The following is a 42,971-nucleotide window of genomic DNA, read 5'->3' as shown; positions in this document are numbered from 1 at the left end:
ACTTCGATGCTCTCGTGGATCACCACATCGCGATCGCCGACCTTGACGGTCTTGATGCCGAACTCGGGCTTTTCGTAGTCCTTGCCGAGGCGGTAGAGAAGGTCGTAGCCGGCGGCCAGCGGTTGCGCGTGCGGCACCTGGCCGTAGAGCCTGGCCGCGACCTGAGCAAAGTCCACGAAGGGCACGATCAAGGAGCGCTGCGCTTCGTGCAGTTCATAGAGCATCTGGATTCCTTCTCCCGAATGCCGGCTTTCTCTTTTCGAGAAACGCGGACATCCCCTCGATCTGGTCGGCCGTGCCGAACATCGCCTGGAACAACCGGCGTTCGAACATCACGCCATCGGACAGGCCCGATTCGAACGCACGGTTCACGCATTCCTTCGCAGCCATGACCGCATTGCCGCCGAGCGCGCAGATCGTCGCCGCGGCTTCCAGCGCGGTTTCGATGAGCTTGTCATCAGGAACCACGCGCGAGACCAGTCCGGCGCGTTCGGCTTCGTGCGCGTCCATCATGCGGCCGGTCAGCACCATGTCCATGGCTTTCGACTTGCCGACGGCGCGCGGCAGACGCTGCGTGCCACCCGCGCCGGGAAGAATGCCGAGCCGGATCTCGGGCTGCCCGAATCGGGCACTCTCGGCCGCGATGATGAAGTCGCACATCATCGCGAGCTCGCAGCCGCCGCCGAGCGCGAAGCCCGCGACCGCGGCGATCACCGGCTTGCGGATGCCGCGGATCGTCTCCCAGTTGCGCGTGATGAGGTCGCGTTCATACGCCGCAGCGAAATCGTGCTGCGCCAGCATGGCGACGTCGGCACCTGCCGCAAAGGCCTTCTCGCTGCCTGTGATCACGATGCAGCCGATGTGGTCGACCGCATCGCAGGCCCGCAAAGCGCTGCCGAGTTCGTCCATGAGCGCATCGTTCAGCGCGTTGAGCTGCTTGGGCCGGTTCAGCGTGATGACTGCCGTGCGCCGCGCGGTGTCGCCGTGTTCGGCAAGCTGGATGGTTTCGTAGGGCATGGGGCTTGGATTGCAGGTGTTCATTCGGCGCGCTGCTTCACGTAGCGGCCCGGAGCGTCTTCGATGGGCTTGTGCTCGTTGTTGCCGAGCCGCTTGCGCGCCGGGACCTGCTTGCCTTCGGCGCTTCGGAGCCATTGGCGCCAGTGCTTCCACCAGCTGCCCTGCATCTCCTGCGCACCGCCGAGCCATTCTTCGGCCGACTCGCCCTGAGGCCCGCCGACCCAGAAGCTGCGCTTGTCCTTCGATGCCGGATTGATCACGCCCGCGATGTGTCCACTCGCGCCGAGCACGAACTGCGACTTGCCGCCGACCAGTTGGGTCGTCCGGTAGGCCGACCGCCACGGCACGATGTGGTCTTCCTTCGTCGCGAGTACGTAGCAGGGCATGTCGATGCGGCCGAGATCCACCGGCGTCTCGCACATCGTCAGCCGCTCCGGCTCGCGAAGGTTGTTCTCCAGGTACATGTTGCGCAGGTACCAGGCGTACATCGGCCCCGGGAGGTTGGTCGCGTCGGCGTTCCAGTAGAGCAGGTCGAACGCCGCCGGGCTCTTGCCCTTGAGGTAGTTGCCAATCACGTAGGGCCAGATCAGGTCGTTGGCGCGCAGCGTCTGGAAGACGAAGCCAAGCTCCGCGCCCGGATAGATGCCGCCGCGCCCGATGGTCGCCTCGCGCTGCGACACGCCCTGCTCGTCGATGAAGACCCCGAGGTCGCCCGGCTCGGTGAAGTCGAGCATGGTCGTGAGGAAGGTCGCGCTCGCCACGCTGCGGTCACCCTGCGCGCGCAGCACTGCCAGTGCGCTCGCCAGGATGGTGCCGCCCACGCACCAGCCGACCGCATTGACCTTGTCCGCCCCGCTGACCGCCAGTGCCACTTCGATCGCGGCCATCGCCCCGAGCACCAGGTAGTCGTCCCAGGTAACGTGGCCGAGATCGGCACCCGGATTGCGCCATGAGACGAGGAACACCGTCTGCCCCTGCTCGCAGGCGTAGCGCACGAAGGAGTTCTCGGGCTGCAGGTCGAGGATGTAGAACTTGTTGATGCACGGCGGCACGATCAGCAGCGGACGCACCGCCACCTGATCGGTCAGCGGCGCGTACTGGATGAGCTGCATCAGCGGGTTCTCGTAGATCACCGAGCCTTTCGACACCGCCACGTTGCGGCCGACCTCGAATGCGCTTTCGTCGGTGATCGAGATGCGGCCTCTCTTCAGGTCGTCGGCCAACTGGTTCATGCCCGCTGTGAGGCTCGCGCCTTTCGATTCCATCGCGAGCTTCAGCACATCCGGGTTGGTCGCCGTGAAGTTCGCCGGGCTCATCGAATCGATGAACTGCCGCGTGAAGAAGCGCAGCTTGTGCTTCTCGGATGCATCGAGCTCGGCGGATTCGACTATCGCCTCGAGCAGCTTGGCGTTCAGCAGGTAGTTCTGCCTGAGCAGGCTGAACCACGGGTTGTCCTTCCAGGCGTCGCCGTGAAAGCGGCGATCACCGCGTTCGGCATCGACAACCGCTTCCGACTTCGTGCCCCCGCTGGCGAGCCAGCCGGCCCAGAGCGCCATCTGCTGTTGCCAGTAGGTCGCCTGCACATCCGCGCCGGCCGGAAGTCCCGGCGCGCCCGCGGCCTTGAGCATGCTCGCACCGGATTTGAGGAAGCCCTGGACGAATTCGTCCGGGATGTTGAATGGCGACGTCATGCTGCGCTCGCGCCGCTGCTACCTGGGCTGCAGCAGGTTCTTGACTTCCTGCGCGTGCTCGGCGGCGCGCTCGGTGATGCCCGCGATCGCACTCATCTGCGACTGGCGCGCAATCTCGGCCAGTTCTTTCACATGGCCCAGCGCCTTGCTGTACGCGGCTGCGCCGAACTCGGCGCCCTGCACGTCCTGCATGGATTCGCGGAGCATCTCCGCCTGCCTGCTGGAGATCGCCTTCAGGCCTTCGAACAGCGCCTTGTTCGCGGCCACCAGCGCGTCGATGTCCTTGCGGCGGGCCTCGACGATGGCGGAAGGATCGAGCCCGGGCAGTTGCGTCTGCTCGAGCATGCGGGCGAATTCGGCGAAGGGATCGGTGTTGGATGTCATGGATGTCTCCTTGTGTTGTCGGTGTCTAGCGGGCATGCCTCGATGTCGGCATGACGACGGCATCGCCTTCGATGACCACCTTGCCGCCCACGGTGCAGACCGTCGTCAGCGTCACGCGCTTCTTCTCCGTTGCCAGTTCCTTGACGGTCACGGTGGCATGCACCGTGTCGCCCGGCCTCACGGGTGCCTTGAAGCGCAGGTTCTGCCCTAGATAGATGGTTCCGGGCCCCGGCAGCCGCCCGGCGATCGCGGCAGAGATCACGCTCGCGCTCAGCATGCCGTGCGCGATGCGCCCCTTGAACTGCGTGGTTTGCGCGAACTCTTCGTTGATGTGCACCGCGTTGTTGTCGCCCGAGGCGGCAGCAAAGAGCACGATGTCGGCCTCGGTGATGGTCTTCGCGAAGGTCGCGTGCATGCCGGGTTCGAGGTCTTCGAAGTCGTAGCCGTTGAGTGGGTTCATGGCGTAGTGGTCCTCTGCAGTGCTTCAGGCGGCCAGCGTCTCGATTTCGCGCTCGGGCTCCGTCCAGTGCGTTTCCGGCGGGCGCAGGAATGCCTCCCTGCGCTGCGCCTCCAGTTGCGCGGCGGCGGCGATGCTCTTTTCCTTCACATGGCCGTAGCCGCGGATCTCGTCCGGCACGCTGGCCAGTGCCACTGCGGCGGCGTGATTGGCGGGCGTCAGCCGGTGCACGATCTCTTCGAGCAGCACGACGTAGTTCTGGATGAGACGGCGCTCCTCCAGCCGCTCGGCGGTGTTGCCGAAGAAGTCCAACGGACCGCCGCGCAGGCCCTTGAGCTTTGCGAGCACGCCGAACGCGGCCTTCATCCAAGGACCGAACTGCCGCTTGAGCAAATGGCCGGTCACCGGGTCACGCTTCGAAATGGTCGGCGGCGCGAGGTTGTACTTGACGCTGTAGCCATTGGGGAACATGGCATCGAGCTGCGCGAGGAAGGCCGGGTCGCTGTGCAGGCGGGCCACTTCGTACTCGTCCTTGTAGGCCATGAGCTTGTAGAGGTAGCGTGCCGCCGTCTCCGCCAGCTTGGTCGACTCCGGCGTCACACGCCGCTCGGCCGCAACCACCTTGGCGATGACGTTCGCGTAGCGCTTCGCGTAGCCCTCGTCCTGGAAGGCGATCAGCTCCGGCACGCGCACTTCCAGCAGGCGTCGCGTCTCCCCCTGTGCGCCGGTGGTGTCGACGATGGCGCGCGCAACCGGCGAGAGTTCGGGCTTCTTGCTGGAAGGTGCGTACTTCGCGATCTCGGCCAGTACATGGGCGCGATCGACCACCGCCATGCGGCCCCAGCGGAAGGCGGCCAGGCTCTGCTCGACACCGACGCCGGACGCCTGGATGGCCGCTTCGATCGACTCCGCCTTCAGCGGGATCGTGCCCGCCTGGAAGGCCACGCCCACCATGAAGTTGTTCGTCGCCATCGCATCGCCGAAGAGCCCTTCGGCCAGTGCCTGGCCGTCGAGATAGACGTTGTCCGCCTTGCGCGTCACGCGGTCGATGCCTGCAGTCAGGTCCGGCACGATCGGGAAGACGGTCTTGCGGTTCGCGATCATCTGCCCCGTCGGCGTACGCGTCGTCGACACCACCGCAATGGTGCGCTCGGGCAGGCACTTGTCGAGGTTCTTCGGATCGGTCGCGTTCAGGATGTCGAAGCCCAGGTACAGGTCCGTGCGGCCGTCGGAGATCTTGTTTGCGCCGGTGAAGGGCGCATGCGTGATCTTGATGTCGGAGATCACCGCCCCGCCCTTCTGCGCGAGGCCGGTCTGGTCGAGCCCCACGACGTGCTTGCCTTCGAGCCGCGCCGCGTTCGCGATGGTCGCGACCACCGTCACCGAGCCGGTGCCGCCGATGCCCATCACGTGGATGCCGAAACCGAAGCTGTCGTCGACCTTGTTGACCGGATCGGGCAGCACGCGGTCCAGCACCGGGATGCGGCCTTTCTTCTTTTTCTTCTTCGCGCCGTCCGCCGCAGCCGGCTCGGGGTTCGGCGTGATCGTGAGGAACGACGGGCAGAAGCCCTTCACGCACGAGAAGTCCTTGTTGCAGGAGGACTGGTGGATGCGCGTCTTGCGTCCGAACTCGGTGTCCACCGGCTCCACGCTCATGCAGTTGGACTTCACGCCGCAGTCGCCGCAACCTTCGCACACGCGTTCGTTGATGACGGTGACTTCCGCCGGCTCCTCGGCCTTGCCGCGGCTGCGCGCGCGTCGCAATTCGGCGGCGCACTCCTGGTCGTGGATCAGCACCGTGGTGCCCTCGGTCGCCGCCAGCACGCGCTGTGCCTCGTCGAGCCGGTCGCGGTGCCATACCTCGGTGCCGCCGGAGAGGGTCACGCCTTGATAGGGAACGAGGTCGTTGGTAGTGACGATCACTTTCTTCACGCCGTTGGCCAGCAGGTCGGACACCATGCTCGCGACCGGATGCGCGCCCATGATCTCTTGCCCGCCGGTCATCGAGGTGTGCGCGTTGCGCAGCAGCTTGAAGGTGATGTTGGCGTTGGTCGACGCCGCGTAGCGGATCGCGAGGCTGCCAGAGTGCGCGTAGGTGCCATCGCCCATGTTCTGGAAGATGTGCTTGGTGTCGGTGAACGGTGCCATGCCGATCCACTGCGCGCCCTCGGCACCCATGTGCGTGCCCATCACGACATTGCGGTCCATCCACATCGCCATCGTGTGGCAGCCGATGCCGGCGGAGACGATGCTGCCGTCCACGGCCTGCGTGGAGCTGTTGTGCGGGCAGCCCGAGCAATACCACGCGGTGCGCGTGGAGGTGGCCAGCTTGGCGCGGGCGTGGATCTCGTCGAGCCGCTTGAGCCAAGATTCGGCCGATTCGACACTGGCCTTGCGCGAGAGGCGCTTGGTCAGCGCACGGCCGATCACGTCGGACTCGAACTCGCCGTAGTGCGGCAGGAGCTCTTTCTCTTCTTCATCGAACTTGCCGACGATGCGCGGCGCGTTCGCCATGCCGTAGAGCACGTTCTTGGCGAACATCTCCAGGAAGGGGCGCTTCTCCTCGATGACGAAGATCTCTTCCAGCCCCTGCGCGAAGTCGCGCACGATGCTCGGCTCCATCGGGAACAGCATGCCCATCTTGAGGATGCGGATGCCATAGCGGCGCAGGGCATCGTCGTCCAGACCCAACTCCAGGAAGGCCTGGCGCAGGTCGTTGTAGGTCTTGCCGGCCGTGATGATGCCCAGCCACGCATCGCGGTTCTCGAAGACGACGTTGTTCAGCTTGTTCTCGCGCGCATAGCGCTTGGCGACTTCGAGGCGGCGCGTGTAGAGCGACTGCTCCATCTCCAGCGCTTCTGCGCGCACATTCATGCCGAGGTTCATGTTCGGCGTGAAGGGCTTGCCGTCGAACATCAGGTCCGGCGTGACGAACTTCAGCCGATCGGGCGAGACGTTGGCCGTGCCGGTGCCGTCCGCCACGTTGGTGACGATCTTCAGGCCCACCCAGAGGCCCGACAGACGCGACATGTTGTAGCCGTGCAGGCCCAGGTCGAGGATCTCCTGCACGTTGCCCGGATAGAGCGACGGCATGCCGACGTGGAACAGCATCGGCTCGGACTGGCTGCACAGCGACGAGCTCTTGCAGCTCGGGTCGTCGCCCACCACCGCGAGCACGCCGCCGTTCTTGCCGATACCGGTGTAATTGGCGTGCTTGAGCGCATCGCCGCTGCGGTCCACGCCGGGCGCCTTGCCGTACCACATGCCGGTGACGCCGTCGAACTTCTGCTTGCCGACGGTGTGCATCATCTGCGTGCCCCACACGGCCGTGGCGGCGAGGTCCTCGTTGAGGCCGTCGACGAAGCGGATGTTGTGGCCCTCCAGCAGCTTCTGCTGGCGGATCAGCGACGCATCCAGCATGCCCACGGGCGAGCCGCGATAGCCGGAGACGAACATGCCGGTCTTCAGCCCGCGACGCGCATCGGTGCGCACCTGGTCGAGCGTGAGGCGCACCAGCGCGTCGATGCCGCCGAGGTGGATCGCGCCTTCCTCCTGGGTGAAGGCGTTGAGGGTGTCTTTCTTGGTGGCCATGGAGTGTTCTTCTCTGTGTGGGGCGACTCGGATGTCGGTAGGAAGGCGCGCGTTCAGCGGCCGAGCGATTTCGCGGTTTCGCCGGCGATGCCCCAGTTCTCCTTGGGCACGTCATGGATCAGCACGCGCACGCTGGGCCGGGGCGCGTCGACCGCATCCACCAGCGCCTGCGTGACCTTCTCGATCACGGCGCGCTTCTGCTCCTCGGTGCGGCCTTCCATCATGTAGATCTGTGCAAAGGGCATCGCGCGGCTCCGGCTCAGACGAAGCGCATCGAGACAGTGCCCAGGTCCTGGAAGCGCACCGCCACGCTGTCGCCCTTCTCGACCGCGATCGCCTCGGTCACGCCGCCGGTCATGATGAAAGTGCCCGCCGGGATCTCCTGGCCGCGCGCGCCCAGGTGGTTGGCGAGCATCGCGACCGCCGCGAGCGGATGGCCGAGCACCGCCGCGCCGGCCGCCATGCTGACCACTTCGCCGTTCTTCTCCAGCACCACGCCGAGCGTGCGCAGGTCGAGCTCGGCAAGATCGCGCATGCGCCCGCCGATCACGAAGCGCGAAGCGGAGGTGTTGTCGGCAATGACGCTCTTGAGGTCGAACTTGAAGTCGCGGTAGCGCGAGTCGATGACCTCGACGGCAGGCACCACGAAGTCCGTCGCAGCCATGACTGAAGCCACATGGCAGCCGGGGCCCTTCAGCGGCGCCTTCGTAACGATGCAGATCTCCGCTTCCACCTTGGGGTGGATCAGCTGGGAGGTCTCGATGTCGCCGCCGTCGGGCCGCGCCATGTAGTCCGCAACGAAGCCGAACACCGGGCTCGTCACGCCCATCTGCTTCATCTTCGCGAAGGACGTCAGGCCCGCCTTGAGGCCGACGATCTTGTGCCCGCGACCTTCCTTCAGGCCGCGAAGCGCCTCCTGGATGGCGTAGGCGTCATCCCAGTCCATGCCGGGGTAGTCGTCGGTGATCTTGGTGACGTCGCGCGCCTGCAGTTCCGCGGCTTCGAGAAGCTCCGCGAGGCGCGTGACTTCGCTCTTGTCGAGTGTGCTCATGAGGTGTTCCTTGGCTATCAGATGAATCGCACCGAGGTGCCGCCCAGGCCGCCCACGCTGCAGTAGAGGCTGTCGCCGGCCTTCACCGGCACGAGGGGCGACTGCGAGCCCGACAGGATGATTTCGCCTGCCTTCAGGCCGATGCCGAGGCGCCCCAGCGTGTTCGCGAGCCACGCGACCGCGTTCACCGGCGAGCCCTGCACCGAGGCGCCGGTCGAGGTGCTGATGACCTCGCCGTTCTTCTCCAGCACCATGCCGGCCAGCGCGAGGTCGAGGTCGCGCGGGCTGCGGCGCTGCCCACCGAGCGTGAGCACGCCGCACGATGCGTTGTCGGCCACCGTGTCCTGGATCTTGATCTTCCAGTCCCGGATGCGCGAATCGACGATCTCGAAGCACGGCATCACGCACTCGGTGGCGCGCAGCACGTCGGCTGCGGTAACGCCGGGGCCTTCAAGATCGCGCTTGAGCAGGAAGGCCACTTCGGCCTCGGCCTTGGGCGCGATGAGGCTGTCCACGAGCACCGGCTCGCCTTCGTTGAAAACCATCGCCGACAGCAACTGGCCGAAGTCGGGCTGGTTCACCTTCAGCATGTCCATCACCATCTTGCTGGTGACGCCGATCTTCTTGCCGACCACCGTCTCGCCGGCGTCGATTCGACGCTGGATCATCCGCAGCTGGATCTGGTAGGCGTCCTCGATGCTGATGTCGGGTTCACGATCGGTGATCGGGTCGATCGGCTTGCACTCAACGAGCGCGTCATAGAGCGCATCGCCGTAGCTTTCAATTTTTCTTGCTTCCATGTTTCGTCTTCCTCAGTTATCCATTGCGCAGCGCGCCACCCGCATCGCATGAACCAAGCCGGCCCGCGAAGCGAGGCCCGTTCGGAGAATCCCGCGGAACCGGCTTCGCCGGGCCGCAGGGATTGCCCCCGGAGAGGGGGTGGAGAGCGACACGAAGTGCGCGAGCCTGGGGGTGAGCTTCATTCAGTACTTGACCATCACGTTGCGAAGCTCTGTGTAGAACTCGAGCGAGTGCACGCCTCCCTCGCGACCGATGCCCGACTGCTTGGAGCCGCCGAACGACGTGCGCAGGTCGCGCAGGAACCAGCTGTTGATCCAGCACAGGCCCACTTCGATCGCGGCCGCCAGACGCATCGCGCGACTGATGTCCTGCGTGTGGATCGACGTGGCCAAGCCGTAGCGATTGGCGTTGACCATGTTCAGCACTTCCTCTTCGGTGTTGAAGGGCTGGATGTGGCAGCACGGGCCGAAGATCTCTTCGGTGACGACGGTGGCGGTTTCCGGCAGGCCGGTCCAGATCGTCGGCTGCACCCAGCAGCCGTCCTTCAGGTCGGCCGGCATGTCGGGGATGCCACCGCCGGTCACGATGGTGGCGCCCTCTTCCTTGGCCTTCTCATAGAGGCCGAGCACCTTCTTCTGGTGGACCTTGCTCACCAGCGGGCCGATCTTCGTTTCCTTGTCGAACGGGCGGCCCGGCTTCATGGCTTCGGCCTGTGCCTTGAGCGCCTGCACGAACTTGTCGAAGATCGGGCGCTGCACATACACGCGCTCCGTGCCCAGGCAGACCTGGCCGGCGTTTTCGAAGCACGAGCGTGTCACCGTGGCCACTGCGTTGTCGAAATCACAGTCGGCGAACACCAGCGCAGCGTTCTTGCCGCCAAGTTCAAGCGACACGGGGCGGATGCCGTCGGCGCCCGCCTTCATGATCGCGGTGCCGGTCTTCGTTTCCCCGGTGAAGGTGATGCCGTTGACCTGCGGATGCGAGGTCAGGAAAGAGCCGGCCGAATCCACGCCGAAGCCGTTCACGACGTTGTAGACGCCCTTGGGCACGCCGACCTTGTTCATCACCTCACCCAGCAGCGTGGCGGTGCTCGGCGTGGCTTCCGACGGCTTGACGACCACGGTGTTGCCACAGGCGAGCGCAGGGCCAGCCTTCCAGGTCATCAGCAAGAGCGGCAGGTTCCAGGGGCAGATGATCGCGATCACGCCGCGCGGCACGCGCACGCCGTAGCTGCGCGCGGTCTTGCCGTCGGGTGTGCGCATCTCGAACGATTCGGTCGAGGCGTTCTTGATGGTGTCGGTAAAGATCTGGAAGTTGGCCGCGCCACGCGGAATGTCCACGTGGGAGGCCAGGTGCGCAGGCTTGCCGGTGTCGGCGATCTCGGCCTGCAAAAAGTCGTCGAAGCGGTGGTTGATCTCGGCCACCAGCCCATCGAGCATGGCGCAGCGCTCCACGACCGACAGCTTGCCCCAGGGGCCGCGCAGCGCCGCATGGGCTGCCGCAACAGCGGCATCGACCTCCGGCTTGCCGGCCTCGTAGACCATGCCGATGAGCGAGTTGTCGACCGGGTTGCGCTTCTCGTAGGTCTTGCCGCTGAGGTTCTTGACGTACTCGCCGTTGATGAAATTCAGAATGTCCTTGCTCATTTCGCTTTCCTTCGATTCAGGTCGTCATGGCCATAACGGTAAGCCCGGCTCGCGCGCAGGCTTCGTCTTCCAGTTCGGAGCCGCCAGAGACGCCGATGCCGCCGATCAGCCGCCCCTCGTGCTCGATCGGCAGGCCTCCGCCGAAGCACACCATTCGCGGGCGCATCGGGATGCCGTCGCGCACCGCCGACGAGTGCTTGTCGAGTGCGTCGGTCCAACCGCTGGTGGGCATCCCGAAACTCGCGGCCGTGTAGGCCTTGTCGATCGCGATGTCGATCGAGTGCAGGAAGGCACCGGGCATGCGCAGGAACGACACCAGGTTGCCGCCCGCATCGACGACGGCGACGTTGACCCGGATGCCGGCCTCCTCGGCCCAGTGCACGGCCGCCTGCACCATCGCCGAGGCGAACTCCCAGTGCGGCGTTTGGGTGGGCACGCTGATCCTCATCAGGTGAACACCGACAGGAAGGCTTCGTTGAGCTGGCGGTCGTGATAGAAGATCGCCGGCCCCAGCGTCTCGTCGAACCAGGTGATCGCCGGCTTGTCCGGGTAGAAGATGTAGCCGCCCGAAAACACCTCGTTGCGATTGCCCGAGGGATCGAAGAAGTAGATGGTCTCGCCGCGCGTGATGCCGTGCCGCGTCGGGCCCAGGTCGATCGAGGTCTTCGTGCGCGAGAGGATGTCCGCCGCGCGCAGCACCTTCTCCCAGCTGCCCAGCTCGAACGATGCGTGGTGCAGCTTGCCCTTGACCGGCTGGCGGATGAAGGCCACGTCGTGCGCCTTGTTCGAGCAACTCAGGAACGCGGCGATCATGAAGTTCTTGTCCGCGGTGGTCATCACGCGCTCGGCCAGGCTGAAGCCGAGCACTTCGGTGAAGAGCTTGACCGTGCCGTCGAGGTCGTCGCCATACAGCAGGCAGTGGTCGAAGCGCGAAGGCGCGATGCCCTTGAGGCCTTCGGGCCACGGATCGGGGTTGATGTCGGGACCGTCCGTGCCGCAGTTGTTGCCGACCTTGCCCTTGTCGGCATACAGCTCCATCACGTGGCCCGTGGGCACCGTGAAGCGGAAGCGCTCGCCGGTGTGCAGATGCTCGCCGGCCGCGATCCACTGGAGGTCGCTGGCCAGTCCAGACGCTTCCACATCGGCGGCGAGCTTCTTCAGCGTCGCTGCCGAATCCACCTTCCAGCCCATGTAGTCCATGCCCGCCTCGTCGGCCTCGCGCAGCACCAGGCTGTGGTGATCGTGCTCATCCCAGGCCTTGAGGTAGACGCGGCCCTGTTCGTCGCGGCCGGTTTCCACCAGGCCCAGCACGTCGACATAGTGCTTGAGGGCCGGCCCCATTTCGAGCACGCGGATTGCCACGTGTCCGGGGCGTAATACTCCAGTGAGCGCCATTCATATCTCCTTGTTCGAACCAACTTGTCGCGCCTCCACGGCGCGTGCCATCTTTCCAACCACGTCCACCCGCAAGTCGCTTCGCGGATAGATCCTGCAGGCGAGCGCGTAGCCTTCCTGCTCTTCGTCGGCCGCGATCACTGCGCGGCTCATCTTTCTGCGGTCCACTTCGCCTTCGATCACGCGCACCTTGCAGACGCCGCAGCCGCCGTTCCGGCATCCCACCGGGATGCCCTTGCGTCCGAGCTGCTCCATGCCGGCGAGCAGGTTGCGTTCATGGGTGCATCGGAAGGTCTCGCCGGTGTTGGTCACCTGGATCAGGTGACCGCCTGTCGCCTGCGGGATCACTGCCGTACGGGCGAGCGCTTGAGACCCAGCCCGTCATCGATCTCCGCCCGTGCGTACTCCTGGTGCAGTGAGGCCGAGCGGCTGTGCTGGATCAGCATGGTCGCCACCGCCGCAAGCACCGCGGGCACCGCGATCGCGAAGAAGTTCAGCTCCAGCGGCATCTCCATGCCGACCAGCACACCGATCACGATGGGCGCGATGATTGCGCCCGCACGGCCCACGCCGAGCATCAGGCCCACGCCGGTCGAGCGCAGCGACATCGGATAGAACTGGCTGGCATAGGCAGAGTTGACGATCTGCGTGCCGATGGTCGAGGCACCCGCGAGAGCCACCACCGCATAGAGCCAGGCCGTGTCCATCTTCTGTCCGAGCAACACGATCGACACTGCGGCCAGGATGAACATCGCCACCTGCACCCACTTGATGTGCAGCTTGTCGGCCAGCCAGCCGCCGCCGATGGCACCGGCAACCGCGCCGATGTTCAGCACAAGCACGAAGGTCAGCGCCGAGCCCAGGCTGTAGCCCGCCTGCGCCATCAGCTTCGTCAGCCACGAGCTGAGCGCGTACACCATGAAGAGGCACATGAAACAGGCGACCCAGAACATCACCGTGCTGAAACCGCGCCCGTCGTGGAAAAGCTGGCGGATCGGCGCGGCGCTCGTCTTGTCTTCCTTCGGCAGCGAGAACCGGTCGCCGTTCTGCGGCAGGTGGCTGGGCGACATCTGCATGACGATGCGCTGCAACTCCTGCGTGCGCCCCTTGTTGATGAGGTAGGCCATCGACTCCGGCATCGACTTCAGGATCGCCGGGATCAGCAGGATCGGCAGGCCCGCGGCGAAGAACACCGATTGCCAGCCGAACGATTCAATCATCCCCTTGCCCAGCAGCGCGGCGATCATCCCGCCGACCGAATAGCCGCTGAACATCAGCGTGACCATGGTGCTGCGGATCTTGCGCGGCGAGTATTCGGTCATCTGCGCGATGACGTTCGGCATGACCCCGCCGATGCCCACGCCCGCCATGAAGCGCGTGACGCTGAAGGCGATCGGGTCTTTCGTCATGCCCGCAGCGGCGGTGAACACGCTGAACAGCAGGATGCAGACCGAGATGGTCCACCGCCGGCCGATGCGCTCCGAGATCGTGCCGAAGAAAACGTTGCCGAACATCATCCCGAAGAGTGCCGAGCTCACCATGAAGCCGGCGTTGGTGGGGCTCACGCCCATCTCCTTCATGATCGAAGGCAGCGCGATGCCGACGACCGCAAGGTCGTAGCCGTCGAACACGATGATGAGCGCGCACCACAGCAGCACGATCGCGTGGAAGCCGTTGAAGCGCGCCTCATCGGCGATCTTCTGTACGTCGAGTTGTCGCATGAATGTCTCCTCTTTTTTCTCGTTCGACGGGCGGCTCAGACGTGATAGAAGTCCAGCACCGAATCGATGGTGTCGTTGTGGATCACGACGTGCTTCTTCAGGATCACCCAGCTGAAGCCGGCGGGCCTGAGTCGATAGGTCGCGTCGCCGTGGAAGGTCGACGTCTGGCCGAAGCGGTAGACGTAGGTCACCCACTTGGCCTTCGCTTCGAGCTGCGAGTCGGAGACTTCCTGGATCGTCACGTTGCTCACCAGGTGCAGCGTGCGCGGCATCGGCGTCGATGCAGCCGACTTGCCAGTGCCGATGCGGAACACGCGGTCTTCGAGGCCGGCGCGGTTCGCGTAGTACATGAGCGACATGCCGCGCTTCGGGTCGGTGGTGTAGACATGCTCCGAATCCCACTGCGGAATGTGGAGCTCCGAGTTCTCGTCGAACAGCTCCAGGTAGTCCACCCACTCACGGCGGTCGCACAGGTCCGCCTTGCGGTAGAGGAACTGTTCGACGCTCTTTTGCAGCTCGCCCATCATTGCTTTGCTCCTTGTGCGTTGCGGGTCTTGGCATCGAGGCCCCTGAGCAGCGACTCGCGCCATGCGCCGTGCTGGTTCGCGTAGAGGCCTTCGTGGGTCAGCTCGGCGCCGGTGAGCACCGGCCGGATGCCTAGGGTCTCGGCATTCGGGGTGGTGCCCTTGATCCACTTGTCGCAGCCGCGCGAGATGTCGTTCCATCGCTCCACGCGGCCCTGGAAGCCGCGCTGCGCCTCGCGGAACTCGGTGAGGTCGTCCGGCGTGCCCATGCCGGAGACGTTGAAGAAGTCCTCGAACTGGCGGATGCGGTTCTCGCGGTCCGCGTCGGACTCACCCTTGACGCCAATGCACTGGCTCAGGATCTCGGTCTTGTTCCACGCGACCGGACGGATGATCCGAAGCTGCGAGCTGATCTGGTCCATGAAGAACAGGCTCGGATAGATGTTCAGGTTGCGCAGCCGGTGCATCATCCACTCGGCTTTCTTCTGGCCGTACTCGCGCACCAGGCGCGGCATCACCGTGGCGTAGCCCGGACGCACTTCGGGGTTCGGCATTTCGCTGAACAGCACGCTGTGGCCGTTCGGGAAGGAGAACCAGCCGTCGTCCGTGGCGTCGTCGCCCGCGCCCAGCTTGCGGTAGTCGAGCGTGTTGTTGTCGGCCACACCCTTCTTGGCGTTGATCTCGGCGCGGTGCTGCACCGTGGCCACATAGTTGTAGTGCACCGTGCTCACGTGATAGCCGTCGAGGCCGTTCTCGTTCTGCAGCTTCCAGTTGCCCGCGAAGGTGTAGTGGCCCTTGCCGGGCAGCACTTCGAGTTCGCCGGTGGGCGACTGCGCGACCATCAGGTCGAGGAAGACCTTCGCATCGCCGAGGTAGTCCTCCAGCGACATCGTTCCCTCGTTGTCGAGGTTCACGAACACGAAGCCCTTGTAGCTCGCGATGCGTGCCTTCTTGAGGTTGCGCGACGTGAGGTCGAAGCCTTCCGGATATTCCGAGGGCGCCTTGACCTTGAGCAACCGGCCGTCCGAGCGGAAGGTCCAGGCGTGGAACGAGCACACGAAGGTCGACTGGTGTCCGCGGCTCACGCGGGTCAGCGTCGCGCCACGGTGCGCGCAGGCATTGACCAGCGCATTGAGCTGCCCGTTGCCGTCACGCGTGATGATCAGCGGCTGCCGACCCGCCTGCATGGTCACGAAGTTGTGCGGCTTGCTGATCTCGCTCTCGTGGCAGGCGTAGATCCAGTTCTTCTCGAAGATCATCTCCATCTCGAGCTCGAACAGTTCGGGCTCGGTGAACATGGCGCGCGCCACGCGATAGATGTTCTCTTCCGGGCGAAAGTCCAGGCAACCTGCGACGAACTCTCGCCAATCGTCTGCTGATCTTGCAATCGACATGGTGTCTCCGTTGATGAAATGTTGTGTGCGTGTCAGGCGTGCCGCATCGACCGGCGCAGCACCACCGGCGCGCCGTTGGCGACCTTCTTCGTGATCCAGGTCGAAAGGGCCGAATCCATGTAGTCGGTGTGTCCGGGGAACCAGTCGGCCAGCGCCCGGGCCAGGTCGCGGCCGGTCTCGATGTCGCCGTCGGCGACGAGTGCACGGACCTCGCGCACCGAGGCGAGCACCCGTTCGTGCTCCTCGACGTGGCAGTCGCGCACCGGATAGCCGAACTGGTCCATCAGCCGCTGCTCGGTGGCAAAGTGCGCTTCCACGTGAACGGCGAAGCGCTCGAGGATCGATGCGAAGGCGTCGTCCCCAGCGCCCAGCATTGCGTCCACCAGTTCCACGAACTCGTGGTGCGTGTCGTCCATCGCCTGATGACCGACCAGGTAACGGTCGTCCCACGCGAAATCAATCGCGACGTTCATCGATACGTCCTTCCGGAATGGAGCAGGAGATGCGCTAGCCGATGCTTGCGGCGAACTTCTCGAAGTGGAACGAGGCCGACTTCACGTTGACGTCGCGCAGGTACTTGGCGACCGCTTCGACCATCGGCGGCGGACCGCAGAGATAGATATCCACCTCGCCGTCGTTCAGGTGCCCAGGCTCGATGTGATGTGTGACATAACCCTTCTTCGGCTGCTCGCTGTTCGCATCCACCACGCACACCCCGAAGCTGAAGTTGGGAATGAGCCGTGTGTAGGCCTCGAGCTTTTCCGTCTCCACGATGTCGCGATCCATGTTGACGCCGTAGAGGAGATGAATCGGATGCGCACTGCCGCCTGCTGCGACGATCTTGTCGAGCATCGCGAGGAATGGCGCGAGTCCGGTGCCGCCGGCCAGCATCAGCAGCGGCCGCTGGATGGCGCGCAGATAGAAGCTGCCGAACGGGCCGGTGAGCCACAGGCGCACGCCGGGCTTGGCGCGCTGGCTCAGGAAGCCACTCATCAGCCCACCCGGCACGTTGCGGATCAGGAACGACACGGTGTCGCTGCCCGTCGCAAGCGAGCTGAACGAGTACGCGCGCTGGCGCTGCTCTTCACCGGGCACCTGCAGGTTCGCGTATTGCCCCGGCAGGAACACGAGGTCCTTCAGGCCTTCGCCGCGCAGAACCAGCGAGAAGGTGCTGTCGGAGAGCTTGCGCACTTCGACGATCTCGGTCTCGTAGCTCTCCTGCTTGGTGTTGCACGCGCTCGAGTCGGTCGGCAAGAGCAGCACGCAATCGGTCTTGGGGCGCATCTGGCAGGCCAGCGCAAAGCCGTTGTCGGCTTCATCCTTGCTGAGTGCGTCCTCGATGTAGTCGCCCAGCGAATAGTCACCGGACTCCACGCGGCACTTGCAGGTCGAGCAGGCGCCCTCTCTGCAGTCCATCGGGATGCTGATGCCCTGGCGGTAAGCGGCATCGACGACGGACTCAGCACCGCTGCATTGGATGAAGCGCGTCACGCCGTCTTCGAAGTTGAGCGCAATGTTGTAGCTCACAGACCTGTCTCCGTATCGTGGGAAGCAACGTGGCTGTCAGTGCGACCACGGTGCCGTTTTGTATGGAGCCAAGTCTAGGAACGCGAGGTGATGCGATCTATCCGCAATCTGCCGTGCGACGAATGTGCGGAATCCGTTTCTTGCAATCGCTGCGATCGACTGGTCGCGGCTTGCAATGCGACGCGTGCGGAGTGTCCATTTCTTGCGGAAGCACTGCAGCTCGGATGCCAGCCGGCGTTCGCGTCCCTACAGTCCCCGAATGATTGTTCTGCAGCGTCCTCACGGCATCCGGCTCTTCTTCGTCCTCAAGGGATCGGTGCTCCGGAACATCGCGCCCGCCATCGCGACCTGTACCGCTCTGGCGTTGGCAGTTACGCTGTCGCGCGGCGTGCTGTTCAACTGGAAGGTCACGCTCACCGCTGTTCCGTTCTCCATCATCGGACTGGCGCTGTCGATCTTTCTGGGCTTTCGCAACAGCGCTGCATTCGATCGCTACTGGGAAGCGAGAAAGCTCTGGGGTGAGCTCATTCATCGATCGCGCAGCCTCGCGCGACAGGCGCTGACTTTCTGCCGGTCCGACGATTTCGCCGAGCCGCTGATCCGTCGCAGCGTCGCGTTCGCGCACGCCTTGCGTCACCAGCTTCGCGGCAGCGATGCGCGAGGCGACGTCGAACCCTTCCTCTCCAACGTAGAAGCGAAGGCGTTTGCCGATTCGCGCCTCGGCACCGCCTTCCTGCTCCGCCGCATGGGCGTCGACGTGGCTGCGGCGATGCATGAGGGCCGGCTCGATCCGCGCCTCGCCGCGCAGATCGACGAAACCCTCTCGGCCATGACTGCGGTGGCCGCGGGATGCGAGCGCATCAAGTCGACGCCGATACCCTTCGTCTACACGCTGCTGCTGCACAGGACCGCGACGCTCTTCTGCTTTCTGCTGCCCTTCGGCCTCGTGGATCTCATCGGCTACATGACGCCGGTGGTGGTGGCCTTCGTTTCCTACACCTTCTTCGGACTCGCGGCGGTGGGCGACGAGATCGAAGACCCCTTTGGCACCGAACCGCATCACCTGCCGCTGGACGCGCTGTGCCGCACGATCGAGATCGATGCGCTCGAAGCCCTGGGCAAGCAGCCGCTTCCGCCCGCGCTCCAGCCCGTCGACTTCCGGCTGACCTGAACCTGCCGCGCACGGAAGCAAGGAGTGGATGGCTGACCGCGCCCGCCGTGCAGATTTCGGATAGCTCCGCGGGCGCATACCCCTAGACTGCGGTCAACCTTCCATCACTCCCTATCCCACGAGACCAACCATGTGGATGCCACCCCTCTACAGAGACTTCAAGCAGCAGGCCGAGATCGATGCACAGTACGGCACGCAGCAATGGATCCCCGACGCACCGGCCCAGGCGCGCCACTTCGTCGAGCGCAGCGCCTTTGCGCGCGAAAGCCTCCGGTGCACGCTCGACGTGCCATTCGGTCCGACGCTTGACGAGACGCTCGACATCTTTCACGCCGACCAGCCGAACGCACCGGTGTTCGTTTTCATCCACGGCGGCTACTGGCGCGCCAACACCTCCAAGGAGTTCAGCTGCGTCGCGCTCGGCCCCCAGGCCCGCGGATTCACGACCGTGGTGGTCAACTACTCGCTCTGCCCCAAAGTCGGCATCGACGAAATCACGCGGCAGACGCGCGCGGCCGTCGCCTGGGTGGTTCGCAACATTGCGAACCATGGCGGCGATCCCGATCGGATCGCACTCGGCGGTCATTCCGCAGGCGGTCACCTCACCGCGATGTGCCTGCAGACGCCGTGGCAAGAGGAATACGGCCTTCGGCGTGATCCGATCAAGGCGGCGGTCCTGGTGAGTGGCCTCTACGACCTGGAGCCGCTGCGCTACAGCTACCTGCAGCCGCTGATCCAGCTCGACGATCGACTGGTGCGGCGTTACTCGCCGCTGTTCGCGGTGCGCGACTGCGCCACGCCGGCATTGATCACCTGGGGCGGCGCGGAGTCCGACGAGTTCGCAAGGCAATCCGCGAGCTTCCACGCAGCCTGGGGCGCGGCCGGCAATCGCTCGGAGCTGATCCCGCAGGAAGGCGCACACCACTTCTCGGCGATCCACGGCTTCGAGCATTCGTCCAGCCAGCTCTGCGAATGGCTGACACACGCGATGGGCGTCGACAGGTAGCCTGACAGGCCGTTTCTTGCTGGGGCGGGTTTCGGGACTATCCGTTTCTTGCAGTCCAGAGTGGGATCGAGGGTTCATTCGCCTTCGCGGCGTGCATCCCCGGTGTAAGAATTTTGTGATGCCGATCTCGACCAAGGCCGAAGTTCTTTCGCCCCTCTATCGCAACTGCCTCTTCAAGTCCGACGAGCGGGTGACCGCGCACGACCATGTGAGCCGCGAATTGGCCGAGCATGTTCTGCGCTGGAAGAGCGGCATGCCGGACGTGGCCATGTTCAAGGGCCACCTGAACCGCCTCAGCATGTACCTGTTGCGATACGGCGCGGAGGTCGAGGTCACGCCCAGTCCATTCGATGACTTTTCATTGGTCCATACCTCGCTGGTGGGCGGTGCGGAAATCGAGGTCGACGGGCAGAAGCTGGTCATCGCCGAAGGACGGACCGGCGTCCTCACCCCGCAGCAGAAGGTGCGGCTTCGCTGGTATCCGGGCACGCAGCAGCTCATCCTGAAGGTGCCGCACGCGGTGTTGCGGGAGCTGGCCCAGCTCGACGAAGCGGAGAGCACCGAGCTGGTGCCGGGCTTTCTCATCGAACGCGGACACGGCTCCCAGTGGGATCTGCTCACCCATTCGCTGCTGAACGTGATGAGCCTGCCCGCCGGCACGACGCTGGACAAGGCGTGGCTCGATCACTTCGAGCGCAACGTCGCGCTCTTTCTGCTGGCGCACCAGACGCGCGACGGGCGTCCCCGCCCCGAACTGGGCCTCCAGACGGTGCAGCCGACCGACAAGGACTCCTCATCGGCCGCGGGCGATTCGCGCCGCATGAACATGCTGCTGGAGTACATGGACGCCCGTCTGGGCGCACCGCTCTCGCTGGAGGACCTGGCGAGCGCGGCGGGCGTCAGCATCCGCACCATCAACGAGCTGTGCCATCGTCACTACGGCGTGACACCGATGGAGCTGCTGCGCAACCTGCGCCTCGACGCGGTTCGCTCGCGCCTGCGTACGCAGCCGGACCTGAGCATCACCGAGACCGCACTGACCTTCGGCTTCGGCCACCTCGGACGCTTCTCGGCCTACTACTTCGATCGCTTCGGCGAGCTCCCGCGCCAGACGCAGGCGCGGCCCGAATAGCCGCATCACGGCAGGCGGCGCAGCGATTCACAAAGTGCCGTTCCCTGCAGCCGCGAGGCCTCCGCGGCGTCCAGCAGGATCGACGCGCGGACGACGTCCGCAGGGCCTTCGCACTCGCTGATCGGTCCGTGCAGCCACACGGCGGCATCCGGGCGATGCCCCTCCATCGCGATCACATCGAGCGCCACATCCCGTTCCAGTTCACCCAGCCCGGGTAGCAGCGCCACGGTGATGTCGATGCGCGGCCGCCAGTACTGGTCGAGCGCCGCGAGGAGCGACAGGTCGGTGCCGAACATCAGCCAAGCCCTGGGCTCGATCCAGGAGGTCAGCAACTCCTCGATCAACGCGTCGGCCTGCCGCTCGGGGACGCCGAACATCACAACGACCTCAATGGGCTTCACGAAGGTCTCTCGCGCGGATCTCTTCCATCAGTTCCACCTGAAAGCGGCGCGCCAGTGCGGCGAGCGCAAGCAGCCGCTCCGCGTTCTCCTCGCAGGTCTCGCGTGGCAGTGCATCGCATCCGCGGAGCGCCTCGGGCTCCTGCGTCCTGCGTGCGGTGACGTCTAGTCTTGTCTCCTTCATCTGCCCTTCCTCTGCGGCGGCTGGTCGTCCCAGTCTAGGGAGGGGGTCGCGCGGAAACTATCCGCTTTCTGCACGCGGCGGCGCGCGCACTGTCCGCAATCTGCGAGCGCATTCGGCGCTCATTGCATGCGCGCAACACGTCGAAAAGCGCCGTGAGCGCAACGGAACGATTCGAAGGTTCTTCTGCACAGTCGAGACCGCCGATCGAGGTCGGCTCCGCTGGAATAGCTGCAGCTTCCAACTGGAGGTTGGCCCGTTCGCACGGGTCCATTGCATAACCCGTGGAGAAACCTGGAATGAAGAAATCACTCGTCGCCCTTGCGGCGCTGGCAGTGGCCGGCGCCGCATCGGCTCAATCGTCAGTCACGCTGTTCGGTGTGGTGGATGCGGCCTTCAGCGGCTTTTCGAACAAGACCGAAACCGCCGCAGGCAAGAGCATCACGACCAGCCAGACGATCATGCGCAACTCGGGCTACAACGCCAGCCGCCTGGGCTTCCGCGGCCAGGAGGACCTCGGCGGCGGCCTCGCCGCGGGCTTCTGGCTCGAAGCCGCATTGGGCAATGACGATGGCACCTTCGGCGCTGGCCTCAACGGCGCGCCGGCGAGCAGCCAGCTCTTCAACCGGCGCTCGACCCTGAGCCTGTCGGGCGTCTTCGGCGAGCTGCGCATGGGCCGCGACTACGTGCCTACTTTCTGGAACGACATCGTGTTCGATCCGTTCGGCATCAACGGCGTCGGGACCAACCTGATCCTTTCGGCCAGCGGCTTCAATTCGCAAGGCGCGGTCACCAACGGCTTCAGCGCCAACCCGACGCAGATCCGCGCCAGCAACTCGGTCGGCTACTTGCTGCCGCCCAACCTTGGCGGCTTCTATGGCCAGGTGATGTACGCATTCAACGAGCAGACGAGCTATGACCCCGGCAGCTTCACGCCGCCCACAGCCGCGGCGATCGCGGCCAACCCGTCCCTTGCCACCACAGGCAACAACGCCAGGGTGGGCCGCAACGTCAGCGGCCGATTCGGCTACGCGAACGGGCCGCTGGATGTCGCCGCGTCATACGGCGCGAGCACCATCGCATCCAACTACTTCCTCGGCACCACGACCAATCTCGACACCTGGAACCTGGGCGCGTCCTACGACTTCGGCGTCGTGAAGGTGTTCAGCGAGTACTCGAACAACAAGCTCAAGATCGAAAACTCCAATCCCCTGGCCAATCCGCTCGGCTTTCGCGAGCCCGGCGCAAACGGCTGGCTGCTCGGCGCGACGGTGCCCGTCGGCCCCGGGCTGATCCGCTTCGCGTATTCGGCGGTCAAGTACAACAACATCACGCGACTGAACCAGGTGTTCGGCGTCGCCGATGCACCCGAGGCCGACAAGTGGGCACTGGGCTACGTTCACAACCTGTCGAAGCGCACCGCCCTCTATGCGACGGTCGCGCGCGTGAACAACAAGAACGGTGCGGACCTGACCGTGGGCGGCCCGAACTACTTCACCGCGAATGCCGTGACCGGCGCGCTCACGCCGAAGAGCTCGACCGGCTACGACCTGGGTATCCGGCACGCCTTCTGAGGCGACGACGCTTGACGCGCCGAAGCGGGTTGGCCCGCTAGGCTGCGTCCTCCGCGCCACTCCGAAGGCTCTGCCGCATTGCCCTCGGCGAGACACAGTGCCAGCGCTTGAAGGCGCGGCTGAAGCTCGTGAGCTCCGCGTAGCCGAGCTGCGAAGCAATGGCCTCGATCGGAAGGTCCGTGTTCTGCAGGTACCAGGTTGCCTGCGACTTGCGCAGTTGCTCCTTCAGGTCGGAGTAGGTGGTTCCGCTTTCGGCCAGTCGACGCGCCATCGTCTGCACCGAGATGCCCAGGTCCGAGGCCAGCTCGCGAGAGCCCGGGTCCTTCGTCAACCGCTCCACCAGCGCGCGTCGCACACGATGCGCGAACTGCCCTTGCGCCAGTTCGGCTTCCGTCTGCTGGCAAGCGCGCGCCGCGTCGAGAAACTCCTTCGCGTTTGCGGAGACGCAAGGCACCCGCAACAGCTCGGCCGGCATGGCGAATGCCAGATGCTCGTGATCGAACTCGACATTGCGCAAGTACCGCTGATAGGTGAGATCGCCGCCGGCAGGGCGTGCATGCGGCAAGCAGACGACCAGTTCATCCGCGGGACGCCCGAGCATCGCTTCGAGCAACCGCCAGTGGGCGCCGACGATGAACTGGGTGACGAAGTCTTGCACCTCGTGCAGCGGCCTCGTCGGCCTGACTTTGAAGATGCTCCAGCGCGGACCGGCTTCCAGGTGGAAGTCCACTCGCCCGAAGAGCAACCGGCCGTGCCGGCTCATGAACTGAAGGCCGTGGCCCACGTCACGGCTGGTCACCGCCGCGATGCCCACCTGGCTGTGATAGGGCTGGAGCATCAGGCCGGCCAGGAGCCCGAGCGCCGGCTCTCCGCTGCATTGGATCGCCTGCGCGATGAAGCGGCGGAACACGACGAGGTCCATGGCTCGTCCCTCCGAGAGGTCCTGCCACGCGAGGCCCGCATCCGCGAGCAATGCCGAAGGCGCAATACCTCTTCCGCTCAAGCAATCCAGCACGCATCTCGCATAGACGGGCGGCGCGCTCTGGAATCCGTTTGGCGTGGGGAAGTGCGGCGCCTCGGCTTGCCTCGATCGTTCTCGTAGCATTTCAATGAACGCTGCTGTTCTTGTGGCGGCGAGTCTAGAGACGCAACCGCCCGCGCACTATCCACTAACTGCCGCGAACCGGACGGGTCGAAGCCGAATCCTGCTTGCCTAGGCCAGCGCCTTTTCAGCATCCCTGGCCGTCTGCGCGATCATCTCGCGCAGCCAGACGTGGCCCACATCGTGTTCGTCGCGACCATGCCAGACCGCGCGCATGCTCGACGTTCCGGCTTCGTACGGCGGCTGCCGCCGAACCAGCTCTCCGCTCTTCGTCAGCGCGACGGCCAGGGACGCGGGCACGATGGAGAGCATCTGCGTGTCCCGAAGCAGCGCCGGAATGGCGAGCGAGTGCGGGACGGTCATTCGCAGCCGGGGCGCCTCTCCTGACGCGTGGAGCGCCTCTTCCAGTGCATGCCGGTCGAACATCTCCGACTGGCGCGCGAGCCCCCGTTCAACGATGAATCCACCGACCGCACCCTCCTCCTGCCCGCCAACGGAGAGGGTGACGAGCGGGTACTTCGTCAGGTCGGCGCGCGTGAGCTTGCGGCGGGAGGCCGGATGTCCCTTGCGCATCAGGATGGCCTCCCCTTGTGACATCAGCGTTCTCGAGTTCAGGCGGGGCGGAATCTGCGAAAAGATTCCGATCGCAAGGTCGATGCGCCCGAGGTCGATCTGCTCGGCGAGGTCCAGACGCGTCGATGGCCGGATGACGAGGTCGATACCCGGCGCGACCTTTTGCAACTCACGGGACAACGGCGCAACGAGCACGACGGTGACGTGATCGTTCGCGGCGATGACGAAACGCCGCGTCGACCTTTCGGGCGAAAAGGGCTCGACACCGAGTGCGTCCTCGATCCGGCGCAGGGATTCGCGCAGCATCGGCGCCATTGCCGTTGCACGGCCGGTCGGCACCATGCCCTTGCCCGTGCGCATGAAGAGTTCGTCGCCCACGAGTTCACGCAGCCTCCTCAATGCATGGCTCACTGCCGATTGCGTGAGATGAAGGCGCTTGCCTGCAAGCAGCAGATTGCGCTCTTCATAGACCGCCTCGAACACCTTCAACAGATTCAGGTCCGTGCGCCCGATGCTCATGGTGTATCTCCGTGACGTGAATGGCGTGCATTATGAGATTGCAAAGACATCAGTTCCATTCAACTCGATGTTTGCCGAAGATCACGTCCATCCCTTTCAGGAGACGCGAAATGACAGTCGAAACCCTCATCGAAGACCGTGAAGCGCTGATCGAGCGATGCATTCCCTTCCTCGAGGAAGTGAAGGACATGACCACCGGCACCGAGGTCGAGCGCTGGCTGAACCGGAAGTACGGGCCCGAGAGCGAGCTCTACCAGACCCTCGCTCACCTGATCAAGAACGGCGTCAACGACGGCTGGGCGGCGAACATCGAGATCGACGGCCCGACATACCGCCGCAGTCGCATCGCGGAGCCCTCCGAGCGCACGCGCCACTTCAGCATCACCGCCGTGTACATGGACAGCACCGGGAACAGCCAAGGCCACGCCGATCACCGGTTCCGCGGGCAATACCACGGGCACCCTTACGGCGAGTTCAACATGGTCGTGCCGCTGAATCCCGGGGCAGCCTTGAATGGCCCGAACGGCTGGTGCTCCAGCGGCTGGACCGCTCCATCACCTGGCAGTCAACACTATCCGGAAGCGAAGGGCGGTGCAGTCATTGCGCTGTTCTTCCTGCCCTCCGGACGGATTTCGTACCACGACGCACCGCAGGAGTGATGCTCCGCGCTGCGGGACGTTCTAGCGTCCTAGATCCTTCGCACTCACGCCCGCGATGCCCCAGTTCTCCTTGGGCACGTCGTGCAGCCACACGCGCACGTTGGCCTTGGGCGCTCCGACGGCCTCGACGATGGCCTCGGTGACCTTCTCGATCAACGCGCGCTTCTGCTCCTCCGTCCGTCCTTCGATGAGGTAGATCTGTGCGAATGGCATGGTGTCCTCCTCATTCCACGAAGCGCAGCCCGACACTGCCCATGCCCTGCACGCGCAGCGTGACGGAATCGCCCGCCGCAACGGCCACAGCCTCCGTGATGCCGCCCGAGAGGATCAGCGTGCCCGCCGGAATCTCTTCGCCACGCGCGCCGAGGTGATTGGCCAGCATCGCGATCGCTGCCGCCGGATGGCCCAGCACCGCCGCGCCCGCCCCGAAAGCCACGGGCTCGCCGTTCTTCTCCAGCACGATGCCGATGGTGCGCAGGTCGACTTCCGAGGCCGGTATCGCACGGCCACCGACGACGAAGCGCGCCGCAGAGGTGTTGTCCGCCACGACGCTCTTCAGGTCGAACTTGAAGTCGCGGTAGCGGCTGTCGATGACCTCGATGCCCGGCAGCACGAAGTCCGTGGCCGCGAGCACCGCGCCGATGTGGCAGCCGGGCCCTTTCAATGCGCGTCGCGTGACGAAGGCAATCTCCGGCTCGACCTTGGGATGAATGAGTTCGCTCACGCGGCACTCTCCGCCCTCGGGCACTGCAAAGTTGTCTGCCAGGAAGCCGAAGACCGGCGTCTCGACGCCCATCTGCTTCATCTTGGCGTGCGAGGTCAACCCGGCCTTCAGCCCGATGATGCGATGGCCGCGATCGGTCTTGCGCCGCCGGATCGCATCCTGAATGGCGTAGGCGTCGTCCCAATCCATCTGCGGATGCTCGTCGGTGATCTTCGGCGTGTCGCGCGCTTCGAGCTCGCAGGATTCGAGATGCGCGGCGAGGCCAGCAATGGTTTGTGCGTCGAGTTTCATGCGTGTACCTCCTGCTGCGCAGTGCGCGTGCGGGCCAGGGTGATGGCCGTGTCTTCGATCATGTCTTCCTGCCCGCCGACCATGCCGCGGCGGCCCAGCTCGACGAGGATTTCCCGCGCGGGAACGCCCCACTTCTGCTCGGCGCGCCTTGCGAACAGCAGGAAGCTCGAATACACGCCCGCATAGCCGAGCGTGAGGGAATCGCGGTCGACGCGGATGGGCTGATCCATGATCGGCACCACGCGGTCTTCGGCCACGTCCTGAATCGCAAAGACGTCGACGCCGGTTGCAATGCCCATGCGGTCGCACACTGCAACGAAGACTTCGAGCGGCGTGTTGCCCGCGCCCGCGCCCAGGCCGGCCGCAGCCGCATCGATGCGATTCGCGCCCGCCTCGACGGCTGCAACCGAGTTCGCCACGCCCATGGCGAGGTTGTGGTGGCCGTGGAAGCCCAGTTCCGTCTCGGGCTTGAGTACAGCGCGCACTGCTGCGATGCGCGCCTTCACGTCGTCCGGCAGCATGTAGCCCGCCGAATCAGTCACGTAGATGCAGTTCGCGCCATAGCCTTCCATCAGCAGGGCCTGTTCCACCAGCTTCTGGGGAGTGGCCATGTGGGCCATCATCAGGAAGCCGACCGTGTCCATGTCGAGCTTGCGCGCCATGGTGATGTGCTGCTCCGACACGTCGGCCTCGGTGCAGTGCGTCGCGACACGGATCGTGTGCACCCCGACTCCATGGGCCATGCGCAGGTGGTCGACCGTGCCGATGCCGGGGATCAGCAGCGCGGACACCTTCGCCTTCTTCATGCGCGGAATCACCGCACAGAGGTACTGCTCGTCGCTGTGCGCCGGAAAGCCGTAGTTGACCGAACTGCCGCCGAGGCCGTCACCGTGCGTGACTTCGATCAGCGGCACACCCGCTGCATCGAGGCCGGTCGCGATGTCGCTCATCTGTTCGAGCGACATGCGGTGGCGCTTGGGATGCATGCCGTCGCGCAGCGTCATGTCGTGGAGAGTGACGTGTCTTCCTTCGAGTGCCATGGAGTGCTCCTATGCGGTGACGGCTTCGGCCTGCGCGTCGCTGGCCAGCATGGATTCGGCGAACATCTCCGCCGTTCGTGCAGCGGCGGCGGTCATGATGTCGAGGTTGCCGGCGTACTTGGGGAGGTAGTCGCCCAGGCCTTCGACCTCGAGGTAGATGGAAACGCGCTTGCCGTCGAACACGGGGCCGTTCACCAGCTTGTAGCCCGGCACGTAGCGCCGCACTTCGGCAATCATGCGATGCACCGAGGCCGTGATCGCTTCCTGGTCCGGCTCGTCTTCCGTCAGGCAATGCACGGTGTCGCGCATGATCAGCGGCGGCTCCGCGGGGTTGATGATGATGATCGCCTTGCCCACCGCGGCGCCACCGACACGCTCGACCGCGCCGGCCGTGGTGCGCGTGAACTCGTCAATGTTGCGACGCGTACCGGGCCCGACCGAGCGGCTCGACACGGTGGCGACGATCTCGCCGTACGCCACCTTCTGCACCCGCGAGACGGCAGCCACCATCGGGATGGTGGCCTGTCCACCGCAGGTGACCATGTTGACGTTCATCGGTCGCTCGCCCGCGAGCTGGTCGCGCAGGTTGACCGGCGGCACGCAGAACGGCCCGATGGCCGCCGGCGTGAGGTCGATCATCAGCACGCCGAGCGCATTCAGCTTGGCGCTGTTCTCGGCATGCACATAGGCGCTGGTCGCATCGAAGGCGATGCGGATTTCGTCGGCCTCCACGTGCGGCAGCAGGCCGTCAACGCCATCGGCGGTGGTCTTCAGGCCCATCTCGCGGGCGCGCTTCAGGCCGTCGGATTCGGGGTCGATGCCCACCATCCACACAGGCTCCAGCACCGGACTGCGCTGCAGCTTCGCCAGCAGGTCCGTGCCGATGTTGCCGGGCCCGATCAGGGCGCACTTGATCTTCTTGCTCATGGGTGAGTCCTTCTCAGTGGAAACGGACCGAGCAGCCGCCAAGGCCGCCGATCGAAACGCGGAAGTTGTCGCCCGCCGCGGCAGGGAACATCGCCGCGAGCGCACCCGAGAGCACGACTTCGCCGGCCTTCAGGCCGATGCCCAGCTTGCCGAGCGTGTTCGCGAGCCATGCCACGGCATTGACGGGCGAGCCGAGCGCGGCCGCGCCGGCACCGGTGGCGACGATCTCGCCGTTCTTCTCCAGCACCATGCCGCAGGTCACGAGATCGATGCGGCGCGGGTCGACCGCACTGTCGCCGAGCACGAACACGCCGCACGATGCGTTGTCGGCCACGGTGTCCGCGATCTTGATCTTCCAGTCGCGGATGCGCGAATCGACGATCTCGAAACACGGCATCACGCATTCGGTGGCCGCGAGCACGTCGGCATTGCCGATGCCGGGCCCCATCAGGTCGCGCTTGAGCAGGAAGGCGATCTCGCCCTCCGCCTTGGGCTGGATCAGCGTGCGCGTGTCGATGGATTCACCCTCGTTCACCACCATGCCGTCGAGCAGGTAGCCGAAGTCGGGCTGGTACACGCCCAGCATGTTCATCACGGCGCGCGAGGTGACGCCGATCTTCTTGCCGACGATGCGCTCGCCGGCATCGAGGCGGCGCGCGATCATCCGTTGCTGCACACGATAGGCGTCTTCGATGCCAATGCCTTCATGGCGATTGGTCAGCGGCTCCACGACCTGGCGGTCGCGCAGCGCGGCGTAGAGCTCGTCGCCGAGCTTCTCGATGAGTTGGGAGTCCATGGTTCTTTCCATTGCGATGAATCAAAGGTCTTCGGCCAGGAAGTCGCGCACCAGCCGCACGAAGCGCGCGCTGTGCTCGATCTGCGTCCAGTGGCCGCACCGGCCGAACACGTGGAGCTGGCTGCGTTGAATCCACCGCGAGAGCGTGAGCGAGGTCGCGAGCGGGATCACTTCGTCTTCGCGGCCATGGATCAGCAACGTCTCGTGCGGCAGCGCGCGGATCGCAGCCTCGGGGCTTGCCATGGCGTCGACCCAACGCTGGCGCGGCGCGGGGAACATCGCGGCAAAGCTCTCCTGGAAGCCGGGGCGGATGCTGGCTTCGTAGCGCAGCTGCGCGAGTTCGTCCGTGACCAGCGTTCGATCGAAGGCGAACACATCCATGATGCGGCGCATGTTCTCGAACGAAGGCGTGTAGCCCCAGACCGCGTCGAGTCCGGGTGTGATCGCGAACGGCACGCCCACGCTGCCCATCAGCACCAGTCGCCGTACGCGATGCGGTGCGCGGATCGCCAGTGCCAGCGACAACGCACCCCCGAACGAGTTGCCGACGAGATCGGTGCGCTCGATGTCCAGTGCGTCGAGCAGGTCGAGCGCCTGCTGCACCCACGCGTCCATCGTGTAGACCGCACCGGGTACGCGCTCGGTAAAGCCGAACCCTGCCATGTCGGGCGCAATCACGCGCCGCGTCTTCGCAAGCTCGGGCAATACCAGCCGCCAGTTGGCCCACGCGCTCACGCCGGGGCCCGAACCGTGGATGAAGAGCACCGGCGCGCCGTCGCCCACGTCGTGCACGTTGGTATCGAAGGCGCCGGTGCGCACGCTGCGCGCAATCTCGGGATTGCTCATCGTGGCCACCTCAGAGCTTGATGCAGACGTTGCGCAGCTCGGTATAGAACTCGAGCGAATGCACACCGCCCTCGCGCCCAATGCCCGAGGCCTTGGCGCCGCCGAAGGCCGTTCGCAGGTCACGCAGGAACCAGCTGTTGATCCAGCAGATGCCCACCTCGACCTGCTTTGCGACGCGGTGCGCGCGGCCGAGGTTCTGCGTCCACACGGTGGTGGCGAGGCCGTAGTCCGTCGCGTTGGCGAGCGCGATCGCCTCTTCCTCCGTGTCGAAAGGCGCGATGTGGCAGCACGGGCCGAAGATCTCCTCGCGGATCACCGCCGCCGTCTCGGGCAGGCCCGTCCAGATGGTCGGCTGCACCCAATGGCCTTCCGCCAGTGCGCCCTTCATCGTCGGCACGCCACCGCCGGTGACCACGGTCGCGCCTTCGCGTACTGCCTTCTCGTAGTACGACAGCACCTTCTGCCTGTGCTCCTGAGAGATCAGCGGGCCAATGCTCACGCCGGCTTCTTCCGAAGGGCCGGGCTTGAGCGCCTCGGCCTTCTCCTTGAGCGCGGCAACGAAGCGATCGAAGATCGGCCGCTCCACATACACACGCTCGGTGCCGAGGCACACCTGCCCGCAGTTCTCGAAGGCCGATCGCGTGATGCCGGCCACCGCCTTGTCGAAGTCGGCATCGGCAAACACGATGCCGGCGTTCTTGCCGCCGAGCTCGAAGGACACCGGCCGCACGCCCTTGGCCGCCGCGGCCATGATCGCCTCGCCAGTGCGCGTCTCACCGGTGAAGGTGATGCCGTTCACGCCCGGATGCCGCGTGAGGAATTCACCGGCCGAATCCGGCCCGAAGCCATGCACCACGTTGTAGACGCCGGGCGGGATGCCGACAGCGTTCATCACCTCGCCGAGCAACGTGGCCGTGGCCGGCGTCTCTTCCGAGGGCTTGACCACCACGGTGTTGCCGCAGGCCAGTGCCGGGCCGACCTTCCAGGTCATCAGCAGCAGCGGCAGGTTCCACGGGCACACGACGCCGATCACGCCCACGGGCGAGCGGATCGCGTAGTTGAGCGCCTGGCCGCCATCCGGCGTCGCCATCTCGAAGCTCTCCGTGGGCACGTTCTTCACGATGTCGGCAAACACCTTGAAGTTGGCCGCGCCACGCGGGATGTCCACGTGCGACGCAAGCGCATGCGGCTTGCCGGTGTCGGCCATCTCGGCTTGCAGGAAGTCGTCGAATCGCCGGTTGATCTCGTCGGCCACCGCGTGCAGCAGCTCGACGCGGCGCGTGACCGTCATGCGGCCCCACTCCCCGTGGAGTGCGTTGCGTGCTGCGCGTACCGCCGCGTCGACTTCGTCGGCACCGGCCTCGTGCACGAGGCCGAGCACGCGGTTGTCCACCGGCGCGCGGTTCTCGAAGGTCTTGCCGGTGGCAACGAACTCGCCGCCGATGAAGTTCATGTACTGCTTCATGGCCGCGCCCTCAGGTCAGCACCGAGAGGAAGTTCTCGTTGAGCTTGCGGTCGTGATAGAAGATCGCGCGCCCGAGTTCGTCGTCGGTCCACACCAGCGCCGGCTTGTCCGGGTAGTAGATGTAGCCGCCGGAGAAGACCTCGTTGCGATTGCCGCTCGGATCGAAGAAGTAGATCGTCTCGCCGCGCGTAATGCCGTGGCGCGTCGGGCCGATGTCGAGCGACACGCGCTTCTTGGTGATGATGTCGGCCGCCTTCAGCACCTCGCCCCAGTTGTCGAGCATGAACGACGCGTGGTGGAACTTGTTCTTTTCCGGATGACGAATGAACGCGATGTCATGCGGCTTGGTCGAGCAGGTGAGGAAGGCCGCGATCAGCATCTTCTCGGGGCCGGCCACCACCTTCTCGGCCAGTTCGAAGCCGAGGATCTCGGTGAACACTTTCACGGTGCCGTCGAGGTCGTCGCCGTACAGCAGACAGTGATCGAAGCGCGACGGCGCCATGCCCTTGAGGTCGTCGGGCGAGACCTCCGGGTTCTCGTAGGGCATGCCGTTGCCGACCTTCTCCTTCTCGGCATAGAGCTCCATCACGTGGCCCGTGGGCACCGTGAAGCGGAAGCGCCTTCCGGTGCGCACATGCTCGCCGGCCTCGACCCAGCCGATGTCGGTCGCGAGGCCGCTGGCCTTGAGGTCGGCGGCGAGCTTTTCGAGCGTCGCGTTCGAATCGACGCGGAAGCCCATGAAGTCCATGCCGGCGGTGTCGGCCTCGCGCAGCACGACGCTGTGGTGGTCATGCTCGTCCCAGGCCTTGAGGTAGATGCGGCCCTGCGCGTCACGCGCGGTCTCGATGAGGCCGAGCACATCGCGGTAGTGCTTCAGTGCCGCTTCCATGTCGAGCACGCGAAGTTGAACGTGGCCGGGTCGAAGGACGCCAGTGAGTGCCATGGTGAGTCTCCTTGGTGGGGTTTCAGGGGTGGGGATGGGGTTGCGCCAGATGGCGCTCGATGCAACGGGCCATACGCGGGGCGGCGCGCAGCTCCAGGTCGCTTTGCGGATAGGCGCGGCAGGCCAGCACGAAGCCCTGCGCTTCCTCGTCGGCGGTCACGTGGCAGCGGCTCATGCGTTCGCAGCGCGCGCGGCCCGATTCGATGCGGACCTTGCACACGCCGCAGCCGCCGCCACGGCAACCGACCGGGATGCCCTTGCGGCCGAGCTGCTCCATGCCGCCGAGCAGGGTCTGGTCGGGCCGGCAGGTGTAGCGCTCCTGCGTGTTGCCGATCGCGACGGAAAAGCTTGTCGTCGTCATCACAGGGCCTTGAACAGAGGGCTGCGCGGCGCGGCCGAAGCGGCGTCGGCAGCGGTGAAGAACTTCTCCGTGTAGATGTCGCGCTCGAAGAGCCGGCCCTGCATCAGCGTGGCGATGCAGGCCTCGGTCATCGGCGGCGGTCCGCACAGGTAGGCCTTGTGGCCGCGGAAGTCGTTCGCGAAGTGCGCCTTGAGCGCTTCGTGAGCGAAGCCGCGCGCGCCGCGCCAGTCTTCCTCCGGCGCGATGTCGGACAGCACCGGCAGGTAGGTGAAGTTCGGATGCCGGTCCGCGAGCGCCTCGAAGAGTTCGTGGAAGTAGAGCTCCTCGCGATTGCGCGCACCCTGGATCAGCGTGATCGGCAGCTCGCAGCCTTCGGCCAGCAGGTCGAGCACCATCGATTTCGGGCTCGACAGCCCCGAGCCGCCAGCGACGAAGATCATCGGCACGGCGGCCGACTTGCGCACGAAGAAGCGGCCGTTGGGTGCCGTGAAGCGCACGCGCTGCCCTTGCTGGAGTTCGTCATGCAGCCAACCGGTCGCGCGGCCGTTGGGCACGCGACGGATGTGCAGTTCGATCAGGTCGTCCTGCGGCGCATTGGCGATCGAGAAGGCGCGCGCGCTCTCCACGCCCGGCACGTGCAGCATCACGTACTGGCCCGCCTGGAAAGGCACTGGCCGCTCCGTGCGCAGCCACAGGCCGCGGATGGTGGGTGTGAGCATTCGTGCCTCGGCGACTTCGGCCTCGAAGTCCTCGAGCTGCAGGAACTGCGCATCGGGGTCCTCGTCGATCTCGGCCTCGATGACGATGTCGCCCTGCGCCATCGCGCAGCAGGCGAGGATCTTTCCTTCGTCGCGTTCGAAGTCCATCAACGCGAAGTTGGACGAATCACCGTGGTCGCACTCGCCTTCGAGCACCTGCACCTTGCACGTGCCGCAGACGCCGTGGCCGCAGGCATGCGGCAGCCACACGCCGGCTCGCAGGCAGGCGTCGAGCACCGTCTGGCCGTCACGCGCCTCGATGCCCTGCCCGATCGGCTCGATCATGATCTGGAAGCTCATGGCCGTCTCCCTTGCTGCCTCAGCTCGCCGAGCCCTTGATGCCCTTCAGGCCGGGCACGCGGAAGCGGATCACGGACTTGTGGCCGAGCCCGTTGTCGGCCAGCGACTTCGCCGGATCGGGCGTGAAGGGCTTGCCGGAATCGAACCACTGCGCCTTCGACCAATCGATCTTCTCGAAGTCGGGATGGCTTCCGTAGACACCTGGCAGTACATCGCTGAGCAGCGCGCCAAAAGGCATCGACGGCGGCAGCGGCAGGCACACCGGCGAGCAGAACAGCAGGTGGTCTTCCCAGCCGATGTAGAGCAGGCGATTGCCGTGGAAGCGATCTTCGGTGTCGGCAACGGTGCCGCTGTAGCCGGGTTGGAGTGCAACGACTGACATTTCGGTCTCCTTGTTTCGGGATGAGCTCCGCCAACGCAGCGCGCGCGGCGCGCTGCAGGCTCGGTGATGAATCGCGATTGCTACGGGTTCAGGCGGCTTTCACCTGCGATGAGGACAAGTCCTGCCCGGTCCATCGCTCCCAGTTCGCCTTGTCGGGCGAGCTGTTGAACTCGCCGTTGTCGGCGCCGTTGTTGATGTGGTAGTAGTCCAGCACCGCGGCGAGCGGGTTGAAGCCCTCCACTGTCGGATCGGTGCCTTCCGGGAAGCAGTTGCCCTGGTAGATCTGATGCACCGGCAGCCACGCCTGCACGTACTTCTCGGGCTCGCCGTCGAACACATCCTTGCAGCCGTCCGAGCAGAAGTGATGCTTCATGCCGTGGTAGGTGCTCTCGCGGTAGCAGATCTTGGTCGGGTCGTCCGGCTCGGTAAAGAACATCGGGATCTGGCAGGTCTGGCACAGCATCGGCAGCGTGTTGTTGAACCAGCGCTTGCCGGCCTTCTCCTGCTCGGCGAGCCACTCGAAGCGCGGGCGGTAGAGGCGATCGAAGGTCTCGGGGTACTTCTCCGAGAGCCAGTCCATCTCCTCGGCGCGCGGGACCCACACGTTGAAGTTGGCCGCGTGGCCGTAGTTGTTGAAGACGCTCCAGGCTTCGTGCGAGAGGCGGCTCTTTTCCTTCGTCGCGACCTCGTGGTACTTGGGCATGCGGATGCCGTAGCGCGCGAGATCCTGGAACAGTGCGCCACCGTTCTTCTCGAAGTACATCTCCCAGGCCTCGGACCAGCTCATCACGCGCTTGGGCAGCATGTAGTCCATCATCATCGAGACCAGCGTGAGCAGGCGGTAGCCCCGCCAGAACCACTTGTCGATCCACTTCTGCACGATCGGCACGTTGTCCGGGTCCTGCTCGAGAAGAAACTTCACCACTTCCAACCCCAGCGTCATGTGGCGCGACTCGTCGCTCTGCGCCGAGAAGCCGAAGGTCACGGTCGCCATGTCACCGTTGTAGGCCGCGCCGCTCATGAAGGGCATGAACAGCAGGTTGGTCAGCACGTATTCGAAGGAGAACGAGATCGCGGTGACGAACTCGAACGGCCCTGCGCTCATCGCATCCTCGAAGTAGCTCTTGGGTACCGAGAGGTACCACACGCGGTCGTGCATGTGCTGCGGATCATGCAGGCCGTTGAAGAACTTGTTGAAGTGGCTGATGGTGTGGAACTGCGTCTGCGCATGGCGCAGCTCGTCGATGGACTGCATCTGGCAGGCCACACGCGCGCCGACGCCACGGAACGACCGGCCCGCCATTGCGTAGCCGCGATGTGCCGCGTATTCGAGCGGCGACACGCCGGAGAGGAACAGCTTGAGCGTGTTCAGGTAGCGCGGATCGCTGACGTTGAACTGCCCGTTGTTCTGCTGGAAGGCGTCGATGATCGCGTAGAGCTTCTTTTCCTTCTCGCCCTGGAACTTCCAGTAGGCGTCCATGGTGAGGCGGAAGGGGTCTTCCCACTTGTCCCAGTCATGGATCTTGATGCCTTCGAACTTGTCGAAGGGAAACACGTCGTCCATCGACTCGTAGGTGGTGTCCCAGCCGAGGCCGCGGGTCATCATCGCGTAGCGTTCCTTCAGGCCGAGGCGGGGCTTGGAGCGCGGGGTGCTGTTTGCTTGTGTCATGGCTTGTTCCTCGATTCGGTTGCTGGGCTCAGGCACCCCAGTGCAATGTGAACTCGTCGTCGCTCTCGTCGATGTTTCCAGAGAGGGATATGAGGCTCAGGTGGATCTCCTGCATGCTCCACGGGCGGCCCACACGGTCTTCAACCGATTCGCGCCGGATCACGAGTCGCCCCGGCGCGTCGATCTTGACCATCGCCGGATAGTCATTGACCGTGGCCTCGGGGTTGTCTTCGACGATGGCCTCGACGATGGCGCGCGCGGTCTCGCTGGACTGCAATGCGATGAACACGGGCGGGCGGCTTGCGGCTGCGGTGGCGGTGGTCATGGGGTCTCCTTGGTTTCGGTTCACTGCTGGATGCCGAGGCGCGCGGCGCGCGCATCGAGTTCGGTCACGAGGCTTTCGAGCACGCCGGCGCCGGTGTCGTGCAGCGCGAGCGCAGCCAGCGGCTCCAGTGCCTGCGCGATCTGGTCACGCCACTGCACGTACCAGCGCGAGAGCTCTGCGGCGTTGGCCGGGGATTCGTCGACCGCGGTCTTCACCGTCGCGTCGACCCAGCGCGCGGTCTCGTCGAACCATTCGTTGGGAAACTCGGTCAGCATCGCGAGCGCGTGGCCGCTGGCGGCACTGTGCGCGTTCACATAGCGGCGGTGGATCAGCGGGTACATCAGCCCGTCGAACACCAGGCTCTGCGCAACGAAGACCTCGAACCAGTCCTTGGTGACGAAGAGCTTCTCCATCACGCGCCGCACGCCCTGCCAGGCCGGATGCTGCAGCCATGCCTGCTTGCCCGCTTCAAGAGCAGCGCCCGTGTTGCCGTCCACCTGCAGGCCGATGCGCGACATGTACTGCGCAATGCCGAGCCGGTCCATCGCAGCGAAGATGAAAGCCTGCGTGACCGCCGTGCCGTAGCCATAGCCGCAGCAATAGCTCATGTTCATGTTGGCGCCCCACTCGTAGTGGCGCAGCGGCACCATCACCTGCTGCAGCGATTCGCGCAGTTGCGGGTCGGCCTGTGCAAGAAGGCTGCGCTTCTCCGCGAACTCGAACTGCCGGTCGGCGCCCTCCTGCTGGCGGGCACGCGCCATGGTGTAGACGCCGTAGTAGTAGTGGCGCGGGTCCTTGAAGCTGTACCAGTCGGCCATTTCGATGGCGGTCCGGCGCTTGTCGTAGAGCTCGAACTCGGGCTGCCACAGCGGCCGGTAGTGGAAGTTGGCCGTGGGCTGCATGTCCAGCGTAGCCTCCTGGTAGCGCGAGGCGGGCTTGTCGCCCAGCCGTCGCGCCACGTGCGAGAAGGTCTGCCGGATCGGCCGGATGTCGGAGGTCTTGATGTCGACTTGCACGAGGGTCTCCTTGGGGGTCAGTGGTCGATGCCCGGCGCGCCGTAGCGCCACTTCATGCGCTCGTAGTCGATCCGTGCGCCCTCCTCGGGCGTCAGGTGGCTGACTGCGTGGCGCGCGCAGAACTCGCGGAACTGGTCGAACTGCATGACGAGTTCCACCGCCAGCTCCGGATCGCCGATGGCGAACTCGAATTCGACGAAGCGCGCGTCCTGCGTGCCGGTGACACGCACGAAGCAGGGCTGTCCTGTCATTTCGCCGGCACCTTGCGGGCCGCGGGGCTGGGTGGAAGGCTTCACTTGTTCAATCCATCACTTGTCGGGCAGCAACCGCGCCGCCCGTGCAATAAGGGGCAACGGCCGTGCCAGCGCGGCTAAGTGATTGATTTGTATGAAGTCGGGACCGACACCCGCCTGCAGGTGCGGGTTGTCCCGGATCATCGATTGATCATTTGCTGCGGTGCAGCTTGATCAAATGGTGAAAAACGCAACGCGCGCCGAGGGTCTGTTCATCGGCGGAGGCTTGTCGTCGACCGAGCTGTTCAGTGATCGTAGTGGCCGGAGCGTGAAAGGCTCCGGGTACAGCAATAGGGCTGGCATACTGCGCAAGTCGCGTCGAAAAAGGGCGCGATCGGGTTTGGAAGCCCGCTATGAAGTTGTTACGGCGGAAGCCGCAGTTGTCTTTGGACCTGCGGCTTCCTCGCTCGTGCTCCAGTTTTGGCGGTTCGAGCGGGAGGACGCGAGTCCTGCCGGTTTTTTCGTAAGAACTTCCCCGGTCTTCCAACCCGTTCGAGCCGCCACCCCCGTTTGGAAGCGGATGTGGCGGTTTTTGCAAACCGGAAGTTCAGGGAGGCCAACATGGCCAAATCAGTTCAAGCACCCGCGAGTGCATCCAGCGATTCCAAATCCAAGCGCGCAAGGCTCAAGGCGGTCAAACGCCGACTGGCAACACCGCGCAAATCAGCCAAGAACAGGGCGATAGGCAGCGCCTTGATGGCTGTCGAAGACGAGTTCAACAACCTGCGCGCAGCGCATTGCGCATATAGCTGCGTCGAGAACTTTTTGACGCCGATCTACCGGCACGACTTCGAGGAGTTCTTCGTTCGACCAAGCGAGTTGCGGGCTTTGTTGGAGGTAGTCAATTCAGAGATGGTGCGGCGTATGCGGACAGTGACTGATGCGCTTCAGACTGTGCGAGAGGCGTTGCACTGAATTGACCAGAGAGCTGACGTGTTCTGCTCCAGACTGGTTGCGGAAGTTGGAGACGTCAGGGCCTCACGACCGCTTTAGCGTGAGTAGCGGAAGAAGCATGCGAGGTCGCTTGCAAGGTCTGCTCAAGACTGGAGGACTAAACCGCTCTCGCGGCGCTTCGCGCACCCCATGGGCATGCCATGACCCGGTTGCCGCCACCGTTGGCGGCGAGGCAATTCCGCCTCGCCATCAACGGAGCCGCCATCATGGACACCGTCACCAAGCGCTGAACTGCGACCTCCAATCAGAACGATGAAGCTGATTCATCAGGCTCCGCCCGCATTACCTTGACCCTGCCGTGGGGTGGGGCTGCCATTTGCACGAGCAACATCTGCCTGCCGCCCAGCAACATCACATAGTGCTCTTCGAGCAGATTCCAAATGCGCTGCGTCCATTCGTGAGGCGTGTACTTCAGATCGACCGTGACCGCCCCGTCGTTCTGAAACGGCTGGAAAACATGGATAAGATCGCTGGCCCGGTCGAAAAGGAAGATGACATCGTCCACAGTTAGTCGGGGACGATCTGGCTCGGTGAGGTGATGTGCGCCCGGCGCGGTGTTCGTTATTTTCGTTGGCGTCGGAAAGAAATTCGGGTTCGCCTTCGCAAGCTTGTCGAGGATCTTGTGGGCCTTCCAATGCTGTGCATAGTCCGGATGAATCGCGGCGTAGGCGTCGCGGTGTGCGACCAAGCTGCCAAACACGACCAACTCCATACACTTGCGCAGGTGTAGGGCGATCTGTTCCCACGCGAACATCCACTCGCCAGTCGGATTGGCCTGTTTGATGCCCCTCGTCTGATCGTAGAGCCGGTCACAGGCGGCAAGCCGGTATTTCAACTCGGTCATGCATTGCCAATAGCGGCGATCTGCGTCGTCTGGCGCCGGTGTGGGCGCGGCCTCGGTTGCCATTGGGCGTTGATCGGCTGTTGCGGACGGCAGGATTGTGACACGCTGAGCCGACGTTGGTCTGCCGCGTAGGTCAGAATCGCCCAGCTATGGCTCAAGTCCCGAAGAAGCGAACCCCATCACGATCAAAGCAATTCGCAATGATCGAGAGCATCTCGATCATTGGAATCACAGAACGCATGGGACCGCTGGGGCTGCACATGTATGCCGCCTCGTTCCTTGAAGCTGCGGCATCATTGCCTCCGCCGCAAGTGCCCTTCGATCCTGTGCGACCGTATCTCACTTGCCATTCCATTGAGCTTTCGCTTAGGGCATTCATCTCAATCGGCGGCCCTACGATGCTTGCCCTTTCAGATGGCGGCCACCGGCTGAGTTCGTTGCTTGACAAGGCGCTTGCAGAAAGCTTGGCTGCGATGGTGTCGCTCACGCCTGCGCAGCGTCAAGCGATCCACCTTGCCGACGAGTACTACTCCGGCAAAGTGTTCGAATACCCTGCTGTCGGTGAAGCGATGCTCGGCTATTCGAAGATGCCGCCCATGGACGCCCTCTTGGAAGCAGCGCAGGCATTGGTCGATGGTCTTCGTATTCCCTGTCGCGAAGCACGCTGAAGTTCGGACAGTCCCCAGGTTGAGCATGAACCCTCTTGCTGCGAGCAGGGAAAGGCGGCCCGGCTGTTCAGTCCTTGATCGGACCCGATAGGCTTAAAGCCACGTGAGCGCGATGATGATCGGCATGCACTCCATGCAACTGCTTCACGCCGACGATGACATCGGGTTGACCAAGCTTTTTGGCCGTCACTTCGTGAGCATCATCGTCTACGGCAAATGGCCAACGGGCGAGCCGTTGACTGCCAGCTATTCCGCATTCGTGTTTGCCGCCGGCGAGCGTTGGTTCCTGTTGACCGCCGGTCACAACATCGCAAACTGGAAAGAAGCAGTGGACAAGGGCGCGATCATTCGGGGTTGCGATCTAAATGACGCGTTTGCCGGGGGCCCCCACGACCGCACGCTCCCAATAGACACTCGGTCGGACGACTGGTTGACCATATACGACCCCAAAGATCCCAGCGGGCTCGATCTCGCGTGCGCTCCCCTCGCTGACTTTCATCGTCTCGCCCTCGCTGCCAACGGTATCGTCCCGCTTGAACTCGGCGTCGACTTTCGGAGGCTCTCCAGGACCCCCTGCGCACACCTCTACGTGACTGGAGTTCCAGTCGAGACAACGAGCATCAAGGCCAATCGTCTACATCAAAATCTGTGCGTGATACCCGCCTTCGGGCTTCATGATCAAAGCGTCTCTCCTGCACTTCGCCATGAGCTCAAGCGGCACTATGGCTCCATTCACCTTCCAGGGTGGACATCATCCGGCCTGGCGAACATTGACGGCATGAGTGGCGGCCCGGTGTTCGGGATCTGGCAGGATCAGGCAACGCAGACCTTCGACTATGCAGCGATCGGCATCCAAAGCGGCTGGGATGCCTCGGCGAAGCAGATCGCCGCAACGCCACTCGACGCCATTTCTCGTGCCATCGCCGAATTGTTTGGGGAATAATTCCCAACCCGCGGTTCACGCCACCTAGCGCCATTTTCAGATCATCAACGTCTCGCGCACTAGAGCCGCGGTCGTGATTGGGTGGCGGAAGGGCGGCTAACTCTGCAGTGCGGCGTCCGAGCTCGGCCAGCGGACATTTCCTCACGCCATCTAGTCCAGAGGGCTTTCAAGTTTCCATGAAACTCCTGGTGCACCGATGTCTCGTTGCTGCTGCACCTTCTCCACCATGGCTTTCCTGTGTCCAGCACCAATGAGAAGCACTCCATGAGAGAGTGCACCGCGGATGCAATAGCCACCAATGTTCTCTAGCATTCCTGTCTCGCGACGGTCATTTGTCTCGCTCCATAGAGAGTAGATCTGTCGCAATCTGGCGTCGCCGATCCATTCGACGGTTGCACGCGCCTCGTCGTACATGGCTGCCCATGCTTGGGCGCAGCAATCGCTGTTGAGGTATGGAAAACCGTGATCTCGCGTGTCGAAGCTGTTTTGGTCTATCAGACGGCGATATTCAGGGCTCGTCCTTTCGACCTTCTTGAACATCTCCTCAGATTCTCTAAAGAACTTGTCGCTTGGTTTGTGCAAGTCCACAGGCACAACGTTGACTGGGCGGCGCTCGCGGTAAAGGGCAACGGCAGCAGACTCGAGATTGCCGTGAGAGCCGTCGAGATAGTCAGCAAGATTGGCAGTGGGAATTTCAGCAAAGATGACGTCCGGTTGAAGGCGTTCAAGGATCGTCTGCAATTCCGCCAAGTTGGCGCGTCCATTTTCGGCGTGGACAGTTCCGATCAGCGATATACGCATCAGATTTAGCCTCGAGGCAGACTTAGTGGCGCTTGAAAGCGTTATAGCCGGAACGGTCCGCTTCGGGCACCGCTGCGACGTCCCGCACGGTTGCCAGGCGTGGACTGCGGGAACGACCGCAGAGCGCTAGCTTCCGGACACTCTTTCTAGCCAGGCTGATCGACCGCTATCGCTGCGTGGGAGCCTAGAGCGAGAGGCAGGCATCGGCCGCGAGCGGCAGACAGCTCAAGGAGCGGTCGCGTTGCGCGTGGCACCGGACAAATGCTCCTTACCGAAGGAACCCGATGAGCAACATTGGCAACCCACGAGATGTAAGTGGCGGCGGCGACTTCACGGCTGAACTCGACAAGCGCCTTAGCTAAGGCAAGCTCACTTAGCTGGACGTCGATTTCGCATTTGCTATATTGGTTTGATGACTTGGGTCGTAGCTGCAAACGCTTTCAACGGAGCCACCTGCATTGCCGATGTGCAAGTGACATTTCCTTTCAAAGACAAGACAAGGACTCCACGTTACTTCAATTGCGTTCGCAAGCTGCACAAGCTTTGGAAGAACGCCTACGTGGCCTTTAGCGGCGATGTCCGCACTGGTCTTCTCTTGATTGAAGATCTAAAGCGCGACTGCGTCGCGTGGTACGCGCAGGAGGATCACTACTTCAGCTTGGAAGGCGAGAATCTGCCGACTTTCCAAAAATGGTTAGGGCAAACCTATCGCCGCCACGCCGGCACCGAAGATCCCGAACTCCAGCTGATGTTTCTATGGAACTACCAGGAAGGCGAGGACGTCCACTGGAAAACCGGGGTGCGGCGATTCCTATCGCCGGATTTTAGATTCAGCGGAACGGGACCCCTGCAGGTGGATCAGTGCGGTTCGGGTCTGCGCGCGCCCGAATTTCAAATGCTGTCCGCGTTCTTGCAAGGGAGAGGCCAAGCCGACGATCCCTTGTACCGGCTAATGTTTGGAAATGTTAGTCCCGCTAACCTCTACACGGCGAAGAAGATTCGCAACCTTCTGGTTAGGGAGGCGAGTCGCGCTTCATTTCTTGGCGTAAGTAGAGCGTTCACCTCGGTGTTGCTGGAGTCGCCGCCACCGGATGGCTGGGTCGAGAACAGG

At 64.3% G+C, this 42,971-nt stretch carries 47 protein-coding genes and 1 pseudogene (1 of these 48 only partly in view); 9 read left to right on the top strand and 39 right to left on the bottom strand.

Annotated features, from left to right (window positions below; genetic code table 11):
• From FHW64_RS31580 to benC, 18 genes and pseudogenes are all read right to left on the bottom strand, one after another.
• Positions 1-224: pseudogene (locus FHW64_RS31580) on the bottom strand (polyhydroxyalkanoate depolymerase); the annotation flags it as partial.
• A complete protein-coding gene (locus FHW64_RS31575) occupies positions 214-1,017 on the bottom strand; it encodes an enoyl-CoA hydratase (protein ID WP_184532939.1) in 804 nt (267 codons plus the stop codon). The pseudogene FHW64_RS31580 and the gene FHW64_RS31575, both read right to left, overlap by 11 nt.
• A 20-nt stretch (positions 1,018-1,037) precedes the next feature.
• Positions 1,038-2,708: a class I poly(R)-hydroxyalkanoic acid synthase gene (gene phaC, locus FHW64_RS31570; protein WP_184532914.1), complete on the bottom strand. Its 1,671-nt coding sequence runs from the start codon at positions 2,706-2,708 to the stop codon at positions 1,038-1,040.
• An 18-nt stretch (positions 2,709-2,726) separates the two neighbouring features.
• Positions 2,727-3,092 (bottom strand): phasin family protein, encoded by a 366-nt coding sequence (locus tag FHW64_RS31565; protein WP_184532912.1) that lies wholly within the window; start codon positions 3,090-3,092, stop codon positions 2,727-2,729.
• A gap of 25 nt (positions 3,093-3,117) precedes the next feature.
• Positions 3,118-3,552 (bottom strand): MaoC family dehydratase, encoded by a 435-nt coding sequence (locus FHW64_RS31560; protein WP_184532910.1) that lies wholly within the window; start codon positions 3,550-3,552, stop codon positions 3,118-3,120.
• 24 nt (positions 3,553-3,576) lie between these two features.
• Complete coding sequence (locus tag FHW64_RS31555) at positions 3,577-7,140, bottom strand: indolepyruvate ferredoxin oxidoreductase family protein (RefSeq protein ID WP_184532908.1); 3,564 nt, start codon at positions 7,138-7,140, stop codon at positions 3,577-3,579.
• A 53-nt stretch (positions 7,141-7,193) separates the two neighbouring features.
• Entirely contained in the window at positions 7,194-7,385 is a 192-nt protein-coding gene (locus FHW64_RS31550) for a 2-hydroxymuconate tautomerase (protein ID WP_184532906.1), read from the bottom strand.
• Between the two features lie 14 nt (positions 7,386-7,399).
• Complete coding sequence (gene dmpH / locus FHW64_RS31545; RefSeq protein WP_184532904.1) at positions 7,400-8,191, bottom strand: 2-oxo-3-hexenedioate decarboxylase; 792 nt, start codon at positions 8,189-8,191, stop codon at positions 7,400-7,402.
• Positions 8,192-8,208: 17 nt separating this feature from the next.
• Positions 8,209-8,991, bottom strand: coding sequence for a 2-oxopent-4-enoate hydratase (gene dmpE / locus FHW64_RS31540; protein WP_184532902.1), 783 nt, complete (start codon positions 8,989-8,991; stop codon positions 8,209-8,211).
• Between the two features lie 183 nt (positions 8,992-9,174).
• On the bottom strand, positions 9,175-10,638 hold the full coding sequence (locus FHW64_RS31535) for a 2-hydroxymuconic semialdehyde dehydrogenase (protein ID WP_184532900.1): 1,464 nt from the start codon (positions 10,636-10,638) through the stop codon (positions 9,175-9,177).
• Positions 10,639-10,654: 16 nt separating this feature from the next.
• A complete protein-coding gene (locus FHW64_RS31530; protein ID WP_184532898.1) occupies positions 10,655-11,086 on the bottom strand; it encodes a heme-binding protein in 432 nt (143 codons plus the stop codon).
• Positions 11,086-12,033 carry a catechol 2,3-dioxygenase gene (locus FHW64_RS31525; protein WP_184532895.1) on the bottom strand — a complete coding sequence of 316 codons (948 nt, stop codon included), beginning with the start codon at positions 12,031-12,033 and terminating at the stop codon, positions 11,086-11,088. The genes FHW64_RS31530 and FHW64_RS31525 overlap by 1 nt, the downstream gene beginning before the upstream one ends.
• Entirely contained in the window at positions 12,034-12,345 is a 312-nt protein-coding gene (locus FHW64_RS31520) for a 2Fe-2S iron-sulfur cluster binding domain-containing protein (protein ID WP_311733412.1), read from the bottom strand.
• A gap of 32 nt (positions 12,346-12,377) precedes the next feature.
• Positions 12,378-13,754 carry an MFS transporter gene (locus FHW64_RS31515; RefSeq protein ID WP_184532893.1) on the bottom strand — a complete coding sequence of 459 codons (1,377 nt, stop codon included), beginning with the start codon at positions 13,752-13,754 and terminating at the stop codon, positions 12,378-12,380.
• Between the two features lie 35 nt (positions 13,755-13,789).
• Entirely contained in the window at positions 13,790-14,278 is a 489-nt protein-coding gene (gene antB / locus FHW64_RS31510; RefSeq protein WP_184532935.1) for an anthranilate 1,2-dioxygenase small subunit, read from the bottom strand.
• Positions 14,278-15,672: an anthranilate 1,2-dioxygenase large subunit gene (antA, locus tag FHW64_RS31505; RefSeq protein WP_184532891.1), complete on the bottom strand. Its 1,395-nt coding sequence runs from the start codon at positions 15,670-15,672 to the stop codon at positions 14,278-14,280. Before antA ends, antB begins: the two co-directional genes overlap by 1 nt.
• A 32-nt stretch (positions 15,673-15,704) precedes the next feature.
• The gene (locus FHW64_RS31500) at positions 15,705-16,145 is read right to left on the bottom strand and encodes a bacteriohemerythrin (protein ID WP_184532889.1); all 441 of its coding nucleotides are present in this window, start codon (positions 16,143-16,145) and stop codon (positions 15,705-15,707) included.
• Positions 16,146-16,179: 34 nt separating this feature from the next.
• Positions 16,180-17,199, bottom strand: a complete 1,020-nt coding sequence (gene benC, locus FHW64_RS31495) for a benzoate 1,2-dioxygenase electron transfer component BenC (RefSeq protein ID WP_184532881.1) — start codon at positions 17,197-17,199, stop codon at positions 16,180-16,182.
• 259 nt (positions 17,200-17,458) lie between these two features.
• Here benC and FHW64_RS31490 point away from each other — a divergent pair, with 259 nt between their 5' ends.
• The 3 genes from FHW64_RS31490 to FHW64_RS31480 all read left to right on the top strand — a co-directional run bounded on the left by FHW64_RS31490 (position 17,459) and on the right by FHW64_RS31480 (position 20,508).
• Positions 17,459-18,370: a bestrophin family protein gene (locus tag FHW64_RS31490; protein WP_184532879.1), complete on the top strand. Its 912-nt coding sequence runs from the start codon at positions 17,459-17,461 to the stop codon at positions 18,368-18,370.
• 130 nt (positions 18,371-18,500) lie between these two features.
• Positions 18,501-19,376, top strand: a complete 876-nt coding sequence (locus FHW64_RS31485; protein WP_260306512.1) for an alpha/beta hydrolase — start codon at positions 18,501-18,503, stop codon at positions 19,374-19,376.
• Between the two features lie 118 nt (positions 19,377-19,494).
• The gene (locus tag FHW64_RS31480) at positions 19,495-20,508 is read left to right on the top strand and encodes an AraC family transcriptional regulator (protein ID WP_184532877.1); all 1,014 of its coding nucleotides are present in this window, start codon (positions 19,495-19,497) and stop codon (positions 20,506-20,508) included.
• A gap of 5 nt (positions 20,509-20,513) precedes the next feature.
• On the opposite strand, the gene FHW64_RS31475 is transcribed toward FHW64_RS31480, so the two are convergent.
• Entirely contained in the window at positions 20,514-20,909 is a 396-nt protein-coding gene (locus tag FHW64_RS31475) for a hypothetical protein (protein ID WP_184532875.1), read from the bottom strand.
• Complete coding sequence (locus tag FHW64_RS31470; RefSeq protein ID WP_184532873.1) at positions 20,896-21,090, bottom strand: hypothetical protein; 195 nt, start codon at positions 21,088-21,090, stop codon at positions 20,896-20,898. The genes FHW64_RS31475 and FHW64_RS31470 overlap by 14 nt, the downstream gene beginning before the upstream one ends.
• Positions 21,091-21,386: 296 nt before the next feature.
• Between FHW64_RS31470 and FHW64_RS31465 the strand changes: the two genes are divergently transcribed.
• Complete coding sequence (locus FHW64_RS31465; RefSeq protein WP_184532872.1) at positions 21,387-22,661, top strand: porin; 1,275 nt, start codon at positions 21,387-21,389, stop codon at positions 22,659-22,661.
• Positions 22,662-22,698: 37 nt separating this feature from the next.
• Here the strand turns inward: FHW64_RS31465 and FHW64_RS31460 are convergent, their stop codons facing one another.
• Together FHW64_RS31460 and FHW64_RS31455 are read right to left on the bottom strand one after the other, a co-directional pair.
• Positions 22,699-23,766, bottom strand: coding sequence for an AraC family transcriptional regulator (locus FHW64_RS31460; protein ID WP_260306511.1), 1,068 nt, complete (start codon positions 23,764-23,766; stop codon positions 22,699-22,701).
• Positions 23,767-23,874: 108 nt separating this feature from the next.
• Positions 23,875-24,855 (bottom strand): LysR substrate-binding domain-containing protein, encoded by a 981-nt coding sequence (locus tag FHW64_RS31455; protein ID WP_184532868.1) that lies wholly within the window; start codon positions 24,853-24,855, stop codon positions 23,875-23,877.
• A 110-nt stretch (positions 24,856-24,965) separates the two neighbouring features.
• On the opposite strand from FHW64_RS31455, the gene FHW64_RS31450 reads away from it, so the two are divergent.
• Positions 24,966-25,514 carry a DUF4863 family protein gene (locus tag FHW64_RS31450; RefSeq protein ID WP_184532866.1) on the top strand — a complete coding sequence of 183 codons (549 nt, stop codon included), beginning with the start codon at positions 24,966-24,968 and terminating at the stop codon, positions 25,512-25,514.
• A gap of 21 nt (positions 25,515-25,535) precedes the next feature.
• Here FHW64_RS31450 and FHW64_RS31445 read toward each other — a convergent pair whose 3' ends face one another.
• From FHW64_RS31445 to FHW64_RS31375, 15 genes are all read right to left on the bottom strand, one after another.
• Positions 25,536-25,727 (bottom strand): 2-hydroxymuconate tautomerase, encoded by a 192-nt coding sequence (locus FHW64_RS31445; RefSeq protein ID WP_184532864.1) that lies wholly within the window; start codon positions 25,725-25,727, stop codon positions 25,536-25,538.
• Positions 25,728-25,737: 10 nt separating this feature from the next.
• The gene (gene dmpH, locus FHW64_RS31440; protein WP_184532862.1) at positions 25,738-26,529 is read right to left on the bottom strand and encodes a 2-oxo-3-hexenedioate decarboxylase; all 792 of its coding nucleotides are present in this window, start codon (positions 26,527-26,529) and stop codon (positions 25,738-25,740) included.
• A complete protein-coding gene (dmpG, locus tag FHW64_RS31435) occupies positions 26,526-27,569 on the bottom strand; it encodes a 4-hydroxy-2-oxovalerate aldolase (RefSeq protein ID WP_184532860.1) in 1,044 nt (347 codons plus the stop codon). Before dmpG ends, dmpH (FHW64_RS31440) begins: the two co-directional genes overlap by 4 nt.
• Positions 27,570-27,578: 9 nt before the next feature.
• Positions 27,579-28,496, bottom strand: coding sequence for an acetaldehyde dehydrogenase (acetylating) (locus tag FHW64_RS31430; RefSeq protein ID WP_184532858.1), 918 nt, complete (start codon positions 28,494-28,496; stop codon positions 27,579-27,581).
• A gap of 13 nt (positions 28,497-28,509) precedes the next feature.
• On the bottom strand, positions 28,510-29,292 hold the full coding sequence (gene dmpE / locus FHW64_RS31425) for a 2-oxopent-4-enoate hydratase (RefSeq protein WP_184532856.1): 783 nt from the start codon (positions 29,290-29,292) through the stop codon (positions 28,510-28,512).
• A gap of 21 nt (positions 29,293-29,313) precedes the next feature.
• Positions 29,314-30,138 (bottom strand): alpha/beta fold hydrolase, encoded by an 825-nt coding sequence (locus tag FHW64_RS31420; protein WP_184532854.1) that lies wholly within the window; start codon positions 30,136-30,138, stop codon positions 29,314-29,316.
• Positions 30,139-30,148: 10 nt separating this feature from the next.
• A complete protein-coding gene (locus tag FHW64_RS31415) occupies positions 30,149-31,603 on the bottom strand; it encodes a 2-hydroxymuconic semialdehyde dehydrogenase (protein ID WP_184532852.1) in 1,455 nt (484 codons plus the stop codon).
• A 10-nt stretch (positions 31,604-31,613) separates the two neighbouring features.
• Entirely contained in the window at positions 31,614-32,546 is a 933-nt protein-coding gene (locus FHW64_RS31410) for a catechol 2,3-dioxygenase (RefSeq protein WP_184532850.1), read from the bottom strand.
• A gap of 22 nt (positions 32,547-32,568) precedes the next feature.
• Positions 32,569-32,907, bottom strand: a complete 339-nt coding sequence (locus FHW64_RS31405; RefSeq protein WP_184532848.1) for a 2Fe-2S iron-sulfur cluster binding domain-containing protein — start codon at positions 32,905-32,907, stop codon at positions 32,569-32,571.
• Positions 32,907-33,965, bottom strand: coding sequence for an NADH:ubiquinone reductase (Na(+)-transporting) subunit F (locus FHW64_RS31400; protein WP_184532846.1), 1,059 nt, complete (start codon positions 33,963-33,965; stop codon positions 32,907-32,909). Before FHW64_RS31400 ends, FHW64_RS31405 begins: the two co-directional genes overlap by 1 nt.
• 19 nt (positions 33,966-33,984) lie before the next feature.
• Positions 33,985-34,347 carry a phenol hydroxylase subunit P4 gene (locus FHW64_RS31395; protein WP_184532844.1) on the bottom strand — a complete coding sequence of 121 codons (363 nt, stop codon included), beginning with the start codon at positions 34,345-34,347 and terminating at the stop codon, positions 33,985-33,987.
• An 88-nt stretch (positions 34,348-34,435) separates the two neighbouring features.
• The gene (locus FHW64_RS31390; RefSeq protein ID WP_184532842.1) at positions 34,436-36,016 is read right to left on the bottom strand and encodes an aromatic/alkene/methane monooxygenase hydroxylase/oxygenase subunit alpha; all 1,581 of its coding nucleotides are present in this window, start codon (positions 36,014-36,016) and stop codon (positions 34,436-34,438) included.
• A gap of 28 nt (positions 36,017-36,044) precedes the next feature.
• Positions 36,045-36,341, bottom strand: coding sequence for an MmoB/DmpM family protein (locus FHW64_RS31385; RefSeq protein WP_184532840.1), 297 nt, complete (start codon positions 36,339-36,341; stop codon positions 36,045-36,047).
• Between the two features lie 20 nt (positions 36,342-36,361).
• Entirely contained in the window at positions 36,362-37,357 is a 996-nt protein-coding gene (locus FHW64_RS31380; protein WP_184532839.1) for an aromatic/alkene monooxygenase hydroxylase subunit beta, read from the bottom strand.
• A 17-nt stretch (positions 37,358-37,374) separates the two neighbouring features.
• The gene (locus FHW64_RS31375) at positions 37,375-37,653 is read right to left on the bottom strand and encodes a phenol hydroxylase subunit (RefSeq protein ID WP_311733411.1); all 279 of its coding nucleotides are present in this window, start codon (positions 37,651-37,653) and stop codon (positions 37,375-37,377) included.
• 558 nt (positions 37,654-38,211) lie between these two features.
• Here FHW64_RS31375 and FHW64_RS31370 point away from each other — a divergent pair.
• Positions 38,212-38,565 (top strand): hypothetical protein, encoded by a 354-nt coding sequence (locus FHW64_RS31370; protein WP_184532837.1) that lies wholly within the window; start codon positions 38,212-38,214, stop codon positions 38,563-38,565.
• Positions 38,566-38,848: 283 nt separating this feature from the next.
• On the opposite strand, the gene FHW64_RS31365 is transcribed toward FHW64_RS31370, so the two are convergent.
• The gene (locus FHW64_RS31365; RefSeq protein ID WP_184532835.1) at positions 38,849-39,511 is read right to left on the bottom strand and encodes a hypothetical protein; all 663 of its coding nucleotides are present in this window, start codon (positions 39,509-39,511) and stop codon (positions 38,849-38,851) included.
• A 137-nt stretch (positions 39,512-39,648) separates the two neighbouring features.
• Between FHW64_RS31365 and FHW64_RS31360 the strand changes: the two genes are divergently transcribed.
• Positions 39,649-40,116 carry a hypothetical protein gene (locus FHW64_RS31360; protein ID WP_184532833.1) on the top strand — a complete coding sequence of 156 codons (468 nt, stop codon included), beginning with the start codon at positions 39,649-39,651 and terminating at the stop codon, positions 40,114-40,116.
• Between the two features lie 103 nt (positions 40,117-40,219).
• Positions 40,220-41,059, top strand: coding sequence for a hypothetical protein (locus FHW64_RS31355; RefSeq protein ID WP_184532831.1), 840 nt, complete (start codon positions 40,220-40,222; stop codon positions 41,057-41,059).
• 150 nt (positions 41,060-41,209) lie between these two features.
• On the opposite strand, the gene FHW64_RS31350 is transcribed toward FHW64_RS31355, so the two are convergent.
• A complete protein-coding gene (locus FHW64_RS31350) occupies positions 41,210-41,860 on the bottom strand; it encodes a hypothetical protein (RefSeq protein WP_184532829.1) in 651 nt (216 codons plus the stop codon).
• Positions 41,861-42,332: 472 nt separating this feature from the next.
• Here FHW64_RS31350 and FHW64_RS31345 point away from each other — a divergent pair, with 472 nt between their 5' ends.
• On the top strand, positions 42,333-42,971 hold the 5' portion of the coding sequence (locus FHW64_RS31345; RefSeq protein WP_184532827.1) for a hypothetical protein. The gene runs 354 nt beyond the window's last position; 639 of the gene's 993 nt are visible here — the first part of the coding sequence; the start codon lies at positions 42,333-42,335; the stop codon falls past the right edge of the window.

This window comes from Variovorax sp. Sphag1AA (genome assembly GCF_014192575.1).
GTDB lineage: Bacteria > Pseudomonadota > Gammaproteobacteria > Burkholderiales > Burkholderiaceae_C > Variovorax.
Note: the sequence above shows the minus strand (reverse complement) of the source record. Positions and strands in the feature narration are given on the sequence as shown.

Bases quoted from the DNA above. Each gene is read 5' to 3' on its own strand.
- FHW64_RS31575 (WP_184532939.1), bottom strand. From the start codon at position 1,017: ATGCCCTACGAAACCATCCAGCTTGCCGAACACGGCGACACCGCGCGG.
- phaC (WP_184532914.1), bottom strand. From the start codon at position 2,708: ATGACGTCGCCATTCAACATCCCGGACGAATTCGTCCAGGGCTTCCTC.
- FHW64_RS31565 (WP_184532912.1), bottom strand. From the start codon at position 3,092: ATGACATCCAACACCGATCCCTTCGCCGAATTCGCCCGCATGCTCGAG.
- FHW64_RS31560 (WP_184532910.1), bottom strand. From the start codon at position 3,552: ATGAACCCACTCAACGGCTACGACTTCGAAGACCTCGAACCCGGCATG.
- FHW64_RS31555 (WP_184532908.1), bottom strand. From the start codon at position 7,140: ATGGCCACCAAGAAAGACACCCTCAACGCCTTCACCCAGGAGGAAGGC.
- FHW64_RS31550 (WP_184532906.1), bottom strand. From the start codon at position 7,385: ATGCCCTTTGCACAGATCTACATGATGGAAGGCCGCACCGAGGAGCAG.
- dmpH (WP_184532904.1), bottom strand. From the start codon at position 8,191: ATGAGCACACTCGACAAGAGCGAAGTCACGCGCCTCGCGGAGCTTCTC.
- dmpE (WP_184532902.1), bottom strand. From the start codon at position 8,991: ATGGAAGCAAGAAAAATTGAAAGCTACGGCGATGCGCTCTATGACGCG.
- FHW64_RS31535 (WP_184532900.1), bottom strand. From the start codon at position 10,638: ATGAGCAAGGACATTCTGAATTTCATCAACGGCGAGTACGTCAAGAAC.
- FHW64_RS31530 (WP_184532898.1), bottom strand. From the start codon at position 11,086: ATGAGGATCAGCGTGCCCACCCAAACGCCGCACTGGGAGTTCGCCTCG.
- FHW64_RS31525 (WP_184532895.1), bottom strand. From the start codon at position 12,033: ATGGCGCTCACTGGAGTATTACGCCCCGGACACGTGGCAATCCGCGTG.
- FHW64_RS31515 (WP_184532893.1), bottom strand. From the start codon at position 13,754: ATGCGACAACTCGACGTACAGAAGATCGCCGATGAGGCGCGCTTCAAC.
- antB (WP_184532935.1), bottom strand. From the start codon at position 14,278: ATGGGCGAGCTGCAAAAGAGCGTCGAACAGTTCCTCTACCGCAAGGCG.
- antA (WP_184532891.1), bottom strand. From the start codon at position 15,672: ATGTCGATTGCAAGATCAGCAGACGATTGGCGAGAGTTCGTCGCAGGT.
- FHW64_RS31500 (WP_184532889.1), bottom strand. From the start codon at position 16,145: ATGAACGTCGCGATTGATTTCGCGTGGGACGACCGTTACCTGGTCGGT.
- FHW64_RS31490 (WP_184532879.1), top strand. From the start codon at position 17,459: ATGATTGTTCTGCAGCGTCCTCACGGCATCCGGCTCTTCTTCGTCCTC.
- FHW64_RS31485 (WP_260306512.1), top strand. From the start codon at position 18,501: ATGTGGATGCCACCCCTCTACAGAGACTTCAAGCAGCAGGCCGAGATC.
- FHW64_RS31480 (WP_184532877.1), top strand. From the start codon at position 19,495: ATGCCGATCTCGACCAAGGCCGAAGTTCTTTCGCCCCTCTATCGCAAC.
- FHW64_RS31470 (WP_184532873.1), bottom strand. From the start codon at position 21,090: ATGAAGGAGACAAGACTAGACGTCACCGCACGCAGGACGCAGGAGCCC.
- FHW64_RS31465 (WP_184532872.1), top strand. From the start codon at position 21,387: ATGAAGAAATCACTCGTCGCCCTTGCGGCGCTGGCAGTGGCCGGCGCC.
- FHW64_RS31460 (WP_260306511.1), bottom strand. From the start codon at position 23,766: ATGCTACGAGAACGATCGAGGCAAGCCGAGGCGCCGCACTTCCCCACG.
- FHW64_RS31455 (WP_184532868.1), bottom strand. From the start codon at position 24,855: ATGAGCATCGGGCGCACGGACCTGAATCTGTTGAAGGTGTTCGAGGCG.
- FHW64_RS31450 (WP_184532866.1), top strand. From the start codon at position 24,966: ATGACAGTCGAAACCCTCATCGAAGACCGTGAAGCGCTGATCGAGCGA.
- FHW64_RS31445 (WP_184532864.1), bottom strand. From the start codon at position 25,727: ATGCCATTCGCACAGATCTACCTCATCGAAGGACGGACGGAGGAGCAG.
- dmpH (WP_184532862.1), bottom strand. From the start codon at position 26,529: ATGAAACTCGACGCACAAACCATTGCTGGCCTCGCCGCGCATCTCGAA.
- dmpG (WP_184532860.1), bottom strand. From the start codon at position 27,569: ATGGCACTCGAAGGAAGACACGTCACTCTCCACGACATGACGCTGCGC.
- FHW64_RS31430 (WP_184532858.1), bottom strand. From the start codon at position 28,496: ATGAGCAAGAAGATCAAGTGCGCCCTGATCGGGCCCGGCAACATCGGC.
- dmpE (WP_184532856.1), bottom strand. From the start codon at position 29,292: ATGGACTCCCAACTCATCGAGAAGCTCGGCGACGAGCTCTACGCCGCG.
- FHW64_RS31420 (WP_184532854.1), bottom strand. From the start codon at position 30,138: ATGAGCAATCCCGAGATTGCGCGCAGCGTGCGCACCGGCGCCTTCGAT.
- FHW64_RS31415 (WP_184532852.1), bottom strand. From the start codon at position 31,603: ATGAAGCAGTACATGAACTTCATCGGCGGCGAGTTCGTTGCCACCGGC.
- FHW64_RS31410 (WP_184532850.1), bottom strand. From the start codon at position 32,546: ATGGCACTCACTGGCGTCCTTCGACCCGGCCACGTTCAACTTCGCGTG.
- FHW64_RS31405 (WP_184532848.1), bottom strand. From the start codon at position 32,907: ATGACGACGACAAGCTTTTCCGTCGCGATCGGCAACACGCAGGAGCGC.
- FHW64_RS31400 (WP_184532846.1), bottom strand. From the start codon at position 33,965: ATGAGCTTCCAGATCATGATCGAGCCGATCGGGCAGGGCATCGAGGCG.
- FHW64_RS31395 (WP_184532844.1), bottom strand. From the start codon at position 34,347: ATGTCAGTCGTTGCACTCCAACCCGGCTACAGCGGCACCGTTGCCGAC.
- FHW64_RS31390 (WP_184532842.1), bottom strand. From the start codon at position 36,016: ATGACACAAGCAAACAGCACCCCGCGCTCCAAGCCCCGCCTCGGCCTG.
- FHW64_RS31385 (WP_184532840.1), bottom strand. From the start codon at position 36,341: ATGACCACCGCCACCGCAGCCGCAAGCCGCCCGCCCGTGTTCATCGCA.
- FHW64_RS31370 (WP_184532837.1), top strand. From the start codon at position 38,212: ATGGCCAAATCAGTTCAAGCACCCGCGAGTGCATCCAGCGATTCCAAA.
- FHW64_RS31365 (WP_184532835.1), bottom strand. From the start codon at position 39,511: ATGGCAACCGAGGCCGCGCCCACACCGGCGCCAGACGACGCAGATCGC.
- FHW64_RS31360 (WP_184532833.1), top strand. From the start codon at position 39,649: ATGATCGAGAGCATCTCGATCATTGGAATCACAGAACGCATGGGACCG.
- FHW64_RS31350 (WP_184532829.1), bottom strand. From the start codon at position 41,860: ATGCGTATATCGCTGATCGGAACTGTCCACGCCGAAAATGGACGCGCC.